We start from the raw sequence: 57,671 nt of genomic DNA on the forward strand, positions 1-57,671 counted from the left end.
TGTGGCTTATCCTATTTAGCGAGCTGACTATCATATCATGTTTTAATAGTCTGTCAACTTCTTTTTTAATTTCGTTTCAATGAGTTAACTGGGTTTTAATTAAGTAATTAGTTCCTAATTACTGCCAGTTCTCCCTGTTGAGGGGCGTATTATATAGAGTTTAAGAGCTGTGTCAATGCCTTAATTAAAGGTTTTTTAACTAATTTAACAATTTTTTCAATATACTATTCTTTTCAATGGGTTGAGATAAATTTAGCTACTTAAAATTTTAGACACTGCTGTTGAAACTCTTATGATTTCTCACTTCTTTAGAAAAGCACTTTTACTTTAGCAATGATATATGATTGAAATCTCCTTAATATACTAATACTGCTATACCACTCTTTTCTATATAACTGCTTATAACTTATCCATCTTTTCAAAGAACGATTTATAAGCAGCTACTTTTTTATCTAGTGATAAAGGATATGCGCGTGAAGTCGAAGGTAGCCTATACAAGGTTAAATTATTCACATCAGCTTTCTGGTTATCTGTATTCTGCCATTCGTAAGGATAATCCATACTCTGATTGGTCTTAGGATACTTGGACTTAGCAGGCGGTTCGCTTAGTAAATTGAGTAGCACCTCTGTCGCTTTGCCACCTGTAGTAAATAACGTTTTAACTTTTGGCACTTGCGGCAAAATGTCATCTAAATTTACTGGGGTAACGACCGTCAGGTTTTTGTCTGAGGCGTTACCTGTTTCACGAATGGCTTGTTTGACTGTTGGACAAGAGGCAATCCCGCGCTCAAACATAAAGGCGCGAATACGTTCAGGATCAAAGCGCTTGTCATCCCCTACTCTGAAATAATCTGCATCATCAAAAAATACGCGACCATAGATACGCCACATATCATTATAAAAATTTGGATAATGGAAACTCATTGCCCATTTATCGATAGTCGGTGGAAACGTTCCCATCATCATGACAGTGGCATTGGGTGGTAAGACAGGCGGAAATGGATGAGGTTCTATTTCGGCGACCTGCGTTTCGGATAATGTTGAGTTGCTATCGGTCTTGTTGGTATTTTTATGCGCATGGGATGAGTATGTAGTCATAAGATTCTTCGTCAGAAAAGCGGTTTTTTTGGTATCATAGCAGGCCTAAACCTTACTTCACTTATTATAGTGCTGCGATAGTGAAATATAGTCGGCTTAAGAGGTCAATGGCTTAAATATATAGAATGATGCGGTGTTTGATTCGAATAATTGTGGCTTTCATTATGGTTGCTTGAATCATGATGGCTTCAATTGCTTTGGATCTAATTATTGTGACCCTAAATGTAGGTTATGAATAAAAGCACTGTAAATTAATTAAGGTTAAGACCCTTATATAAGCATTGAATGTATTCAGTTGGCTTTACTAGTAATATATTAAGCTTACTATTTGTGTGCCAAAAATACGGTTAAAGTGAAGTAAGTGTTTGTATCTTTTATACTAATAGCAACCGCAGTGACTGCGCAAGCATCAGCCCCAAAATCAAGAGAGATTCTATGAGCGACCTAAATAGCGGTTTAAAAATTACGGTAATCGATCATCCACTGGTCCGTCATAAGCTTAGCCTTATGCGTGAAAAAGATTGTAGTACTTATAAGTTCCGTACGTTGACCAAAGAGCTTGCACGCTTGATGGCGTATGAAGCAAGCCGTGACTTCGAGATTGAAACGTTCCCAATGGCGGGATGGTGTGGCGAAATCACTGGTGAGCAAATCATCGGTAAGACAGCGACAATTGTACCGATTTTACGTGCAGGTATTGGCATGCTTGACGGGGTGCTCGACCTGATTCCTACTGCAAAAATCTCTGTCGTGGGCTTGCAACGTGACGAAGAAACCTTACAGCCAGTACCATTCTTTGAAAAATTCGTCAGCCACATGGACAAACGCCCAGCACTTATCATCGATCCGATGCTAGCAACAGGCGGCTCTATGGTTGCGACTATTGATATGCTCAAGAAAAACGGCTGTACTAATATTAAAGCACTCGTATTAGTGGCTGCGCCTGAAGGCGTACGTGTGGTCAACGAAGCACATCCTGATGTGACTATTTATACTGCCGCATTGGACAGCCATTTGGATGAGCACGGCTATATCATTCCAGGTCTTGGCGATGCTGGTGATAAAATATTTGGTAAGCAACTAAATCAGTAACCTTTAAATCAAGGTGTTCGGTCATCTTAGCAAGGCATTCGGTTTTCTTAGATAGTCATGACAAAAGTATACAGTATCAATGATAAGGATATAACATGAACGTATTGATTACAGGCGCTAGCGCAGGTTTTGGTAAAGCGCTGGCAGAGCGTTTGGTTGCTAAGGGCCATCGCGTGATTGGCTGTGCCAGACGCCTCGATAAATTACAAGCATTGGCTGCAGATTTGGGCGAGGCATTTTTACCTGTAGTCATGGATGTCAGCGATACGGCTTCTATTCCACAAATCATTGCTGACTTGCCCGATGGTTTTAACCAAATCGATGTCTTGGTGAACAATGCAGGATTGGCGCTGGGCGCTGGGCCAGCACAAGAGTCCAATCTAGATGACTGGATGCGCATGACCGATACCAATATCAAAGGGTTGATAGCGCTGACCCATGCTGTCTTGCCAGCGATGGTCGCTCGCGATAGCGGCTATATCATTAATGTCGGTTCGATTGCTGGTAGCTGGCCGTACTTTGGTGGTAACGTCTATGGCGCGACTAAAGCATTTGTAAAACAGTTCAGTCTAAACTTACGAGCTGACTTACTTGGCACACAAGTACGCGTGACCAATCTTGAGCCAGGTAATGTCGCGGGCACTGAGTTTTCAAACGTGCGCTATCATGGCGATAGCGATAAAGCTGCCAAGGTTTATGACGGTTTCAAAACCATGACTGGTGATGATGTTGGTGATATTTTATTATGGCTGATTGAGTCACCTGCACATATCAACGTGAACCGCTTAGAAGTGATGCCAGTTGCGCAGACCTATAATGGCTTAACCATTGCAAAAAACAATGGCTAGTCAATATTGAGCATTAATGTCACTACCATCAGGCCGCGATACAATATCTTATTTTGATACTGTATCGCGGCCTGATTTTTTTCAGCCATTTTTACCGTTATTTTATGCTATGGTCAACACTGTCACTTTTAATGTGACCTACCTGTGACTTACTTCTGTTAATGATATAAGGATATGTTATGCCAAACACTGCACTCACTCTGACGCTAGAATGGTTTTTAAATCCAGATCACCTACCTTTTATTGCAGGCATTCATACTGGTGCTTATGCCGAGGCAGGGCTTGATATTAATATGATAGAGCCAACTGAACATTACGATGGCTTTACAGAATTAGAAGCAGGCAATATTGATTTACACGTGAACGAACCGATTCACTTATTCGAGCATTATTTTGAAGACTTAAAAGCATTGGGCTGTTTTTTTGTGACAGACGGTGGCGTGCTTATCAAGCAAAGCAGTCTTGATAAATTACATCAAAACCAACCGATTCGTATTACAACGCCTGCAGCCAACCCTATTACCAATAAAATTGGCTTTGAGATTTTAAGCCGTTATGCCAAGAAAAATGGTTTTGTGTTAGATGCCGCTAATGTCAGTTTTGTAGAGACCGACTTTCAGCATTTAGAAAACCTGCAAAAGGGTGATGAAGCAGGCGAATTTGATGGCGCATGGTTGTGCTTTTATAACTTTGAAGGTATTGAGGCCAATCATACAGGGCTTGACTATACCTTTATTGATCAGCATTTATCACCATATCCTAACTTTTCAGCATTGGAGCTAATGACCACACATAGTATTTGGGAAGAAAAGTCAGAAGCGTTGACACAGTTTGTATCCGTCAGTACAGCAATGGCGCAGTTGTGTATCGACAACCCCGAACAAGCACGCACGATTTATTACGCCTATACAGGTGAGACACCATCTGCATTGATGGATGACATTATCAATGATACTTTAAAACGCTTGATAGCGCCTATTCAACCAGACTCTGAACGTTGGACTGCCCTACGTGAAATGCTAGCAACATTAGATATTGCCAACATCAGCGATGCCCACTACGCCAAACTCTGGCAGTAGTATAGTCAAATCCATATAAACCCCACATGTTCAAAGCGACATTTAAAATGGCATTCAAAATACCTGAGCAATACCAATTGCAAACCACTCATGTGACAGCGACTGACGGTACGCTGATACCGACGTCTGTGATTGGTAAAGGTCAACCCGTGCTGCTACTGCATGCTTTTGGTATGGATGCACGGCAGTTTTTGCCGTTTATATTGTCGCTGACCCAAAATCATTGCTTTTATTTGCCGCATTTTCGTGGTTTTGGTTTGGCCAGTGATTTGAGGTTACCAACGTTTGATTTTATTGAACAATATGCAGAAGACACGCAGCAAGTGGTACAGCATATTCGTCAACAGACAACCGTGGACACCTTTCCTATTGCTGCGATATCAATGGGTGCATTGGTCATGTGGGCATACTTTAAGCGTTTTGGTCATGACAGTGTCAGCCACTATCTTAATATTGACCAAGCGCCTCTTATTCATAATCAGCCCGACTGGCAAGATGGCGGCGTCTTTGGTACACGTCAGACAGAATTATTTGCTCAGTTTACGCGGTTAATTTCTCACGCTGAGCCATATATGCACGTTGATGATTTCCGCTATCTGCCCTATCGATTAAAAGCAGACTTATTGGATATAGAGCGCTCATTTTCACTGCTCTCTGTCAGTGCCAAGCCTTCACAAGTATTGACGAAAACCTTGAGCTATCGAGCACCACACAAAATCTCACTGATGAAGCATGCGACATGGCAGCACAAACTGCGCTGCCTATCTGCTTATGTTGCGCTGCCCTACGATTATCGTGATGTGTTGCCAACGGTAGCGACGCCAACCACTTTATTGATTGGTGGGCGCTCGCAGTTGTATGATCCAAAGTGGCAACAACAGTTGCTTGAGTTATTGCCCAATGCGCACAGCATTATTTTGCCAAAATCTGGCCATGCGGTGCCGATGGATGCGCCTGTGGCTTTTTATAAGGTATTAAAGCAGTTTTTGGCTAGCTAGATTTTAATAGACATAAAAAAGCGACTTTAAAAGTCGCTTTTTTATTTGTTTATTGAGCCCTTCACATTATCTAAAAGATTAATACTAGTCAGCTAAGTCTTTAATCAATTCAAAGCGTGGCACTTGCTTACCGTCTACCGTAACCGTTTCAGTAAACATGGCTAATGGACGCACCCACACGCCGTATTCACCATATAGGCAACGATAAACCACTAGCGACTCTTCAGTTTCTGAATGCTGTGCCGTATGCAAAACTTGGTAAAGGCTGCCTTTATAATGGCGGTAGATGCCTTGCTGAACTATCTGATCTGTCATTATTACTTCCAATTAGTCAATTTTATTCATATCGACATCATAGCCAGAGCTTTTCATTTCTCTAGCAATGCTATATTTCCAAGCTCCGCTTGTATCCATGGATTTATAGACCACGCCTGAGATGTCATTTGGAATTTCGACATTACCTTTCACAAGCGCAACCACATTTGCTCGACCAATCTTACCAATCAAGAGTCCATGTTCAAAAATAACATTTTGCCTTGCTCGTGGTTTCAGATCTTCGGGGTTAGACTTAATAACTCCGCCAATGTCGCACTCAGTATAGAGAACGATAGCAAAACCTACATCCGTATGCTTTCCTAACTTCTCTATGATTGTAGCGCCAGAATCTACTTGCTCATGGAGAATAACAGCTTTAAAACCGAGCTTATCTACAAATCTAGCTACTGTTTCTTTAGCGCCATCATCGTGACCGTGAACGATAAAAACCTTAGAGCTATCTTTAGTAATTAAAGATTCTTTTTTAGTTGGTCTATCAAGAGTATCAAACAGCTCGATATCTTCTATTACGTCATCTATAAGCTGTAAAGCATGCTTATGACCAGCCATCCAGATTTCCTTAGACTTAGGTTCATAAAAAAAATTTGTGCCAGAAGTAAAGCTAACATTATCAAATTTCTTAATATAAGCTGATTCACTATCTATAAACTTACTGATCAGCGCTGTAAATCTAATAGACAGCTTATCTTGGTTCTCATGATTTTCATAAGTTAAATTTTGAAAATCTTGTCTGAGTATTTTAAAGGTTTCGACCTTATTCATATTAACCAACTGTCACTTTCGCATAGGCTTTTTTGCCTGCTTGGATAACGACTGTCTGACCTGAGGTTAAGCTGAAACCTGCATCAACCACTTCACCATCTACTTTTACCGCACCACGTTTTACCATATCTTTGGCAGATGAGCTGTTTTTAGCCAGCCCAGATTGGTTCAGTACTTGAGTGATAAACAGTGCATCCTGACCTTCTAGATCTACCGTTACTTCTGGCAAATCGATTGGCAGTTCGCCATCAGCTAAGACATTACCCGCTGATTTATGCGCATTGGCAGCGGCATCAGCGTCATGGAAACGCTCGATTAACTCTTCAGCCAAGATACGTTTGATTTCTTGTGGGTTACGACCGTTTTCCATTTCTGCCAATAAACCTTCGACTTCGTCCATCGGTTTAAAGCTTAAAAATTCAAAGTAGCGGCGAATTAACGTATCTGGCATAGATAAGATTTTTTGATACATGGTGCCCGGTGCATCATAAATAGCCACGTAGTTATTTAAAGACTTAGACATTTTATTAACGCCGTCTAACCCTTCCAAAATTGGTACGGTGATACATACTTGTTGCTCTTGACCATAACGGCCTTGCAACGTGCGTCCCATCAATAGGTTAAAGGTTTGATCGGTACCACCAAGCTCAACATCGGCTTTTAGCGCGATAGAATCATAGCCTTGCACGAGCGGATACAAAAACTCATGGATAGAGATTGGGGTCTGTGAGGCATAGCGCTTAGAAAAATCATCACGCTCAAGCATACGCGAAACCGTTTGCTGACTAGCAAGCTGAATCATATCAGCGGCGCTCATGTCGTTGAACCACTCAGAGTTAAAGACCACGCGAGTTTTTTCTTTGTCCAAAATTTTAAATACTTGCTCAGCATAGGTTGTGGCATTGGCTTTGATTTGCTCATCAGTCAATGGCGGACGTGTGCTGTTTTTGCCAGAAGGATCACCAATCTTGGCCGTATAATCACCGATTAGAAAATAAATCTCATGACCCAAGTCTTGAAAGTGCTTGAGTTTATTAATCAGCACGGTATGACCTAAATGCAGGTCAGGTGCGGTAGGATCAAAGCCTGCCTTGATACGCAATGGACGGTTTAGCTTAAGCTTCGCCACTAAATCCTCTTCAGATAGGATTTCTTGTGTTCCGCGCTGGATAAGCGCAAGTTGTTCTTCTAGGGTGTACGTTTGCGTGGTCATGATGATCTCTTTATTGTCTTTATTAAGGGTTAAACGTTTGGGCTATTTATACTAAATCATACCAAACCAAAAAATATGATGAGCGGTGGCAAACTCGTTTAGCGTAATAAGTGCAGGACTTACACTCGTTTTCCTTGCTGCTCTGATTTTGGGAATGGTATTAAGGTCTCGTAGCCCGCAAAAGATGTTAGAATTTGACGGATATACTAGCGTTTTTTAAGGTAAATTGCCATGACCAACCCCGCATCTATTGCTGATACTCAACACAATACTCATCCAGATTTAGAGATGGACAGTGATTTGGATAATAGCTTGGAAAATATTGACGATTTAAATTATGCCACACTTACTGAGGCACTTGAGCAGACTGTGTTTGAAAACTTCGATGATGGTTTATATATCGGCATGATGTCAGGCACCAGTTTGGACGGTATGGATGCCGCTCTTTGTCAATTCGGTGCAGATACTGGCAATGAAGAAGAAAAGCAGCAGCCCATGCGTTTGTTAGCATCTTATAGCCAAGACTTCCCACCGCGACTGCGTGAAGTATTATTGGCATTATGTCAGCCCAATGGTGTTCAGACATTAACACCCACAGCTGACGAACCAAATAGCGAACTGGACTGGTTCGGCTGGGCAAGTCGCGAGTATGGTGAGTTTGCGAGTGAGGTGGTCAATACGTTATTAAAACAAGCTGATACTGATGTAGAGTTGGTGCTAGCCATTGGCTGTCATGGTCAGACTGTGCGCCATCGTCCGCAGATGAGCTTTAGCTTGCAGTTGCTCGATGCCAATATCATCGCTGAGCGTACAGGTATCAGTGTGGTTAGCGATTTTCGTCGCCGTGATATGGCCGTTGGTGGTCAAGGTGCGCCATTGGTTCCAGCCTTTCATCAAGCACTGTTTGCCACGCCTGACAGTACTCGCGTGTTATTGAACTTGGGTGGCATTGCTAATATCACTGTCTTGCCAGCGGCTTCTAATAACTTATCAAATCAACCAGACAATGTCATAGGTAATGTTGTAGATAATGCCGTTGTAGGTTACGACACTGGCCCTGCCAATTTATTATTGGACGCGTGGACCGCATTGCATACAGATAAAGGCTATGATGCTGGTGGTGCATGGGCACAGTCTGGTCAAGTCATTGAGCCGCTGCTCAACCAACTGTTAGAACATCCGTTTTTTGCAAAATCTTATCCCAAAAGTACGGGCCGTGAAGACTTTAACTTAGCATGGCTACAAGACGAGCTACAAAAATTCGAGCAGGCCTCTGTTATCATTCGTTATTCCTCAGCAGATGTACAGGCCACGATCACTGAGCTGACGGCCATCAGCGCGAGTGCGCAAATTAATCAATGTATCGACGCTAATAAAAATACTGCAGTATACGTCTGCGGTGGCGGTGCATTGAATAGCTATTTAATGACGCGCTTGCAGGCAAACCTTCCTCATTGCACAGTAGAAACGACTGCGAGCTTAGGACTGGATCCAACATGGGTAGAAGCCGTTGCTTTTGCATGGCTAGCGAGACAGACGTTGATGGGTGAAACAGGTAATTTGCCAGCAGTGACGGGTGCAAGTAAAAACGTAGTGTTAGGGCAAGTGTGTTTTGCTTAGCAGCTCTCATTACCATATCGCTTGTCTCACTAGCACGTGTTGCTATTACCTGCCCCACAAAACATGGTTATATTTATATTCTCAGTACATTGATATAAATGAACCTAGTACAAGTTGCACATGAGTATATTTAGCGAGACGACAATACAATGTCTTTACCGTAGATAGTAACGGCATTATCGTGGATAAACTGCATAGTCAAAGTATAGGCAGTCATCAGCAATACCTTTATACTATTAAAGCAATAGATACCTAGAACAGCAGGTAGCTAAAATAACAAGTAGCTTTTGCTACACTCGTTAGCCTTCGCAAGTATACTACACTTAAGTTTACATATGTACACTTAAGTGTTTTATAATGGTTGTAAAAATGCATGTATGACGCTATAAAGAGTATAACGCGACAGTAACAAACGATATGACGACAGCGCAATCAAATAATATCAGAAAAAACCATCCTTTTAGGAACGCAAGTACAGGACATATAGCATGAGCCAAGACATCAATACAGCCACATCACCGACGACGACTGGCACAAAGCGCCGTCCAAAAAAGCCTCATTATGAGCGCGATGATGACACTCGAGTGGTCGTTACCGGTATGGGAGCTATCACCCCACTGGGCCTAGATCTTGAGAGCACATGGACCAAACTTCTGAATGGCGAAAGTGGTATCGTACCCATCACTCACTTTGATGCCACAGAATACCGCGCTCAAATTGCCGGTGTGGTCAAAGACTTCGATGCCAAGCAATATATGAATGCAAAAGATGCGCGCCGCTATGATGAGTTTATGCATTATGCCATCGGCGCAACTACCATGGCCTTACATGATGCTGGCTTCATCGATGAGATTGGTGCAGCCGATGCACCCGTTAAAAATGTTGATCAAGAACGTTTTGGCGTGATTATTGGGTCAGGTATTGGTGGTATTCAAACCATCGAAAACAGCTGTGCGACGCTCAATGCTCACGGGCCAAAAAAAGTATCGCCTTTTATTATTCCTGGCTCTATTGTGAATATGGCAGCCGGTCTTGTAGCCATCAAACATAAGCTAAAAGGCCCTAACCTTGCCACATCGACAGCCTGTACAACTTCAACACACGCCATTGGTTTAGCAGCGCGATTGATTGCGCATGGTGATGCCGATGTCATGCTGGCAGGTGGTAGCGAAAAAGGCTCTAGTCCTTTAGGTATGTCTGGTTTTGCCGCGATGCATGCGTTATCAACACGCAATGATGAACCAACCAAAGCCTCACGCCCATTTGATAAAGACCGTGATGGTTTTGTACTCGGTGATGGTGCTGGTGTAATGGTATTAGAAAGCCTTGCCCATGCTAAAGCACGTGGTGCAACGATATTGGCAGAACTGGTTGGGTTTGGTATGAGTGATGATGCCAGTCACATTACCTCGCCACCAGAAGATGGTAGCGGTGCTGCCCGTGCCATGCAAAATGCGATTCATGATGCGGGTATCGAGGCGTCTTGCGTGGGTTATGTCAATGCACATGGTACCAGCACACCCGCTGGCGATGTCGCCGAATCACTGGCTATTGAAACCGTTTTTTCAGCAGTTAAAGACACTATATTGGTCAGCTCCACCAAGTCTATGACAGGCCATTTGCTTGGCGCTGCGGGCGGTATTGAAGCTATTTTCACTGTGATGGCGCTTCAGCATCAGCATGTACCACCTACCATTAACTTGGATAATCTCGAAGACAATTGCAACCTCGACTATGTGGCCAACCAATCACGTAAAGTCGACAACTTACAATATGCGGTATCTAATAGCTTTGGCTTTGGTGGCACTAACGGTTCGTTGATTTTTGCAAAATGGTCATAAAAGCAGTCAATCATAATGTCTTAAGAGCGAAAATGTAACGATACCGTCAGACTGACTACGTTTGTCCACTTGCAGCCCCTTATCTTACTTGCGTATGATAAGGGGTAATTTTTGGAACATTTATGGAAGATACCATGTCAAGCTACTCATTTTCCCATCAGTTTTACCAACGCTGGACGTGTGCGCCTGAACCCATCCGCGCAGCTATTACTCAAGAGCTAAAAGACATCACCACTTTATTGCAAAGCGATACACCCTTTGAGAGCTTTGAATTTCAAACCCATGACTTAGATGCTCATATCGATGAGCTCTACGAAAACCACGAAGCCGAGCAAGCGATTGCTAAAGCCATTGCCGATAAGCAAGAGCAAGCACGCGCAGCCGCTGAACAACAACATGTCGAAGAAGCGCAAAAAATAAAAGCAGCAGAGGATGCCAAGCTCAAAGAAGAAGCCAAACTAAAAGAAGAAACCAAGCTGCGTGAAGAAGCAGAGGCTGCACAAAAAGAACAAGAAAAAAATGCAGCAATAGCCGCTGATAAGAATAATGATAAATCAGTAGTAGCAGTTGAGACAAATGCTGCAAACAACGCTAATAGTAGCATCCCTAATAATTCTGAAAAAAATAATACCCAAAGTGTGGCTACTGAAAATCCTACGCCGAACTATAAAACCATCAGCGAACATGCAAATGCTGTTGAAGACAATACGGTTGATAATGATAGCAGCGTTAAAAATGATAGCGCCATTAAAGCCATCAACGATAAAGCCAGTACTGCCATCAAGTTAGCATTAAAAGACGCCAAACTGAGTACCACGCATCAAGAACTGATCCGTGAACTTGAGGTGCAAATTGATGACTATCTCAGTGAGCAAATGATGCTGATGTCTGAAAACTTAAAATCTTGGTTACGTGCTGAAGTCATTCAAAATCTAAGCGATCAAGATAAATCACAGACCAATAAAGAATCATAACGAAGCTAAATGCTGAGTTCCGATAACGAAAAAGCCCTGTAAATAATTTACAGGGCTTTTTCTATTTTAGATTCGCAGATATAGGCTTTTACTTTAAATAGCCTGCGTACGCTCAGTGAGCCATTCAAGTGCTGCACCATCGACACGGTCTTTCAGCTCCGCATAAACTTGGCTATGATAGTCATTTAGCCAGTCAATTTCTACTTGAGTCAATAACGACGGCTCAATCAAACGGGTGTCGATTGGGCAGTAGGTAACGGTTTCAAAGTTTAAGAATTTACCAAACTCTGTCTCAGTAGGGCTTGCCACACGCGTATTAACCATTAGGTTTTCTATGCGAATGCCCCATTTTCCTTCACGGTATAGACCTGGCTCATTACTTGAAATCATACCTTCTTTCATCGCACGCTCTTTTGGCGTACTGGCACTATAAGCAATGACTTGTGGGCCTTCATGAACGTTTAAGAAATAGCCAACCCCGTGACCAGTACCATGACCATAGTCCATCTGTGCTTGCCATAAAGGCGCACGGCAAATGGCATCGATTAATGGTGAAGCGATACCGTCAGGGAAATGCGCTTTTGCCAGTGCAATATGGGCTTTTAGCACGGTGGTAAAGTCGCGTTTATGCTCAGAACTGACTTGCCCGATACCGACCACGCGAGTGATATCCGTCGTGCCGTTTTGATATTGCGCGCCTGAGTCAATCAGTAATAGCCCACCCTCGCCCTCGGCCACATCAAGGTAGCTGAATTTTTCTGGTGTTGCACGGTAATGTGGCAACGCACCGTTTTCATTAAAACCGGCAATCGTTGGAAAGCTTGGCGATACATAGTGTGGCTGCTGACTACGTACATCGATTAGCATGCTATCAACGTCTAGCTCACTCAAACGCTCACCGTTTGCTAAACGCTGCTCAAATGTCGCAAAAAACTCAGCTAAGGCAGCACCATCTTGACGCATTGCCTCACGCACATGATCGATATCAGCATCCGCTTTAACAGATTTGAGTAACGTACTTGGCGCCATTTTCTCAATAAAGCCGATACCGTCTGCCATCTTCGATAGCGTACCGACTGCGACCTTGCTTGGATCTAATAACAATAAATCTTCTGGCGTCAAGGCGCTCAATGCCTCTTGTACGGCATCATAATCAGCAATCGTGATACCGCTATCTTTTAGGGCTGTGGCGATATCAGCACTGACTTTATTATTATCGATAAACAACATCGCGTCATTTTCACTGATGAGCATGTGTGACAAAAACACAGGGTTATAATCAACATCCGCACCGCGTAAGTTGGTTAACCATGCGATGTCATCTAAACTTGAAAGTAAATGATGCGTCGCTCCTGCCTCTGCCATACCTGCACGCACAGCGGCAAGTTTTGAGGTGGCAGACTGAGCAAGAAATTGTTCATCATGAGCATACAACTTGGCAGCTGGTAGCGCTGGACGATCTGACCATATCTCTGTCAACACGTCACGCTCAGTTATTAAGGTAATGTCATTGGCATCAAATGCATTCAATAATCGATCCTGCTCAGCGATAGACAACACATTGCCATCGACTGCAACACTATCGCCTTCTTGTAAATGCTCGGCGAGCCAGTCGATATGATTCGGCTGACCTGGAGCCAGCTTCTCTAAAGTAATTCCGGTGCCTTCTAACTGATCAGCAGCGTGTACCCAATAACGACTGTCTGTCCACAGACCAGCAAAATCAGCCGTCACGACGAGCGTACCGACCGAACCTGTGAACCCTGACAGCCATAAGCGTGCTTGCCAATATTCAGGTAAGTACTCAGATAAATGTGGATCAGCAGACGGTACGATGATTGCCGTCAGGTCTTGTGCAGCGATTGTCTGACGCAGACTATCGATACGAGCGTGGATAGTTTGTTTATTCATTAAAAGTGTCCTTATTAGAGATAGAGCAATTAATTTGGAAGAAATTAGATTTAGAAAATTATTGCTGTGCGGCGACTATAGATAGTCGTCTTATTCGAGTGGAAACATTTTAAGCATTCATTGACATATTATTACTAGAATTAGAATCAATTACATTCAATTGTTTAAGAGTTAAAAGTTTGCAAATAGCCAGATACATGAAACTATCTATAATTAAAACAGAATAGTATGACAGCAGAACACCATTAGATGTTTGGGCAGATAGCAAGGCAAGGTTTCAATGGCGCAAGAGAAGTATCTCACCAATTGAAACAATAAAACGTGTTACCAATAATGGTAACACGTCTCATCATACGCCACTTGTACTGTTGTTATTCACAAATGTATATCAGCCTATAATTCATCCAAAATAAGATCGATACAAGAAAACCGAGGGCAAGCTATACATTCGTATGGTTAGCGAGATTGACGCTGTAGCGGTTTTATAGTGGGCAGACTATACCTTATGGCTTGGCCAGTTGCTTTTCACGCTCGCTATCTTTGAGCATTTTATTGATAGGTTTTGCTAATATCAGCAAGAATATGGCAGTGACCACCAAGAATATTGTCATGGTTGTAAATAGACCTGGCAATCCTTCGATTTTGTCAGCAGATACATGACCACCAAAGAAGGCCGCAACCAGGTTACCCATGGCAATAGAGGCAAAGAACAGCCCCATCATTTGACCTTGCATACCCTCTGGCGCGAGCTTAGTCATCGCAGACAAACCCACTGGGCTTAGTGCTAACTCACCCAACGTTAATAGCAACAGACTACCTACCAACCATAGTGGCGATGCCAAGCCAGCACCAGGCGCTAAGATGCTTTTTGAAGCAAAAATCATCAATGCAAAACCTGCCGCTGCGAGTAGCATACCCAGTGCAAATTTGGCCATACTGCTAGGCTCAAGACCTCGATTACCAAGCTTGACCCAGATGATACTGATGATAGGTGCCAATATCAGAATAAACAAAGGGTTCAACGACTGGAACCAAATACTCGGTACTTCAAAGCCTAAAACGTTGAGATCGGTATAACGATCAGCAAACAAGTTAAAAGACGTTGGCTGCTGCTCAAAACTCGACCAAAACAGCGTCGAACCAATAATTAAGATAAAGCAAATCAACAAACGCAGCTTGTCTGTCTTATCTAGCTTAGGTGAAATGAACATAATAGCGAAGTATAGGATGACCACCGCAGCAATGATATAAGTCATATACTCTGCGACCATCTCAGGATTGAACGATATCATTCCTGTAGAAACCAATAGCACTACAGCTACTAATAATGCTACAAAACCACCAACCCAGCGACCGACATTTTTGTATTGATCATTGGATTTTTCCCACTCGGCAGAGATGCCTTTAGCTCGAGCATATTTTGTTAAATTCTTTTGTGCTACAAAGCGATATATGAGTAATGAGACCAGCATACCCAAGCCACCAACGCCAAAGCCGACATGCCACATACCTTTTTCTTTGAATACACCAACAATTAGCGCAGCCAATAACGCGCCGATGTTAATACCCATATAGAACAAGGTAAAACCGCCATCACGGCGAGAGTCACCTTTCGGGTATAGGGCTCCAACCATCACTGAGATACAGGTCTTAAATAACCCTGAGCCCAAGACAATACAGATTAAACCGACAAAGAACAGTGTCATGCCAAACATAGCAGAGAGTGCAATACACAAATGGCCAAGGGCAATGATAATACTGCCCCACCACAGTGCTCTCTCCTGACCTAGCCAGTTATCTGCTAGCCAGCCCCCTGGTACAGCTGCCAAGTACAATGAACCTGCAAAGATACCGTAGATAGCAGAAGCAGTGACTTCATCAAAGCCAAAACCACCACTACCTACCGTCGCCACCATAAATAAGACCAGTAGCGGGCGAATACTATAATAAGAAAAACGCTCCCACATCTCAGTGAAAAACAATGGACGTAGCGGCGTTGGATGCCCCATAAAGCCAGTATCTAGTGCGTCTAATTCAGCAGCATGAGCCCCCGATTTTGTTTCTGTGCCCATAACTTTATTCCTTTAAAGATCATATTGGTAATGACCAAACCCCTGATTATTCAGATGAACGGTCATATAGGCGGAACATTGTTTCACTTGGTTATAATCAAGTAAAGAAAAAGTTGGTTAAAAATTACACAATTACCCATAAAAAAAGCCCGTTCTCAATAGTTGAGAAAGGGCTTTTTTTCTTAGTCTCGAAGACACTACTATTATACTTATAGCACTGTTGATAGAGACTTCATAATGCTGTCACTTGAATATCTGTTACTTAATAGCTAAGTAGCACTGTTAGATCAAAATGACCATGCTACAGACTACTGTGCCGCTGCCGTATCATCAGCTGCGTCGCCAGCTTCCAAATCACCGTCCGCTTGCTCTGCGGTCAATTCGGCATCAGCCACGGCGGTTTGGCTTACGGTGCCAGAGGCAGTCGCGGTACCTGCTTCGGCAGTCACTACTGCGCTGTCAGTAGAACCTTCAGCAGTAGAATCTCCAGCATCTGTGGCTGGCGTGACAGTTGCATCTGCTGCAGTGTCAGTTTCTGCCGGTGCTGTTTCATTAGCTGGCGCAGCAGCATCTTCAGCGGCAGTCGCTTCTGCTTCATCAGCAGCAGCTAACTCCTCAGCAGTCTGAACAGTAATGTGCTGTCCTGCTGGACGTAAAAATCCAGAAACACCAATAAGTAAAACAATACCTAAAAACAAGGCAATGCCACCTAAAGTGTATAACAGCTCTTTTTTTGGATTGTTATTGACGATACCTTCTGACATACCTGATCCACCTTGCACAAAATATTTGAAATATTGGCCTATTATATCGCAATTTGTACCGATTTGTTAAAACCCTTAAGTATTTAAAGGATTTATTATCGACAAATTTTGCCAGTCTCTTTTATAGTCGAGCACTATCTCTTATTTACGTGACGCGCCCAAACGAAGTTGAGCGATCCCACGCTTGCCAAAATAGCTTAATAGCAATAGCAGCGTCATAATGAACAAAATAGGATAATTACCGAAGCGCATATAAGGTGTACTGCCAACTCGCGCTTGGACATTGCCTCGTAATACGGTACGCTCAAACTGCGGCGCACGCTCAACGATACGGCCTTTATGATCGATGATAGCCGTGACGCCCGTATTGGTCGCCCGCATAAACCAACGACCATTCTCTAATGCACGCATCTGTACCATCTGTAAATGTTGCAATGGACCTGCCGACTTGCCAAACCAAGCATCGTTTGAGATAGTCAATAAAAAGTCCGTACCGACCGCATTCCTACGGGTGGTATCAGGATAGGCCACTTCATAGCATATTGCCGTACCTAAGTTATGACCACGTACACGCAGTGGTGACTGCTCGTTACTGCCACGGCTATAGCTCATGATATCTTGACTGCCAGCCAAGTTAGGTAAAACATCTAGCAATCCCTGAAACGGAATGTACTCACCAAACGGTACCAGACGCTGCTTTTTATACAGCCCTTCTCCCTCTGCGCCCAATGCAATCACACTATTATAAAACGGTGCATATTTATCGGTACTGGCATCGTAGGCGGCTTCATCCACATAAGGTATGCCCGTCACCCATGTCGTATCTGTCTCATTGGCCAATTTTGCCATTTCATTGATAAAGTCAGCTGCAGCTAGCTGAGACATAGGAATGGAGGATTCAGGCCATAGCACAAGATCACTTCCCCACTCTGTGCTCGTTAGCGTTGCATAGATATTTAGGGTTTCGAGTTGATATTCATTCAACCATTTTAAATCTTGTGGGATATTGCCTTGAATCAACGATACAGATAGATCGGGCGTGCCTTTTGGCTTGGTCCATTGCGGATTTATCAGCCATAACACGCTGCTAATCACTAACAAAGCGATCGAAGGAATCATATAACCGCCACGGCGACGCAACAGCTCGACCACGCTGGCTGCCAATAATACGGCAACGAACGAGATAGCAAACACTCCAGCAACTGGCGCGAGCGATGACAGCCAAGCTTGCTCTGTAAAGGCATAGCCAACGAACAGCCACGGAAATCCAGTGAGCAACCACGTCTTCATCCACTCTTGTAGTATCCAAAGCGCGGCAAAGGACAATGGCTGACGGCCGACCATTCGATTGAAAACCAGTGCCAAAAATCCATGGAACAAGCCCATGCCTAGCCCCATAATGGCAATCATAAGTAGCGACAGCCATACTGGAATGGCACCATACGTATGAATGGAAGTATAAAGCCAAAACGCGCCTACACAAAAAAGCCCTGTACCATAGGCTTGACCGATAAGAAAAGCACGCTTACCACTCATATCAGGCATCAATAATGCATATAAAATAGCAGGCGACACCAATGCTACAGGCCACACACCATAAGGCGCGAGTGCAAAGATAAACACCGCACCTGCCAGCAAGGCAATTAGCACGGTCAATGCTAGAGGTAAGCCCTTTGGCTTCTCGGGGTTCAGGCGTTTTTGCAAATCAACAGTAGACAGACGCATAGCAGGTATCCAAAACCATATTTTTCAAAATTTTAAGCATCAGCAATCAGGTAAAAACCAAGCTGAAACTGACCGTATAATATTCCATACCGTATCTAAAAATTAAACCTGCCCATGATACCAGTCTCAACCTATTAATAGGTAACATTGCGTAGCAAACGCTAATAGCAGACCAAAAAAAACACGACCGCAATCGTGTTTTCTTATACTTCTCGATAAGCTTTTAGATGACTAGGGCGTGTCCTCATTTTAAAAATGGTGATAAAAATGAGATAAATCGCAGTCAAACAAGGAAAATAGCGCAGATAATATCGAGATATTAGTCAGCTATTTGACGCCATGTGGCAAGATTTAGCCATTTTTAACCCATTTAGATAACTATCGATTGAATTGAGGACACGCCCTAGCACCAGATCAATGACTGCCTATCAAAACTTGCTGATTAACATCTGTTTTGGTCAACTCTAAGTTTTGGATAAAGCGTCCTTCGACATCAGTAATCGTGATTTTCCAATCATCTATTATGACGCTCTCACCTTCTAGATCACCCACGAAGCCAAGTGCCTGCATGACCAGACCGCCCATTGTATCGACATCGGTATCATCAAAGTGACAGCCAAGCTCATCATTACAGTCTTCTATCACCGTAGAAGCCTGCACACGCCACGTGTTTGGCTTGTCAGGATCAGCGATAATATTATTAATATCACTGTCCTCATCAAAGTCATCATGCTCATCGACGATATCCCCAACGATTTCCTCGAGCAAATCTTCCATAGTGACCACGCCGCCAAAGTTACCAAACTCATCGACGACGATGGCCATATGCACTTGCGTACGCTGTAGTGAGCGTAACAAGGTATCAGAACGAGCCGTCTCACTAATATATAGTGGCTGACGCACCAAATCTCTGAGACGTTTACTGTCTATTTTCTCTTCTTGGTCACGCACCATATGGACGAGAATAGGTATCAGATCTTTTGCCAAGAGGATACCAATGACGGCATCATCATCTTGACTGTCAAAAACAGGATAGCGCGAGTGTGTGGTCTCAAGAATGATATCCATCACTTCAGCGAGACTGGTGCTCTCATGTAGACCAATCACTTGCGGGCGCGGGGTCATGATTTCACGCACTTGGGTCGCAGGCAGATCGAGCACGCCTTCTAACATATCGACAGTATCAGGCTCTAAGAATTGACGCGAGTCTTGTACCAAACGAATCAATTCATCACGGGTTTCAGGGGCGGTCGATAGCCAGCGTTTTAAGCCGCGCATCGACCAACTACTCGGGCTGGGAGTGTCGTCAGACATGGTGGTGTGATTTAACCTCTTTAGTTAATAAAAATTTAGTTAATAAAAATCAAAGTAAGAACAAACAACAGGTAAAACGTAGATGGGGATAAAAACTGTAAACAAAATAGGTCGCGTATCATTAATTCAGTATTAAATCATAAACAAACCACGATAAATTAGCTTCACTTTATCTTATGACTCACCGACATTCAACGACAAATTCACTCAAATTGTATTGTCAGTGTGTTATGAATTTTGCTATGGTCAAAGCCTCAATCCACTAAGAAAAACGCTATGTCGCTACGTTCTGTTTTTTCTCGCCTGCTTTCACCGCGCTCCAAGCATCATCGTTCAGATAACGACATGGCTCGTGGTGGCGTAAATCATAGCGGCCGAGATGATCCTAACGTAGATAACAGCCACGTAAATATGCATAACGTAGAAAGCAGCTCTGTGAAAAGCAACTCTGTGAATGGCACTCCGTCAAAGTCTACGTGGCGACATTATATTGTGCAGTGTCTAATCATCACCACTTTATTACTATCAGCCATTTGGTTGTTGCTTGCCATTTGGTATCAGTTTGGCGAGCGCTCGGCCATCACTTGGCTAGCAGGCATAATGATTGTTGGTGTGCTGACCGCATTGCTCAAAAGCCGCTATTGGCCAAAAGGTGCTAAGCAATCAGATAGCCAGTCCTTAACGACTAAAGCAAAAACTAGCAGAAAAATCATTACTAAACGACTGACCGCTTTATATGCTGCGATTTGGTTGGTTGGCGTTGGCTGGTTTTTTTCTATTGAGCCTCAGCAAGAGCATGACTGGATGAGCGAGGTCAGCCAGCGCGTCTCTTATGAACGCGATGCGACCAATCCTGATTTGATTACCCTGACCAATATTCGTAACTTTGATTGGCATACTGCCGAGGATGCCACCGAGCATTGGGATACTCGCACAATCGATATGTCCAAACTCTCTGGTGTCGATGTCATCAACTCTTATTGGATGGGGCCATTGATTGCCCATACCCTAGTCAGCTTTCGCTTTGAAGATGATAGACCACTTGCCTTCTCATTTGAGATTCGTAAAGAGAATGGTGAGTCGTTCTCCGCGCTTGCTGGGTTTTTTAGACGCTATGAGCTGAGTCTGATTGCCGCAGAAGAACGCGATATTATCTATACACGTAGCAATGCACGCGGCGAGCAAGTTTATCTATTTCCTGTTAGCAGCTTGCAGCAACACGAGGTCAAATCACTGTTTGAGTCTTACTTGACCGCTGCCGATGAGCTAAATGCAAAGCCCGCTTGGTACAATACGTTGACGAGCAACTGTACCAATATTATTTTTTATATGGCGCGCATCGTCAGTGACGATCGTCTGCCGTGGGATTATCGAATTTGGGTTTCTGGCTGGCTACCAAATTATTTATATAATGTGGGTATGCTAGATGCCAATCCAGAAAGCAATGGTCAGCCATGGTCAATGGACACGTGGTACGAGCATACCTATATCAACCCAAAGGTTAAAAGGTTTGATAATCAGGTGAATCTAGCGTCTGGTCTGAATGGTCGCGAGTTCTCTGAGCAGATTCGTCAAGACATCCCTATCCCGCCACTGGCCGACTCACAAGATAGTGCGGAAGCCAAAGCTGAGTCTGCGGCTCAGGCTTCTGACTAAAAATAATTTGGCATTTATACAGGGCTGATGAAGGTTGGCTAAGGGTTGACCCAATTAACCACCCGATCTTCCATTTCTTCATCAGACATGCCTGTTTCAGAGACACAGCGCCCCGCCACACCGACATTAACAGCGCGCATTTGTTGTTGCGTGACCACCGCATCTTGGGTCAATAATAGATGCCAGCTTGGCAAGTTTTGCCCTTTATACAATCGCTTGTAAGCGCAGTGCGATGGTAGCCACATCATCTGCGGCAGGTTGTCCATGGTCAATTGAATACAATCTGGCACGTGCTCTTGACGTGTCGCATAGTGACCACAATATCCCGTCTCACAATCCATCAGCTGGCAAGTGACATCGGTATACTCGACTAGCTCTTCGTCCACATCACCATTCTCATCTTCATCGATGTACTTAATCAAACAGCAACTACCACAGCCATCACATAACGCTTCCCATTCGCTATGGTTCAATTCATCTAGCTTAAAGCGTTCCCAAAACTGTGGGCGCAATGTTTCAGACGCTTCATTTGATTCGCTGTCAGAAAACAGGCTCACGATTGGTTTTGGTTCTGATTGCACCTGCGAAACAGCTATATCAGGTAAGTTATCAGCAGATTTGTTCAACAAATTTATAGTCATAGCGTCGCAGTAGCATTTTGATAAAGAGCGTTACACTATTATAGCTGTTTTTGCTGATTATGGGCGTTAAGGTAGTACAAGTTAGAAAAACGAACTATTACAATGACAAATAAATAAAACTCACAACATAAAAAAGGACAATAATATGTCAATTAAAACATTCGAATTAATCAGCACGACCGAAAATGGCATCGAACTTATTAGCTATGTGGCATTGCCAGAAAACGCATCAGACGATAATTCAGTGCCAGGTATTTTAGTGGCACCAGAATGGTGGGGCGTGGTCGATCATCCAAAATCAGTGGTCGAGCGTTTAGCAGAAGCAGGCTACGCTGCCGTTGCAATGGATGTTTATGGTGAAGGTAAATTGACCACCGATGCAGCGCAAGCCAATATGTGGATGGAGCAAGTGCTTGAAGATCAAGACATGCTTATGGCACGCTGCCGTCTAATTCTCAATGACTTCAGTGATCAACTAGCTGTAGATGGTGACAACTTAGCAGCGATTGGTTACTGCTTCGGCGGCAAAATCGTCCTCGATATGGCACGTGAAGGGATGCCGTTAAAAGCAGTTGCCACATTCCACGGTAACCCATCACCAAAACAACCAGCGGACAAAAACTTCACGGCCAAAGTATTGGTCGCCCACGGTCGCGATGACTCAATGGTCTCAATGGAGGCTATCGAAGGTCTAAAATCAGAGCTAGATGCCGCCGATGTTGATTATACTATTGATGTCTATGACAACGCCAAACACGGCTTCACCAATCCACATGCCGATGAACGCGCTGCCAAAAATGAAGTCGATCTTGGCTATAATGAAGCCGCTGCTAAGCAGAGCTGGGAAAACATGCTTGAGTTTATGAAAGCTAACTTGGCATAAGTTGCCATAACAGAAAATTTCAAAGACTTTCTGTACAGACTCAGAGCAAGGTAAGAGATGAAAAAAAGAAGGGCCGCTTAAATATTAAGCGGCCTTTCTTTTTGAGTAGCTTTTCACAAGTTAGCTTTCAATTGTAGTCAAAGCAATCTAAAACAGATAAAAGGCAGCCGACTGCAAATAGTACATTTGAGGAGGGTGACGCAGTAGCGATTTAGTAGTTCGCTGACTATAAGTCGCAAGGACCGTCTTGTACTTCTGAGCAAATCGCGTCATTATCACTTCATTATCAGCTGTATTGAGTAATGAGGATGTTCTATCTATTAATCGCCCAATTAGGCTGGATGGCTTTTACTGCTTTATTAATCGTGGTGGTTGCCCTATATGTCAGAATAAATCGGCATATTGGACAGCTGCGCCGTGATGTCACCAAGCTACAAGCCGAGCTTGAGCAGCAAAAGGATAGTAACCGTCATTTCGCTAACAAGAGCATTCATACTAGTAATGAGACCACTGAAGCGCGCATGACTGGAAATGCAGCTGTTAATACGGAAGCATCAACAACAGATACTACGATGCCTGCGTGGCCACCATTACCACCAACCTTTCCTGCTACCTCAGACCTGACAGCAAACTTGACAGAAATCCCTGTATCCAACACTGCTGATAACGCATCTTTAGATAATACAACTTTAGATAATACAACTTTAGATAATTCAAACTTAATAAAAAATAAAACGCCTGCCGCATCGATTCAGCCAGATGAAAGCTCTTTGCCTATCGTTACCTCACTATTCCACTCTGTTAAGAACTGGTTTTTCGGTGGCAATCTGGTCGTACGTGTCGGCGTATTAGTGCTTTTAGTGGGCGTCGTACTATTGCTGCGCTTACTGAGTGATTATATTGAGATTCCGATTGCCTTTAAGCTTATGGCAATCGGAGGTGTAGGGTTGGGATTAGCAGGATTGGGGTTAAAGCTCACCGCAAAACGCTTTTCCTATGGCATTACGTTGCAGGGCGCAGGCTTAGCCATTGCTTATTTGAGCATCTTTTTTGCTTATAGCGTTTATCAAATCATTCCAAGTTTACCGAGCTTTATTGGGCTTGGCATATTATCTGCCGTCACTGTTGCCCTCGCCGTCCGTCAAAATGCTTTTCCATTGGCGCTGTTGGCATTATCAGGTGGCTTCTTTGCACCGATCTTGACCAGTGAAGATACAGGCAGTCTAGTCGCCTTATTCAGCTATTATCTAGTACTAAATGTAGCCATCGCCATTATTGGTCATTACCGGCCGTGGAAGATATTGAATTTATTCGGTGTGAGTGTGACCTTTGGCTTGGCCTACTACTGGGGCATCAGTGAAAACTTAAGCACTATTATTGAGTCGCAGCGCTGGTCGTTGGTGTTACTGGTTGCCCTACATTTAATGTTGTATCTCTTTGTCGTGATTCGATATGCACAACAAATCATTGCCTATAACACGCTCAATGAAGAAGACATTAACCATACTAATAGCGCAGATAACATAGCGTATTTAAATGAAGTCCATGTGGGCAATAGCACATATGTATTTCCCATTGATACCGGTTTACTGTTTTCAGTACCGCTACTGGCTTTCGGTTTATTTTCTGCTTTATTAGAGGATATTCCTCATGCTTTAACCATCGTCAGTGCAGTTTTAGGCGCGATTTATCTTGGACTGGGCTGGTTATTTATCCAGCGTAGCCAGCGATATGCCTTAATCACTGAAGGCATGTTGGCATTAGGGTTTGGATTTTTAGCCTTAGTGATTCCGCTGGCACTCGATGCAGAATGGATTGCCTTTGGTTGGTCAGCACAAGGACTGGCGTTGGCGTGGTTCGGACGACGCTCACTGCGTGCATGGTCGGTATTATTCGGTGTGTTATTACAGCTCATCAGTGTCATCATGTTGATGGCTGCCATCTTATTCCCTAGCAATGATTATCCAATTTTAGCCTTGAGTATTTCAGCGATTGCTTATCTAGCCACTGTATTTATCTTACGTGCCAGTAACTCGCCAGCCATGTTAAATGACCGCTTGGATGCCGAATTAAATGCAAATGTAGACAGTTCTCTAGCGCATTCCAAAGAGCAAAATACTACAGCAAACTCAATCACGATATACGCCAGTGCCTTGGGTATCAGTGACCAAGCCGCGCAGCAGTGGCTGACTTCGGTCAATAGCCAAAGCAAAGTGTTTGGCCTCGTTTGGCGCAGCCCTAGAGTGATATGGTGTCTGACCTTGACGGCTGTCGTATGGATGCTACAAGTCCTAGTACTTGATTTGAGTCATTGGTTTGAGATTTGGCAGCTCGATACGATGACGATTGCATTGGCAGCACTGATGAGTCTTGCTATCTATTGGAGTATCAACCGCTATCAGCCTTGGGCAGAAGCCAAACAGCTGAGTCATGGGCTGCTACTTCTATTTTATCTAATGCTGGTACTCCAACTACCACAGAAGTTTGAGTTGAACCTATTATGGTCATCAACAGAATGGTTCGTGTTTGCCTGTTTATTGGTTGGTTGGCTCACGGTCGGACAACTTTGGTTAAAGGTATGGCATAGCGATGCCAATCTATCGCGCTATGATGGTGCAAGTTGGCTAGGCACTGGCATTTTAGTCATTGCGGCGGTGGCACATTATGGTCTGCCCGCCTCTGCTGGCGTGATGGCTGTCTTGATTCCAACTACTTTAATACTGGCAGGATTGTGGTGTGGTTATCGTTACGGCAGCTACTATAATCCTAGTAATCATCTTGAGCGTTCTCGTCAGACAGACACAGCAATCAGTGAAACTTCAACGCATGGATTACTTTACTGGTTTGATTGGCAACAGGCATTATTGAGCTGCGCCGCCATCTTTGCGCCCATTGCTCTAGGTTGGGTCATCATTACCAATTGGTCTTATGATGGTGTGATTTGGGGCATATCCTATTTCCCACTGTTGAATCTATATGACATGACCTCAGTACTAGCGCTACTCGTTAGTTTTGGTGTTTACTACCTGAATCAGCAGTATAATAACGAGCAACCAAACCAAAAAAATACCGTGATTCAAAAGAATATTCAGAAAGTATTTACCACTCATAATTTGCTGATTATTTTGGGTCTTATTGGCTTTTGGCTGATATCCAGCATACTTATCAGAACGCTTCATGCCTTTATCGGCACGCCACTATGGGACAGTGCTCAAGGCGGCGCATGGCAAAGCGAGCAAGTGCAGACTGGACTGACGATATTGTGGACGCTCCTTGCCTTGGTCGCCACTATCATCGCCAGCCGTTACTGGCAGCGTGCGCTGTGGTTTATGGGTATTGGGCTGTTAGGCGTCGTCGTGCTTAAACTGGTGTTAGTCGATTTGTCACAGACCGAAGCCATTTGGCGAGTAATATCTTTCCTTGGCGCAGGCAGTTTGATTCTGCTCATTGGTTATTTGGCTCCCTTGCCGCCCTCACAAGATGAGATAAAGGATAAGACCTAATCACGACCTCGCATTATGGTTAAGTGAAATTGTGGCGTGAGCAATGTGGTTCTGTAGTAAACTGAGCACCATTAGAAAGTAAACGTAAATGGTTTTACTTTTAGCATTTTTTATAAAAGGTTATGAAAGCAGATGGATAAGAGAGCAAGTATTCAGTGGTTCCCTGGGCATATGAACAAAGCCCGTAACGAAATCAAAGAAGTCATGCCGCAGATGGATTTGGTCATCGAGGTCATCGATGCGCGTATCCCTTATAGTAGTGAAAACCCAATGGTCGCGGCACTGCGTGGCGAAAAACCTGTCATCAAAATCCTGAACAAAGCTGATCTTGCCGATCCAGAGTTGACCCAAATATGGATGGATTATCTCGAGCAGCAAAGCGGTGTAAGAGCCATTGCTTGCGATACAGAGAAAGCCAACGATGTAAAACGCATCATCGCCATCTGCAAACAACTCGTTCCTAACAAAGTCGGCACGGGTCGTCAAATCAAAGCCATGATTATGGGCATTCCAAACGTTGGTAAATCAACGTTGATTAACACCTTAGCAGGGCGCGCTGTCGCAAGAACCGGTGATGAGCCTGCCGTGACCAAATCGCAGCAGCTGATTAAACTTGACGATGACATCATGCTCTATGACACACCTGGCATGCTATGGCCAAAAGTCGAAAACGAAAACTCTGGCTATCGTCTGGCAGCGACTGGCGGTATCCGTGATACGGCGTTTGACTTCGCTGATGTGGCCAGTTACACCGCTGAGTACCTAATGCAGGCTTATCCTGAGCTGCTAAAAACCCGATATAAAATTGAAGAACTACCAAAGACTGATTGGCAGTTCTTTGAAGTCGCTGGACGTAATCGCGGCTGTGTACGTTCGGGCAATCAAGTCGATACGTACCGCATGTCTGAGATTCTGGTTAACGAATTACGTAGTGCCAAGCTTGGACGTATTACGCTTGAGACACCAGCCATGACGGAAGCCGAAGAAATTGTGGTCGCTCAACAGCGTGTCACAGCTGAAGAAAAGAAAAAAGCCAAAGAAGAAGAGAAACGCTTACGTCGTTTGAAGACGCGGAAGAATCGAAAATAAATCTCATAAAAAATATCGGCTACCATGAATCCATTAATACCCTCTGCTAAAACAATCCAAATCTATCTACCAAAAGGCAATCCTCGTGGGTTGCGCTTGGCAGAGATGACTACGCGTACCGTGCGTCTTATTGAGATTCCACGCATTCACATTGATGACTTTTTTGCGATGCCCGATGCTAATCAAGTGGGCTTGTATTTCTTAATTGGTGAAACAGAAAGTACAGAAAAACCTTTGCTTTATGTTGGGCAAACTGGTGACCTTAAAAGGCGTCTCAATCAACATGATGATAAGGATTTTTGGACACGGGCTTTTGTCATGCTATCGACCAACAATTCAATGACTCAAACTCATGCACTGTATATGGAGCATAAAGCTATCGCCACTGCACTGGACGTTGGGCGCTATGAGCTAAAAAACGGTAATAGTGGTAATAAGCCGCATACACCCGACCCATTAAAAGCTGACTGCGAAGAGTTATTTCACACCCTTGATGTTTTGCTATCAACCTTGGGGCAACCTATTTTTGAATCTTTAGCTATTCATGATAGCTTTAATCGTAATCAAACTGATAAACATAAAACAATTACATCTACTAAAGCCGTAAAAGAAACTGAAGCCTTTCTAATCAAACCCACGCCAGTATTATTTTACTACAAGGTAAAAGATGGAGATGCACAAGGCTATTATGATGACGACGGCTTTGTAATATTGGCAGGATCATTAATACGAAAAGCACAAACGCCTTCAGCCCCACCATTTGTAACTAAAATGAAAGAAAGTCTGATCATTAATGGGAAATTAATAGCAATAAATGACAAAAGCTATAAGCTCACTAAAAACCAACTTTTCAAAACACCTAGTGGAGCTAGTACTCTAGTATCAGGACGTTCAACGAACGGATGGATTGAATGGAAAAATGAATCGGGTCAAACTTTAGACAGTGTTTATCGTTAATTATAATAATCCATTGCAGCCAATAGCTTTTACACTCTTTATTTATAGCTCTTCAAGCCTTATATACTAATGAGCAATTTCGATTGCTCACCTTCTCCTTTACCAATTTTGATATCACTGCCTATGACTCAGCTTACCGCCAATTCAGACCCCACCTTATCAAACAACACAACTAGCCACTCCCCCACATCCCTAAACTCCTTCGCCCCACGCCTACTTAATTGGTTTGCCGAAAATGGTCGCCATGACTTACCTTGGCAACAGCACCAAACTGATACACCCAATCCTTATATTGTTTGGTTATCCGAAGTCATGCTCCAGCAAACGCAAGTAACTACTGTGCTGCCCTACTTTGCGCGTTTTATGGCATCTTTTCCGACCGTGCAGGATTTGGCCGCAGCAGAATGGGATACCGTGGCAGAGCATTGGGCAGGGCTTGGCTACTATGCGCGTGCGCGTAATCTGCATAAAGGTGCCAAGCAGTTGGTTGAAGTCATCGATGAAACAGGTAACTTTCCGCAGACGCTCGCAGGATGGGAAGCGATTTCGGGTATTGGACCATCGACCGCTGGCGCTATTATGGCAATGGGCTTACACCATTACGGTGTCATCTGTGATGGTAACGTCAAACGAGTCATCACGCGTTGGGCAGCGATTGATGGTGATATTACCAAGTCCGCCACGACCAAAGAACTGTGGGCATTAGCAGAGCGATTAACACCAACTAAGAATTCAGGGTTGTTTGCGCAAGCGATAATGGATATGGGCGCGACATTATGTACCCGTAGCAAGCCTGCCTGTCTATTATGTCCATTAAAGGAGGACTGCCTAGCACACTCGCAAGGTCGCGAGACTGATTATCCAGTCAAGGCAAAAAAACAGCCCAAACCAAGTAAGTTCAGTAATGCGTTATTAGTTAAAGATGCAAGTGGCAATATTTTATGGTTACAGCGTCCTGATAACGGCATTTGGGGTGGACTGTGGAGCTTACCTTTGCAGTTCATAGAAAAAATTGAGGGTAAAGCGAATGGCAGCACTGAGAAAAAAATAGATGCTAGCGATAATAAACCATCAGATGTGCCACATGACGTACGCAGCAATGAAAAAGTATATGAGGCAGAATTTACCACTGCTGAGCAGATTATCAATGAGTGGCTGATAAAGAATAAATTAGTAGCAGTGCCTATCAGCAAAACCTTATTAGATGAAGCGCCTATTAAGCACTCATTAACACATTTTCATTGGTATCTGACGCCGCAATCAGTAAACCTAAATACTAAGCAAACCGCCAAAATAACCAAAGCATTAAAAGCTGCCGACATTAATATTAACTGGTTGAACGCTGATGATGCTCAGGCAACGCTTGGATTACCACGAGCGATGGTTAAGATTTTAGAGTAATCTTATAAGCTATATCTCCACACCAATCGTGCTCAAACCAGCTGATTAAACAACCATCTTGTATGCCATAAAAAAAGCGACTCACCATTGATAGTGAATCGCTTTTTTTATGATTATAACTCAGATATCGCAGGCTAAGACTTTGGCACACGCAAACGCATCAGGCCTTCTTGCTGCACCGTGGCAACCAGCTTACCATCTTGCCAAAACTGTCCGTGGTTTAGCCCTTTCGCATTGGATGTCGTGTCACTCCACATGTCGTACAGCATCCATTCGTTCAAATCAAAATCGCGATGAAAATGCATTGAATGATCGATGCTCGCCGCTTGTAGACCGCTGGTCATAAAGCTGACGCCATGCGACATGAGTCCAGTACCCACTAAGTAAAAATCAGAAGAGAACGCCAATAATGCCTGCTGAATCGCCACCGGTTGATTGCCCAACTCGCGGATACGTAGCCAGTTCGCCTGCTTAGGCTTCATGGGTTCTGGGCTGATCGGGTTACGTGGTTTGACCGGTTTGATCTCCACATGACGGCGACGCATAAACCTTGATTTTAAGGCTTCTGGTACTTTGCCCACATTTTCTTCTTTTAAATCTTGTTCGGTCAGCAGATCTTCTGGTGGCGGATAGACCGGCATATCTTCTTGATACTCAAGCCCCTCCTCCATCGGTGAAAACGACGCAATCATCGAAAATATCACTTGTTCAACAGGTGGCTTCCCACGTACTTCTTTGTACTGAATCGCCGTCACTTCACGTGCAGACAGACTACGACCATCGCGCAATCGACGCACTTGGTATATGACAGGCTGGTTGATATCGCCGCCGCGCAAAAAATACCCATGCAATGAGTGACAAGGCTTGTCTTGTTCGAGCGTATGCGCTGCCGCCATGATGGCTTGTGCCAGTACTTGCCCACCAAAAATACGACTGCCCACATAGTCATGGCTTTTACCCTCAAAGACATCGGGGGTAACTTCGATAAGTGCCACAGTAGCCAGTAACTCATCAATCAGTTGCAAATAATCGGGCATGACAATATGTTTCCTTATTTTCATCAAAAACGCACAGCACCTCACGATATCAATAGGCTATATCGACAGGTCCTTTGTATTTGTACTTGAAGTTAAAATAATATGAAATCACTTGCTGAATGTAAACAAGAGAAATTTTAGAACGAAAATACGGCCATAGCAGCACTAGTATTTATTATAAATAGAAAGCGATAAACATCTTACCCAATATCAGTGGCTTTGGCTAGCGACTGACAGCCCACTCGCGAGTATCCATTCGTTTATTCAACTCAAACAGTAAGAACGAGGCACGTTATAACGCCTCGTTCTTTGTGTTTATTTTAAAATTATGGCTTCACAGCTACTAGCACACGGATAGAATCAGGTACTAATGACAAGTTGCTTAGTGCTTGCTCGCCTTGCGCTTTTAGCTGCTCTAAACGCTCAATCTCTGCAGGGCGCACGTTAGGGTTGATGGTTTGTAGATGTTGTAGGCGTTTGATTTCACGTGACCACTGCTGGCTAAAGCGCGCGCTTGCTTGCTCACCAATCTCAGCCAGCTGCTGACGGGCAATATCCTCAGCTTCATAATAACGCTGCTCAATCACATCACCACGTACTTTAATTACTTGGCGTGCACGGTTTTTATCCAAACGCTCAATGTGCGGCATAATCATCTCAGCGCTGATACGTGCTGATAAATCACTACCCTGCTCACTGATAAAGACACGGATATTTTGCGTGGTCAATGTCGCTGGTAAATTCAGCAGTTTTGGTGCTATCGCTTCTACACGGAAATTCACTTCTAGTAATACCATACCTTGCGGTACAGCAGCGCTTTTCAGCATCGCAACTGTCGTATTACCAAAGGTACTGGTACTCGCCAGCTCATAGATAGCACGCATCAATGGATGCTCATGAGTGATAAATTCGATATCTTCACGCTGTAGCGCTTGATCACGCTCGAATGTCAACGTCATACCGTCTTCGTCACCAAGTGGCAAGCCATCGATATAGTCACTAATTTCAGTGCTATCAATCGGTGCGATAACCCATGAGCCATCACGCTGAATATTATGATCAATATTGGCCGAAGCAAAGAAACGCTCAATGAACTGTGGCAATAGGTTGTGACTATCAAAGTCACGCATGGCGTCAGCAATACGCCCAGCGACACGTGGACGGCACGAGTTATATTCTAGCAGACGATCGCGACCAGCTTGTAGCTGTGCTTCTAATCCCAATCGTGTCTGTAGCGCTTCGTCGATGATACCTTGTAAGATATGACGATTATCAGCCGTATCTGCACCTTCAAGCATTGGCTTCAGAACTTGAATATATTGCTCTTGCACGCTCTGTGCTGTTGGTGAAATCTGATTAAACATATTCAGTGCGTTGTGATACCACTGGTAAAGACGCTCTTGCGCCGTACCCTGTACATAAGGCACATGCAACATGATTTGTTGCGTCTGACCAATACGATCTAGGCGACCAATACGCTGCTCCAAAGTATCTGGATTCGCAGGCAAATCCCACAGGATCAACTGACTAGCAAACTGGAAGTTACGGCCTTCTGAGCCAATCTCTGAGCACAATAATATCTGCGCGCCTTCGCTGTCTGCGAAGAATGCGGCTGCTTGGTCACGCTCAAGCAATGTCATCTGCTCGGTAAAGATAGCTGTCTTAATGCCTGCATGCAGACGCAATACGGCTTCCAAACTCTCTACCGTCGCGCCACTACGGGCAATCAACAGTACTTTTTGATGTTTCAGTTCGCCGCGCAGGATATCAACCAACCAAGACACACGTGGATCATCTTCTAGCCAGCCGCCATCAGGTTGATTCTCTTCGCCCCATAGCTGCTCACGCAATTTACCCGTGGTTTGATAGCTGTTTACCCATGCATCAGGTAATGGCAGTGGATAAGGCTGGCTACTACGACCATAAAACCCTTTAACACTCTCACGGGTATTACGGAATAAAATACGCCCAGTACCATGACGATCTAACAGCTCGTTAAGCGCATAGGTACGCAGTTTTTCGTCGTCATTAATCCCTGCCAACTCATCGGCACCGAGCGTAAGCAAGCTACTCAAAGCAGCGATTTGTCCGTCACTCAATGGCTTGTCTTCTATCAGTACACCAGCGACCGATGCCGTCTCAGCAAAAGCGGCTTGACCATCGATAAACTCATCTAAATCATCGAAACGATCTGGATCAAGCAAGCGCAAACGCGCAAAGTGACTTTGTGCACCAAGCTGCTCAGGTGTCGCCGTCAATAGCATGACGCCTGCCGTCTCTTCTGCAAAGTCGGCAATCAAGTCATATTTATCGTTGCCGCCTTGTGCCTCATCCCAATGCAAATGATGCGCCTCATCGACGACCAATAAATCAAACCCTGCATCCATCGCTTGGTCATACAAGTCAGGATGGTCAAGCAATAGATCCATACCAGCGATGATGCACTGCTCGGTCGCAAAGACGTTCTGCTCAGGATCATGCTCTTTAATCGCTGCCGTACGTACCAAGTCAAACAAAGCAAAATTTAGATTAAAACGGCGGCGCAGCTCAATCATCCACTGGTATTGCAGACTGTCTGGCACCAAAATTAGCACGCGCTCAGCCTTGCCAGTCAATAGCTGCTGATGAATAATCAAGCCAGCTTCAATAGTTTTACCCAGTCCAACTTCGTCAGCGAGTAGGACACGCGGTGCAATACGTTTACCAACTTCATGAGCGATATAGAGCTGATGCTCAATGATATCGACACGCGCACCCATCAGGCCTTTGAGTGGATGACCAGCCAGCGCTGATTGCATACGCAAGATATCTTGACGCAGCTCATACCAATCACCACGTTCAATGCGGCCAGCGAGCAGGCGCTCAAGCGGCTTAGCAAGCGTGATGTTGGCAGCGAGACGAGTCTCCATGATGCCGCGCTCGTGTTCATCGACACTATATTTGAGCACGCCCATCACTTCATCGACAGCATTGACCGTATAGCATTTGCCGTCTTGGTCATAGATGCTGTCACCAGCTTTGAACACTACGCGCGATAATGGCGCAGAGTTTTTGGCATAGACGCGCGTCTCTTCGCTTTGCGGGAATAAGATATGCACACATCGGTCGTCAACATCGATGACCACACCCAAGCCAAGCTCAGACTCCGTATCAGATAAATAACGTTGACCAACGGCGAATTCAGTACTGTGCAATGAAGCGATAGAGATAGTCATAGGGCGATGTCTTTTGTACTCAGGTAGTAAGAAATTAGATAGATAGCTTAGAAAACAGCAATGGCGGCTAACAAACGCTAAATAAGGTTGTTCACACCGTAAAATGTCAAAAAAACATAAACGAAGTGCCACAACATTAATCAAGCCAGCAGTTTAGCCGACCATTATATAACGTTAGCGGATAGATGAGTGCGTTAAGTTGACTTTTCAAGAGCAGATTCATGCAAGATTATGTCAATGCTAAGCATAAGTTGGTCATATAAAACAATAAGATAACGACTCGCAAGTATATAAAAAACATTTACATCATAAAATTGTTTCTATACTGTTACTTTATGAAAATAGATGTCTTTTTTGTTACGTTGATTATTCATATTTATTATTAACAAAAATATCTAGTGGCCTAATATCTAAAACTAGTTTTGTTCAAAACTGTACGAATATCACTGCTTTTATAGACACTTAACTTTTAGATAAACATAACAGTTAAGCCTTAAAGCTATTCGCTTGACCTTTTCTTTTAGCCCATTCGACATTTGATATTCAGATTGAGGACACGCTTTAATAATCACAGCTCTTTTTCTACCCAAAAATACTGCTGATGGTATTTTTCGTACTTTATATAATTCAAGGATGAATACATTTATGAGTGCCTCCAAAAAAGTTGGCTTGCTCAACCAAGTCAGTACCCAAGTGACCGTTATTTTGTTTCTTGCTTTTGCCGTTGTTCTTGCCGTTGTCGTCTATATTGTCGAAAAAGAAGGTTATGAAAAAATTCGACTTGAGTCCGGAAAGTTAGTGGCTCAACGAGGTAATACGGCAGTCAATAGTATCTCCTCAGATGTCAATCGCGTGATGCGTAGTGCGTTGCAGCTACAGCAAAGTGCCCAGACACTACCACTACAAGAAAATATTTTGCAAGCCAGTACTGCCAATGCTTTTGATAAGCGAGACTATAGCTTGCTAGGCAGTGGTGGCATTTGGCCTGATATTGGTGCGCTTGGTGATGGTGCAGCTACTCATCCATTTTTGATGGTACGCCAAGATGGTGATTACCGAGCCATATTAACCGATCCAAATCCTGCTAATCCTTACTATAAACAAGACTGGTTTAATAAGGTAAGAGCCCTCAATCCTGACGGTTGTATTTGGGCTGATGTGAGCCCCACTCAGACCAAAGGCGAGCTTGCCATGAGCTGCGGCGTGGCCATCGATCGTGACAATCAGTTTTGGGGTGTGAGCACAGTCAACTTTACACTCAATCAATTACAAGAAAACATCGTCAACCTGAGTGAAAGCTCAGGTTCAGGCTATATTCTATTGCTTGATAATAGTAATAAGGTCATCGCCTCATCCAACCCCGAAAGCCTAAACTATATCGATGAAGACACTGGTACACCGCTTGATATTAAACAAGTGATTGATTCAGACCCTGCTTGGCAACCTATCTTAGATTTTTTAGATACTCAGCATAGCGATATCATCAAACAAGTTGCGGCGAAAATCTCTCCAGAAGCCCAGCAAATCATTGCAACACTTAATAAAACAGAGTCAACTGCTGTTAGTAGCTCTGAGCTTATCAATTATGCAGCTTATGTGAATGCCAGTGAAAACCATCAAAGTACGATGGACAGTCGCCTATTGCAGAATTTCGAGTTGACCAATGACAACTATTATAATGGTAGTCAGGCGTATGTTTTCCAGATTCCTGAAACCTACTGGAAACTCATCGTGGTACAGCCTGACTCTGCCGTCAATGCCATTGCAGATAACTTAAGCAAAAACCTGATCAGATCAATTATGTTAGCGCTACTTATCACCGTTGTGCTGATCTATTTCATGCTGACATTCTTGGCATTTAAACCATTGAAAGAAACCACAGACAAAATCTCTCTCGCTGAAAAACTGATTGATGATAAGCAATACAATAAGCTCAGCGAGGTCAAATTTGCGGGTGGACGTAATGAGATTGGTCTAGTTAACCACTCTATTAATGAGCTACTCCATCGTATTCAGTCCAATGAAGGTAAGCTTGCCAATATCAATCAACAGCTAGAGGTAAAAGTCGAAGAACGCACTGCTGAGTTGCAAGACACCTTAAAAGAGCTAAAGAACTCACAATTGCAATTGATACGTTCTGAAAAAATGGCCACGCTCGGTCAGATGGTCGCAGGCGTTGCTCATGAAGTAAACACACCTTTATCCTATGTGCAGAACAACCTCGAAATCATCGGACAATTGACAGCACAATATGAAGATTTGATTACTTTGGTGCAAGGGTTGAAGTCACTTAATACTAATGAAGCAGTGCCTACCACTGAAATCGAGAAATTATTGGCAGATATCGTTCGTGCCTCTGATGAAATCGAAGAAGATGACTTATCAGATGAGCTCAAAGAGCTGATCAAAGACTCCCTATTTGGGGTAGAACAGATTACCGAAATGGTACTCAATTTGCGTAATTTTGCACGTCTTGATGAGTCAAAAGTCAAAACGATCGATGTTCGCGAATGTATAGAATCCTCGCTAAAAATCGCTGGTAATTCTATTAGACATCAAGATATTGTCACCAACTTTGGCCCAACGCCTGAAATCAAATGCTCACCATCGCAAATCAATCAGGTGCTGGTCAACCTATTGAACAATGCCTCGCAAGCAATGGACGGCAATCCTGATGACAAAATCGAAGTGCGTACCTACGCTGATGATATCAATGTTTATATTGAGGTCAGCGATAACGGTAAAGGCATGAGCCAGTCCGTATTGGATCAAATCTTTGAGCCGTTCTTTACCACAAAAGCAGCCGGTGAAGGTACTGGCCTCGGCATGGCTATCAGTCAGCAAATTATGGAACAACATAATGGTGCGATTCAAGCCACATCAACCGAAGGCGTTGGCACGGTGTTTACCCTAACCTTACCCATCGATAATAATTTAACAGAACAAAATATGTAAGCATAAGCGAAGCGTTAATTATATTGTCAGTGCAGCGCATAACAGAGCTGCACTGATAAAAGGAACAATACCTATAATTTAGCCCCTACTATTCATCGTAAGGATACGAACATGAATGAGATTGAAGACAATATACAGCCGTCTGTTCTAAGTACTGAACCTAAACCAAAAATTGCGTTTATCGATGATGAAAAACGTATTTTGCGCTCAATGAAACTGCTCTTTCGCAAAAGTCATGATGTTTTTATCACCACTGACCCCAACGAATATATTGATTACATCAAAAATAACCACGTGCATGTGGCCGTCAGCGACCAACGTATGCCTGAGCGTGTTGGTGTTGACATATTACGAGAAGTCAAAGAAGTTTCACCATCGACCATGCGTATTCTGCTTACTGGGTATGCCGATCTAAACGCTATTATTGGCTCTATCAACGATGGTGAAATTTATCGTTATTTGACCAAACCGTGTAAATCTGAAGAGCTTCAATCAGTTGTTGGTCGTGCCACCGAAATTGCTTTGACGTACAACCCTGATGAAAATGCAGATCAAATCGACAGCTCAGATAATAAGCAAACACTATTGGTCATAGATGAGAACGACGAGCTGATTGAGCAAATTCGCAAGCAGTTTTCAAACAGCTACAAAGTACTACATGCAACCAGTTTAGAAACTGCCTACGATTATCTTGCGAACTATGATATCGGTGTTTGTATCACAGATATTAATGTTGCCGGTGAGAATATCGCTCCTATTATCTTCACCTTAAAGCAAGATGCACCGCACCTAGTGGTGTTAGTACAAACACAATTTCAAGATGCCAGTTTATTGATTGATCTGATTAACAAAGGTCAGGTGTATCGCTGCTTGCCAAAACCGATGCGTGCTAGCCTGCTAGAGATTAGCGTCAACCGCGCGTTCCGCCATCATAGCAATCTCAAAGCCAGCCCTGAGTTGGTCAAACGTCACGAAGTAGAGCACGACCCTGAAAATGATATTCGTATTGATTTAAGCAATCGGGTACGTAGTTTTATTGGCAAATTGCGCAAGCGTTTTTCGCTATAGTCTGTTATTTATAAAAAACAGCCACGGCGAAACCATCATAAAGAACCCTTACATCAATTATGGCGTAAGGGTTCTTTATCATTTTGTCTCTCACATTAAAAACGTTAAGCACCAGACAGCTCATTTATAACTGAGACCTCGCAGTTTTTGACTCATAGTCGCTCAGTAGGTCAGCCTCAACTTTCCACGCATTATTTTTGATTACTGCTTCTAATCGTCGCTTTAATACCATGTTTTTAATCAACCGCTTTTGATTGACCAAGGCAACATGCTACATTACCTCGATAATCATTAAAACTAACTTTAAAATAACCATTCGATAAGGAATAACCATGCAAGCGGTTTTTTTAGACAAAGGCACTTTTTCTGAGGGCATCGACTTACCTGCCCCAACAGGCATCAGCGACTACGTTACTTATAACGACACCCCAAAAGATACGGCTGTTATTTTAGAGCGCTGTAAAGACGCCGATATTATCATTACCAACAAGGTGCAGATTAACGCTGAAGTAATAAGCAAGCTGCCCAAGCTTAAACTCATTCAACTGACTGCCACTGGTATGAACAATGTCGATCAAGACGCTTGCGATGAGCACGATGTTGCGCTTTTTAATGTCGCTGGTTATGCAGTCAAAAGCGTGCCCGAACACACATTTATGCTTATGCTAAATGCAATGCGCGCAGGCATCCACTATCATCAAAAAGTCTCTGATGGCACGTGGCAAGCGAAAGGTGATTTTTGCCTGCTTGATATTCCACTGATAGATTTGGAAGATAAAACCTTAGGTATTATTGGGGTTGGCACCATCGGTAAACGCGTCACCGAAATCGCTCGTGCCTTTGGTATGAATGTATTGTGGGCAGAACAGCAAGGACGGGCGCCGCGTAATGATAACTACACAGCGTTTGAGGACGTACTTGCTCAATCCGATGTTCTAAGCTTACATTGCCCATTAAATGCGCAAACTCAGCACCTTATTAATGCAGATACTTTAGCAAAAATGGCCAAACAGCCGCTCATCGTCAATGTCGCTCGTGGTGGTATCGTCGATAGCCAAGCGTTGACCAATGCGATTAATAACGAGCAAATCATTGGTTATGCCAGTGATGTGTTTGAACAAGAACCTATTGCTAACAACGATCCGCTATTGAGCTTAAAGAACCATCCACGTGTCATCTTTAGCCCGCATAACGCTTGGGGCAGTAAGAGCGCACAAGAGACGCTGTGGCAGATGCTAAGCAAACAAGTCGCGGATTTTATCAATACGCATTAAAAGACAATTACTCATCAAATCTAACGACTGAATCGTAGCCAATCATCTTTTATCTTGCAGTATTTGAGCACTATTCGGTCGCGGAGATAGTTGTTTGTAACCCGCCAAGGATATATATCACCTTGCTTGGGTAACTCGTACTGAGCGCGCTTAACATATCCTGAGGATAACGCGCCCATCACGGTCTCTGATTGGGTGTGGGCGGTGCCATTATCACTCTGCGCTGTTGCTAATACTGCTTGATAGCCATGCTTATCCATGTAGCCAAGTAGTCGCATCACATACTGACAAGCCAAATCAATCTTTAGCGTCCATGAGGCATTGGTATAACCGAACAGCACTGCCATATTGGGCACATCTTCAACCATGACCGCTTTATAAGTCATGCGTGTACCGATATCTACTGCCTGTCCATCGATATATACTTTTGCACCACCCAGCATTTGTATCTTTAGCCCTGTCGCTGTCACGATAATATCTGCATCGAGATGTTTGCCAGAGTTAAGCATGATACCTGTCTTCGTGAAATGGCTTATTTGGTCAGTCACTACTGCTGCGCGTTTACCCTGTAACGCTTTGAATAAATCACTATCTGGTACTGCGCATATCCGTTGGTCCCAAGGATTATAATCGGGTACAAAGTGTGCCACATCGACATCGCTGCCTTTTAGTTCTGTTTTGACGCCACGCTTTAGTAGCGCTTTCATAAATTTAGGGGCTGCTATAGCCGCTCGGTAAGTACCTTGTTGTATGAGTACATTGCGAGTACGCAATACCGTATAGGCCTGCTCTTTTGATAAAGGTGAAAACTTGCCTGACAGCCAATCCAATGCATAATCATCACCTGGCACGCTCGCCACATAAGTGGGTGAACGCTGCAGCATAGTGACATGCTGCGCGCATTGCTCAGCTTCTTCATCTACTAACGCTGGCAGCAACGTCATCGCCGTCGCACCGCTACCGATAATGACGACCTTTTTGTCTTGATAGTCGACATTATGCCAATGCTGCGGATGGACTATCCGGCCTTCAAATGCTTCTTCTTGATCAAAATGAGGCTTATAACCTTGCTCATAATCGTAATAACCAGTGGCACCGACGACGAACTTGGCTGTTAGAGTAAACACTTCACCGCTAACGTGGTTTTTTACCATAGCCGTCCATCGTTGGCTGCTAGTTGACCAAGAAATCTGCTGCACCTCATGCTGATAACGAATATGCTCAGTGATACCAAACTCGTGCGCCGTATCAGCAATATAACGCTTAATGTCCCCGCCTTTTGCCAAAATCCTATGGTTCAACCACGGCCTAAAACTGTAGCCAAACGTCAATGCATCAGAGTCAGAGCGAATGCCGGGGTAAGTAAATAAATCCCATGTACCACCCAAATCTGCACGCTTTTCTAAAATCGCAAACCGCTGCAAGCTTTTCTGCTGCTGTTTTGATGATTGACGTTTACGTTGATTTGGGCTTTTATGACCAAACAGCCCTTTGTGTTTTTGCTGCTGCAACCGGCAAGCCATGCTTATACCAGCAATTCCTGCGCCGATGATAAGCACTTCATAATCTACTGGCGTGTCTAAGCGCGCCTTTTTAGATTGAAAGCGTCTCTTAACTGCCTGCTTTGCTGCTATGATATCAAGCATAATACCGTCCTTGTTTTTGCATGATTTATCTAATTTGCATGAATTACCTAAAGGGTTTGGTTAAAAAGGGCTTGGGCTTTCCCAGTCCATCCACGCACCCAATACGGGATGCTTTAGACGTAAGTGCTGTGCATGCAGATTGAGCCTTGGAGCAATCTCTAACGCAGTCCCTTCAGCATAAATAGGGTCGCCAATCATCACGTGATCAACATGCACCATATGGACGCGCAGCTGATGGCTACGACCGGTAACTGGCTTTAGCATCACTCGTGTCACTGCATGACCATTGCACTCTTCATGAGCCAATATTTCATACATAGTTAACGCATGCTTTGACCAGTCGTGGTCGACGATATGGCGCGGTTTGGTCGCAGGCTCGTAGCGTACTGGTACTGATATCTTGCCAGTTGCGCCAATACTCTCCCACTGTCCAAAGACACGGGCTTGATACTTTTTCTGTGGCAAACGTTCAATAAACTGCTTACTGATATGAGTTTGTGCTGCCGCGTTTTTTGCAAAAATGAGCAACCCTGAGGTATCCATATCCAGACGATGAATCAACTTGACTGCTGGATTGACACGCTCAAGCCTTGCCAGCAAGCTCACATTCAGCGTTTTACCATTAACACTTAATAGCCCTACGGGTTTATCCACTATCCAAATATCATCGTCTTCATAGATAGTAATATCTCGTGCAAATGCTTGAAAAAACTCAAGCGGACGGGCGTTCTCTTGAGCATTAAGGGCATTGACTTCTTCATCAGTAAAAAGCATAAAAATGGGCTACTTATATTAGGGCGTAAAGGTAAAAAACAGACTTATTTATGGACTGAAATATGAGACTGATAGCGATTTCAAGTATAAAGGAGATACGTCAGACATGTTAAATAGTGGCAATCATTCAATCAAAAATACAAATGGCAGAATTAACTGGCAGGCAAAATATAATCTATATTATTGTGTGTCGATTTATTGTGCTAATGGCAATTGTTAAACAATTTAACCAGCCTGCATCTGTCAAGTTTGAGCAAACATGTTAATATAATGGCACATTTTTACCACTTCTAAACGATTCTTTGGTCACTCATCACGCTACTATCTAATCAAGATATTATGTGATGCATGATGATAGAAATAATAAAACAAGAGAGAAAACTATGTCAGATCTTATTTTCCACACCACCGATGCCGACTTTGATAAAGACGTACTAGAGTCAGACGTACCAGTATTGGTAGACTTTTGGGCCGCTTGGTGTGGTCCTTGTAAAGCCATCGCTCCTATTTTAGAAGATTTAGCCGCTGACTACCAAGGCAAAATCAAAATTGTTAAGGTAGATGTTGATAGCAACCCACAAGCAGCTAGCCGTTTCGGTATTCGCAACATCCCAACCCTATTTGTATTCAAAGGTGGCGAAAAAGTTGATTCAGTCATGGGTCTACAGCCAAAAGCTGAATTGGCAAAAGTACTAGACAAGCATCTATAAGCTTGTGCTAGCCAAGCACATGTTAAAAACTGCAATGAAATAGAAGAAGCCATTATCTGACTAAGATAGTGGCTTTTTTGCTTATTTTTTATGCAAAAGACTCGATTATATGACTTTTTTGGCAAAATTTATTGACAATGCCATTGTGAAGACCGTATAGTCTGCTGACAACAGAAAACTAATTGTTTTCATGAGTGTCTTATCGCTATTCTCCTCGTGTTTATCAACAAAAACACAATCGTCGTTATAAACACCATTGCTGAACGAAATGACTAAACACAATTACTGATATTGAGTTTTTGACGCAGACTCTTATGTAGCCTTCTTTATATTTATTTCTTATTACCTTGCACCAAACGACTGCAATTCGTACATAAGCTGACACGTAACACCCAAACTACATAAATTCTAGCTCTGTGCACGCACCCTCTATCGCCATATTATCGTTGTTTTAATCAATGTCGTGACTTGTGCTGCTAATGGCATCTCTCATCTGATCACTTGCTAATGACCTATCTATGAATCTTACTGAATTAAAGAAAAAATCAATCGCTGAGCTATTGGCTATCGCAAAAGAAATGGGTCTTGATAATATGGCACGTAGCCGTAAACAAGACATCATCTTTGCTATCCTCAAAACCCATGCCCGTAACGGTGAAGCCATTTATGGTGACGGCGTTCTTGAGGTTCTTCCTGATGGTTTTGGCTTTTTACGCTCATCAGAAGGCTCTTATTTAGCGGGTCCTGATGATATCTACGTCAGCCCTAGCCAAATTCGTCGCTTTAGCCTAAAGACGGGTGACAGTATCGCTGGTACGATTCGTCCACCAAAAGATTCTGAGCGTTATTTTGCGCTACTAAAAGTCGGTGAAATCAACTTTGATACGCCAGATCGCTCACGTCATAAGCTTATCTTTGAGAACTTAACCCCACTATTCCCAACTGAGCAATTAAAGCTTGAGCTTGGTAATGGTACCACCGAAGATTTGACGGGTCGTATCATCGATTTGATCGCACCGATTGGTAAAGGTCAGCGCTCTATTATCGTTGCACCACCCAAAGCCGGTAAAACGATGCTGCTACAAACCATCGCACAGTCAATTACCCGTAATAATCCTGAGTGTTACCTCATCGTACTATTGATTGATGAGCGCCCAGAAGAAGTCACTGAGATGGTACGTACGGTACGCGGCGAAGTGGTTGCCTCTACCTTTGATGAGCCACCACAGCGTCATGTTCAAGTGGCTGAAATGGTCATCGAAAAAGCCAAGCGTTTGGTCGAGCATAAGCAAGATGTGGTTATCTTACTTGACTCAATTACCCGTCTTGCTCGTGCTTACAACACGGTTATCCCTTCATCTGGCAAAGTATTGACGGGTGGTTTGGATGCCAATGCGCTAGAGCGTCCAAAACGCTTCTTTGGTGCTGCACGTAATGTTGAAGAAGGTGGTAGCTTGACGATTATTGCCAGTGCTCTTATCGATACTGGTAGTAAGATGGATAGCGTTATCTTTGAAGAATTCAAAGGTACAGGTAACCAAGAAATTACGCTTGAGCGTGATTTGGCTGAAAAACGTGTCTTCCCTGCGATTAATATCAAAAAATCTGGTACTCGCCGCGAAGAGCGTCTGCTTGATGAAGATAAATTGCGCAAAGTTTGGATTTTACGTAAATTGCTACAGCCGATGGATGGCGTACAAGCAACTGAGTTCTTGTTGGATCGCCTAAAAGAAGCGAAGACCAATGACGAATTCTTTGAGCAGATGAAACGTAAATCACAGAACTAATGCTAACACCGTGTCGCTTTAGCATAATAGGCAAGCATTTAGCTTAAACAAAAAAGACCGCTTCCGAGCGGTCTTTTCTATTTTTAAGACTGAAAGTTGTAATCAACAATCTCAACTGACCTACTATCTATACAAGCTATACAAGTGCAATAACTTCCTGAAAAATATCCATCAAGGACACAGTGGAGAAACATCCTTTACAGGATATTTGCAAAGAATAGCGCTTTTACTACGCTCATAAATTATTAGTTGGGTTAGTATAGGCATACTCTGCTACACAAATCGACAGCAGTATCAATTTTTGATACATTCAATGCAGTCTTTATTAATACAGACCACGATATGTCTTGCGGTAACACAATAGGTTATTTTAAGACTATTGCCCAAGTATCTTGATACTTTATATCAGCATCAAAATACTTGGACAATGCAAATATCGTGTTTTGATTATGGTCAACTAACTTGATAACTTAACAGGTGATATTATGAAATTTGCTAAAACTATTGCGATGACTGCCCTTACTAGCTCTGCTCTTATCATGGGCGGCTGTGCAACTAACGGATATAGCAGTGGCTTGAGCAACACTGCTAAAGGTGCTGCTGTTGGCGCTGCTGCGGGTGCTGTTCTTAAAAGTAACGGCGACAGCAAAGACATCGCTCGTGGCGCACTTGGTGGTGCTGCTGTAGGTGGTGCTGGTGCTTATATTCTTGACCAAACTCGCTAATTGATCTTATCAAGGCTGAATATTAATATTACCTTGATAGAATCTTAGCTGAAACAAAAAAGCCTGCAATTGATTGCAGGCTTTTTTGTGTCTAATATCCCGTCCTAAAATGAGTTAAAAATAAATTCGCTTATCGTGATCTACGATACGCTTATAGTGATACCTAACACACTTATAGCGCGCCGCTAAAAGTATCACAAGACTGTACGCTACCACTCTCTAAACCACGAGTAAACCACTGCACGCGCTGCTGACTGGTACCATGAGTAAAGTTATCAGGTACGACTGCCCCGCCACTGGCTTTCGCTAAACGATCATCACCGATTTGACTGGCTGCATTGATGGCTTCATCAATATCGCCCGCTTCTAAAAACTGTACACGCTCTTGATTACGCTGTGCCCAAACACCTGCGAAACAATCTGCCTGCAACTCTTGTAGCACTGACAGCTTATTAGCTTCTGCACGCGTAACTTGACGACTGGCTTCGTTGACTTGCTGACTGATACCTAGCAACGTCTGCACATGGTGACCAACCTCATGCGCAATGACATAAGCTTGAGCAAAATCACCCGCTTTGCCTTCGTTACCTTCCTCACTAGAGCCTTGCTTATCACCTGTAATACCAAGATTTTGACTCATTTCTACAAAAAATGATTTATCTAAATAAACAGTCTGATCTGCTGGGCAATAAAACGGACCTGTCGCAGCGCTAGCGCTACCGCAAGCTGAACTCACTTGACCATTAAACAAAATCAATGAAGGCTCTTTATAGGTACTACCTGCTTCATTAAATATTTGATGCCACACTTCTTCTGTGTCAGCCAGTACTACTTTTACAAACTGCGTATCCCGATCCGTACTGGTTGCAACTTCAGTAGAGGTTTCACTACTTCCACCGCCAGTAACAGCTTGACCTGTCTGCAAAGCAGTCATGGGGTTTACCCCAAATACTAGCCATAAGATACCAGCAATGATAATACCGCCGATACCACCGCCAACCATCTTTCCACCGCCACCACTACTGGTGCGTACGTTTGAACTACCACGTCGACCTTGCCATTTCATAATTTTATTCCTCAAACATACGATAGGGACTACTGCTCGTATTGATAGTTATTTATATGATATTACGGCCAATACTACTTTTTAGCTTGGTGTTTTAGCCTATTATATTAAAAATAATAGCCTGAATAAGCCTTTCGATAGATAACACCTCTCTAATTTACTCACATTACATCAAACGTTACATTTATTTACTGATTAATCATCGTGAAAGCAGTAAATTATTGCAAGTAAATTTAGAAGTTAATATCCAAAAAACTTCTTTAAAAACAATCTGATGTTATTGATTATATTTCTTTTGATATCCAACAGGGTGTTAAAAATTATAATCAATATACGAAGTAAAATTAAACTTACAATTTTATTGTTACTTAATTGTACGGACTATTTCCATTTAGATAGAAAACATATAGAATGCGTGCAAGCTGAGTAGCTGTAACTGGAAGTCGTTGAATACTGAGAAATCTCGGATTTCAACCCATGTTGCTGCTATTGATCATTTCATTTTTCCGGAGAAAACACTATGAAACTTAAATTACTTGCTCTAGCTGGTATCATGACTGCAACTATGGGCCTAACTGCCTGTGACAGCAGCAAAGAAAACGCTGCTGAAGATTTATCTGACGCATCAGAAGAAGTGCAAGACGCTTCTGCAGAACTAGACGAAGCTGCTGCTGAAGGCGAAGTAACTGCTGATGCTGACGCTGCTGTTGCTGGCGCTGAAGCTGACATCGCTGATGCTCAAGCTGCAACTGCTACTGACGAAATGGACGCTGAAGTTCCTGTAGACGGCGAAGCAACTACTAGCATGGATGTAGCTAGCGAAACTCCAGCTGTTGACGCTGCTGACGAAGTTGTTGTTGAAGAACCAGCTCAGTAATTTTATCGTTTATACGATGAATATACTGTAGTAAAAAAAAGAGAGCTTTAGCTCTCTTTTTTTGTGCCTGTTATTTATGATACATAACAAACTAATACTGTGATGTTCACTGATATTGCTACTCATATATAGTTTAAGCACATCAACATGTTTAGCTTATAGCTTATAGCTTATAGCTTATAGCTTATATACCTAGACTATATAACGAGTATCAATCGACGACCTAAATATTAAAACTTAAGCCGTCATCATCAGTACAAATATCTAGATTAGGCATCAAATAAACGCTCATCAACCTGTTGGCGAAATTTCTGTCCTGTTTTAAAGGTAACCACACGGCGTGCTGATACCGCAACGGGCTCCCCTGTTTTTGGATTACGGCCTGGTCGGCTGTTTTTATCTTTAAGCTCGAAATTGCCAAAGCCTGAAAGCTTGACCTCTTTGCCATCAATCAAACTCTCTGACAACTCATCAAAAAAGTTCTCAACCAAACATCGACCTTCTTGGCGTGTTAGGTTAAGGTGACTCATCAAATGCTCGATCATGTCAGATTTGGTTAAGGTGCTCACAGTACAACTCCTATGCTATGTCGTGATGTCGAATATCATGGTTTAGCGGTATGAGGGTTAATGTTAGCTATTATAAAGGTTTTTGAACGTTTTTTTAATAAAAAGCGCATGAAAGTCCTTTATTAATAACCACTTAACGTATTTTAGGGCTTTCTATTAATAGCAATGCCCCGTAGCCTTATAAGTAGAAAAGCTACAGAGCATTGTTTATTGTCTATATTAAATATTAGCTATCGCGTAACTGCGCAGAATGCTGTTCTGTTAGCGCTTGCACAACCTTATCAGTAGACGTTTTTATCACGTCATCAGCTAACGTTTGCGTACTGTCTTGCCATACTAGTGCAAATGCCAGTGAGCGCTGACCCGTCGGTACTTTATCGCCTTGATAAACATCAAATAACCAAAGATCCGTCAATAGCTCACCTGCAGCAGCACGAATCGTGGTTTCTAGTGTCTGCAAACTAATATCGCTATCGACTAGGATGGCAATATCGCGGCGTACTTGTGGGAACTTGCTAGGCGTGCTAATGGCATGCTGCTCACGAGCGACATCTAATAAAGGTGCAAGTGACAGCTGTGCAACCCAAGTAGCTGGTAGGTCTAACTGTTTTGCGGTATTAGGATGCAATTGACCAAGCCAACCAACGTACTGACCATCGATATATAGTTTAGCGCTTTGACCAGGATGCAAAAAGTTTAGTCCACTGCGCTCATAACGGATACGAGCACCCTCTATTTGCGCAGGTAATAACTGCTCGATATCATGTTTGAGGTCATAAAAATCTAAAGCACGATTTTGATAGGCTTGCTCATCCCACACATTACCGACTGCGACCAAAGCAATACTTGGCGTTTGTACTAATTCGCTGATACTCTGGCCGACAAAGCTCAGGCCTGTTTCAAAGAAACGTACACGTGGTTGCTGACGATTCAAGTTATATTGCACACATGGCAATAGACTTGACAGTAAGGTACGGCGCATAACGGCTAAATCACTAGAGATGGGATTAGCCAGTGCTAACACCTCACCCAGTGCTTCATCATCAAGTAATGCTTCTATTTTTGCATCACTAAAGCTAAAGCTAATAGCTTCCATATAACCGGTATCAACCAACGCCAGCTTCATCTCATGAGTCAAGTCTGCGGTATCATCATAATCCATGCTGACTTGCAAATGTGGCAGGACGCTTGGGATATTGTCATAACCATAAATACGGGCAATCTCTTCGATGAGATCCTCACGGATACTCATATCAAAACGATAAGATGGCGGCTTACAGACTAAAGCATCTGCTTGTTGCTCAACCTCAAACCCTAACTGAGTTAAGATACGCACCATGACTGCTGGCGCTATCTCAATACCGATGACATCACGAACTTTAGTGATTGGCAAAGTAATTGGCGCACGTTCTGGTAAATGCTCACTACTCTCAGCTTTTACGATAGGGCCTGCTTGACCGCCAGTGACGCTAATAATCAAATCACAAGCGCGTGCCAATGCGATCTCTGGTAACTCAAAATCTACCCCACGCTCAAAACGTTGCGACGCATCAGTATGCAATCCAAAACGGCGTGCGCGAGCAGCGATAGCAAGCTGACCAAAGAAAGCACTTTCTACAACGATATTGGTCGTGCTATCCGTAACGCTACTACGCTGACCACCCATGATACCAGCAAGTGCCAATGCGCCTTTGTCATCAGCAATCACAAGCTCATCACCTGTTAAAGTAATGGTTTGCTCATTCAGCAAAGTAATGGTCTCAGCAGGCTCTGCCAAACGAACAACGATATCACCAACGATGGTATCTGCATCAAAAGCGTGTAGCGGCTGACCCAATTCCATCAATACATAGTTGGTCACATCAACCAAGAAGTTGTGTGAGCGTAGTCCTGATTGAACGAGGGCATCTTGCATCCACTTTGGTGTCTCAATACTACGATCAATATTGCTAATCGATTGTAATAAGTAGCGTGGACACGCTTCAACTGCATTTACTGTAACGCTTGGCGTTGCACCATTTTCAGTAATGGTGATGTTTTCAGCGATGGTTGGCATTTGCATTGGTAAGTCGTTGATGACTGATATTTCACGTGCAATACCACGTACACTAAAGCAATCACCACGGTTTGGCGTGATAGAGATATCCAATATCTGATTGTCTAAGCCTAGATATTCACGGATATCTGTGCCAATCGGCGCATCTGCAGGTAATTCAAGCAAACCGTCTATGCTATCTGTTAAATCAATTTCGGAAGCACCGCAAAGCATACCGTTAGAAGCCACGCCGCGTAGGTTACCGTTTTTAATTTTAAAGCCTTTCTTGTCATCGCTTGGGAGTACTGCCCCAACGGTGGCAACCGGTGCTTTCATACCAACGGTGACATTAGGTGCGCCGCATACGATTTGTAGCAGCTCAGCTTCACCGATATTTACCTGCGTGACTCGCAGTTTATCAGCGTCTGGATGTTGCTCAACGCTGACGACTTCTCCGACAACCACACCACTAAAAGCACGAGCAACCGCATAGCGATCGTCAATCTCTAGCCCTGCCATGGTTAACTGTTCGGCCAACTGTTCGCTGGTATTCGTGGGGTTCACCCATTGACGTAGCCACTGTTCGCTAATTTTCATAAATATCTCGGATCAGAATTTTATAATAAAGTGTTGGAGTAACGCTTGGCGAATTAACTTGCTATAGTCAATCCTATCTAAACTAGATACAGCGTCAGGCTCGCTCAGTCTACAATTTGTAGCCCTTTCACTCACCTTCCTTGTATCTAAATTATCTTGAACTGACTATATAGGCATAAGGAAAACTCTAGCCAAATTGCTTTAAGAAGCGTACGTCATTTTGGAAAAACAGACGTAAATCATCAATACCGTAATACAGCATCGCAAAGCGCTCGATACCCATGCCAAATGCAAAGCCAGTATACTTTTCAGCATCAATGCCGCAGTTGGTTAGTACTTGCGGATGCACCATACCGCAGCCCATGACCTCGAGCCATTTGCCATTATCATCTAAGATATCTACTTCAGCAGAAGGCTCAGTGAATGGGAAAAATGATGGGCGGAAACGAACGGTCAGTTCTTTGGCAAAGAATGCTTCTAAAAACTCGCTAATCAAGCCCTTTAGCTCAGCAAAAGTGCTCGACTCAGTAACCATAAGCCCCTCTAACTGATGAAACATCGGCGAGTGGGTTTGATCTGAATCATTGCGATAGACGCGACCTGGGCAAATAATGCGAATGGGTGGTTCGTTCTTTTCCATCGTGCGAATCTGCACGGGACTGGTATGTGTACGCAGTAAGTAATGCGCATCAAAATAGAATGTATCATGCATCGCACGTGCTGGATGATGCGACGGAATATTGAGTGCTTCAAAATTATAGTAATCACTCTCGACTTCAGGGCCAGTCGCGACATTGAAGCCTGCTTGAATAAAATACTGCTGCATACGCTGAGTAATCATCGTTACTGGATGCAAATGACCTTTTTGACCACCACGAGCAGGCAACGTAATATCGATACTTTCTGCTTCAAGCTTGGCATTTAGCGCGGCCACTTCCAACTGTTGTTGCTGATCAGTCAATGCTTGCTGAATACGGCTACGGACTTGATGTAACCAGCCACCGTAGGTTTTTTTGTCATCAGCACTGAGTTTACCCATTTGCTTTGACCAGCCAGTTAACGGGCTCTTTTTACCTGTCAATTGCACACGCAAATCTTGCAACTCACGCGCATCAGTAATCTGTAAAACCAATGCTTCAGCGGCACTAGCAAACTCAGTCAGTTGAGCTTCATTCAGCTCACTGAGCTCTGAGGATAAGGTCGGTAGCGCCGACAAATCGTTGATAGCAGCAGGGGTAGTCATAAGACGCATTATTCCTGATTTAAACGGACTATTAATAATAGTGATTGGTAATTGTAGGGGTTTGACCAAATATTGCAAACCATTTACCCATTCATTTTAAAATAAAGGCTAATAATATGAATGGCTTGAATATTTAGACAATAAGAAATCCACCTTCACATCAAACGAAATTTTTCTGAATTCGGATAGTGCAAATAGAGTCAGCTCTAAAATATTTTAATATAAAAAAAGCCACCGACCAGCGGTAGCTTTTATTAATATCGTACTATTAATCAATATTAGTTCTATTCATTTAAATAGGCTAATATTTATGCTAGTTCCGCTTTTGCTTTTTCAACCAAGGCAGTGAAAGTAGCTGCATCATGCATAGCGATGTCAGCAAGTACGCGACGATCGATTGCGATGTTAGCTTTTTTCATGCCATTGATAAAGCGGCTATAGCTCAAACCGTTTAAGCGTGCACCAGCATTGATACGTGCAATCCAAAGACGACGGAAGGTACGTTTTTTGTTGCGACGGTCACGATAAGCATATTGACCAGCTTTGGTCACTGCTTGTACCGCTACACGGTAAACACGTGAACGGGCACCGTAGTAGCCTTTTGCGCGTTTTAGGATTTTTTTGTGACGACGATTCGCCTGTACACCACGTTTTACACGGGCCATAAATTACTCCAAGATATTTTTAATCATTATTAAACGAATCACGATGTCATCGAATAGTAGACATCGTTATCAGATTGCAAGGTCAAATATTTTTAATTAAGTGGCTATTCATTAAATAGCGCTTGATTAAATGTATATGACGATAGGCTATTAGATGTATGGGCACATACGACGAACTGCTGCTTCGTCAGACTTGTCCACCATCTTAAGACCGCGCAACTGGCGAATACGCTTAGCTGATTTCTTGGTCAAGATATGGCTTTTGTTTGCTTGCTTACGCTTGAAGCCGTTTGCTGTTTTTTTGAAGCGTTTAGCTGCACCGCTTCTGGTTTTCATCTTAACTTTCATGATGATTTGCCTCTTTGTCTTTGATAGAACCTGGTCGTCAAATAGTACATAACGAATAGTGGCTTTAAAAACAACCACTAAACCTCTATTTGCCTCGAGGTGGGAGGCCGTATTTTAGCAGATAGCACGCTGTTTTGCCAAGGAAAGTTTTAATCTTGCCCCAGTAAACCATCATAGTAGATAACGAGTATGAACCGACTGCTAGCCTTTCTCATAAAAACACCAATAAAACAGGAAAACCCTCTGCAAATAGATTGAATGTCAGCTTAAGCTGTGCTTAAGTAGAGAGTGAGTATTGGTATAGTTTAGGCGCTAATAATACAAGACTGCTTATCACACTTATTAGCCGTATATCATACGGTCGGCATCGTTACGATGTTACCAATCTATATCAAGCTCAGCAGAACTCATCACCTGCCGTCAACCTAGGAAATAATGTGCCAAGAAAAGAGTTGGACTTTGATAACGATTTATTTGTCTTTGAAACAGTCATGCGTGTACGTCATACTGAGGTAGATATAGGCCAGCATCTGACACTTGAATCATTGACAGCGTTGGTGACTGAAGCGCGCGCGCGATTCTTGCACTCCAAAGGTATTAAAGAGATCAATGCCGACTATCAAGGCTTAATTATTGATGAGTTACAGTTAAACATTGATAGTCGTGTACGATTGCGTGACCAACTCCTGTTTGAGATAGGCGTCGAGCCGTTGTATGATAACGGCGGCAATATGGTTATAAAAGCCACTCGGATGCATACGGGTGAAACAGTGGCGAAAGCACGACTGCATTTTCTCAGTTACGACTTCCGGCTAAATAAAGTGACTGCGCTCAATAACACTTTAAAAGAAGCGCTATACCCACACTTAGTTAATATTTAACATTGTTTTTCTTAAAATACTGTCTTTGCTTAACTAGCTTACTCACTCATCATATCAAGAGAGTGAGAAAGCTTGATGCATTGACCATTCCTTACTTCATACTTACAAGATGACAGATATACTATGACTTTACCTGCTTGGCTGGCTGCCATAAAATTTAATGATGATGGTTTGATTCCTGCGATTGCTCAAGACCATAAGTCTGGGCGTATTTTGATGATGGCATGGATGAATGCGGAAGCCTTACAGTTGACTGCACAAACGCAGACGGCCGTTTATTTTTCGCGCTCACGTGCCAAATTATGGCACAAAGGCGAGTCGTCCGGTCATACGCAAACTGTCCACGATATTCGCTTGGACTGTGATGCAGATGTGATTGTACTCAATGTCACCCAAGCTGGCGGTATTGCTTGCCACACTGGCCGAGAGTCTTGTTTTTATCAGCGTTTAGATTTATCTGGACAAACGCCTGAGTGGGAAACCGTGGATAAGGTGCTAAAAGATCCTGCTGATATCTATCATTCAGATGCAACGAGTGCTCCTCATCAAGATAATGAAGCTGATGCAGTTGGCACAGTCGCGAATAATGAGAGCCAAACAGAAAGCGCATCTATTCTGCAGCAGCTTGATAATGTATTGGCTGAGCGTAAGCAAGCAGATGCTGATAGCTCTTATGTGGCAAGCCTATACGCTAAAGGGTTAAATAAAATATTAGAAAAAGTCGGTGAAGAAAGTACCGAAAGCATCATCGCTGCCAAAGACTTTGCCAGTTGTGACGAAAACATAGACAAAACGCAATATGATGAGGCACGTCATGAGCTCATTTATGAAGTGGCTGATGTCTGGTTTCATACGTTGGTTGGACTGGCATGGTTCGATATTGAGTCGGACGCTGTGTTAAACGAGCTGGGTCGTCGCTTTGGACTCTCAGGCATCGAGGAAAAGGCGTCACGATAACTTGTGATGTTGTAAAATCAGTCTAATGAAAGCAGCTTGTGAAATCGTAAAATAATCAGCTACTCTGTTTGATTATTTTGCGATTTCACCCTTTTGTCACAACTGCAGGTTATAATATAGCTCTTTTAACGTCGCATTATATGTCGATACTTTTTGTTTACTATATTGCTATGTGATAAACGCAAAACTATAAACGTAAAGTATGCATATACAGACTGAAAACCAAGACATGAGGATAGCTTTATGGGCAGTTTTTCTATTACGCATTGGCTAATACTACTGGTCGTTGTGGTCGTCGTATTTGGCACCTCTAAACTGAGAAATGCTGGCAAAGATTTGGGCGGCGCAGTTAAGGGCTTCAAAGAAGCGGTCAAAGACGAAAATACAGAGCATGCTAAAAAGCACGCCGTCCTTGATCACGATAGCAATACCCGTACCACAGATCGCTCAGCTACTGACAACGTCAATCATAGCGATATCAACGCCGCCCCAACTGACGATAAGCACAACGTATAATGCTTATAGCACTTCGCCAGCCTGTAGTTCCTAGATAGTGACACTCAACCATTATGTTTGATATTGGGTTTTCCGAATTACTCCTCTTTGGCATAATCGCCTTGATAGTCCTAGGTCCAGAAAAACTGCCTCAGGCAGCACGGACGGCTGGGCAATGGTATGCCAAAATTCGCCGCACGGTTTCTACCTTACAGTCTGAAATAGAGGCTGAGCTAGACTTGGCTGAAACACGGCAGCAAATGCAAAAAGAGCTGGCCAAAATTCGCCAAACTGAGTCGGATATGAAACGCGAGCTAGCAGAAATGCGTGGCAATATGAAAGAGTTTGAAAACGCTCAAAACCAACAATTCAATGCAGCGCATGATACTGTCGGTAAGGCTGCATATAGCAAGGCTAATGAAAATAATAGTGAGCAAAATAGTAGTGAACAAAAAAGTCAGTCAGTCACGCCTAAAGAATTCGATTACGCCTATGGGCAAGATACGACACTAGCAGATACTAAGCAGCCATTAGAAGCAGACGACAGTTTGCACGGCTCTTCCACAGGCAGGACACCTCAGGACCGTACTCATCAAATGATTCAAAACATCACAACCAAACCTTGGGAAAACATGTGGTTCCGTCTTGGTGCTTATGACAAAGCTCGCCGTCTGCCTATGCCTCCCTACTTACCGAATTATAAAGCCGATGTTTTATTAAATAGTCCTGTAAGTACCCAAACTTCTGACAATAAACAGGAGTCTGATTGATGGGATTATTCAAACGCAAAAAAAGTCGCCAAGAAAAAGCCGCTAGTTCAGATAAAGAAGCAACCGCCGATGCAATGGATAAAAATGAGTCTACAGATGCGTTAAGCGCTGTGGCTGATATGCCTATCACAGAGCATTTGATTGAGTTACGTAAACACTTAATCAAAATATGTGTTGCGGTACTGGTCATATTTTTGGCGTTAGTCGGATTTTCACGCGAGCTATATAACTTGTTGTCTGACCCACTGGTTGCACAACTGCCAGCCAATTCAACCATGATTGCGACAGACATCACCTCCAACTTTATGGCACCGATACGTCTAACTGTCTTTGTCGCTGCATTCTTTGCCATGCCTTATATTTTGTATCAAATCTGGTCATTTGTCGCACCAGGCTTATATAAAAAAGAAAAGAAAATTGCTATTCCTGTACTGCTATCCTCTATATTTTTATTTTATTCTGGTGTAGCGTTTGCTTACTTTATCGTACTCAAAGGGGTATTGAAATTTTTTATCATGTTTGCCCCGCAAAACGTCCTACCAATGACAGATATCGACAGTTACCTGAGCTTTGCACTCAAACTGTTTATGGTATTTGGACTGACTTTTGAGATTCCAGTCGTCACCTTGCTATTGATATTGACTGGCATTGTCTCCATTCAGAGTCTAGAAGACAAACGCCGCTATATCATTGTCGGTTGTTTTGCCGTGGCAGCAGTCGTCACACCGCCTGATGGCGTATCGATGCTGATGCTAGCGATTCCGATGTGGTTATTGTTTGAGCTTGGTTTGTTTTTAGCCAAAATTTTGATCAAAGAAGAGCCTAGCGCTGCTTTAACTGCTAATACGGCCTCGCACAAAGAATGAACTTACCAGTTAATTCAAAACAGGCCAACGCGCTAATCTGTTAATATGGTTACTTAAGCCTCAAGCAATCGTCCATACATCTTTTGACTATATTATCACTAATCAGCCATTGTCTATGCAGTGGCTTTTTTTACCCCCATCATTTTTGACCATGTTTTATTCTTTTAGGTAACTTTGTTATGTCCGCATCTATGCCAGCTTATATGAGCGATCCCACTGACGAGCAATTAAATGCGCTCAATATGGCGATGGATCACAAGTCATTCAAAGTGGTGGCTTATGCGGGTGCCGGTAAAACCACAACGCTAAAGCTCATCGGTGAACGCCTGCGCGGACGCGGTTTATATTTAGCCTTTAATAAAACGATTGCCAATGATGCTCGTTCAAAGTTTCCACCGCATGTGGAATGTCGCACCTTCCATTCGCTTGCCTATCGTCATGTCGCCCGTGATATCACGGCCAAACTATCCTTGCCGCGCTTTTCACCCAAACGCCTCGGCGATGATTTGGGCCTGCAACCCGTCCAAGTACGTCGGCAAATGGATGGTATAAACAAATATATTACGCTCACGCCAGCTCGATTATCGCGCTTCGTCAGTGACGCCGTGAGCAATTTTTGTAGTACGCATGCCAGCTACCCTGCACCCAGACATATATTGTTTCCAAGTTGGCTCGATGAATCAGATGCAGAGCAATTACGTGAGATGCTCTACCCTGCCGTAGAGCACCGTTGGTTACAGTCGATTGATGCACGTCATCCTGCTGGCATTGGACATGACATTTATCTGAAGCTTTGGGCGTTGTCTAAACCTAGCATCCCAGCAGATTTTATCTTATTTGATGAAGCGCAAGATGCAGATCCATTGATGATGGGAATTTTGACTCAGCAACCGAGACAAGTCATCTATGTGGGCGATGCGCATCAGCAGATTTACGAGTGGCGCGGTGCGGTCAATGCAATGAAAAAACTGCCGCTACCGCAAACCTTATTGACGCAGTCTTTTCGCTTTGGCGAGCCAATTGCAGAAGTTGCCAATACATTATTGAAGGCACTGCAAGAAGATGTGCCGCTCAAGGGCAATCCTAATAAACAGTCCTCTACTGACAAAGGCATGGTACATAGTAAAAAAGACGCCATCCTATGTCGTACCAATGCCGCTGCGATGTCGCAGCTATTAACTGGGCTTAAGCTCGGTCATAGAGTGGCGCTGCAAGCCGATACCGATCGTATGCTCAAATTCTGTCAGGCCGCCGAAAACTTAAAAAATGGTAAGTCTGCTTATGGCGTGCCTGAGCTGGCGTATTTTTATAATTGGGGCGATGTACAAGAATAC

Annotated in this window: 46 protein-coding genes (1 of these 46 running past the window's edge); 26 read left to right on the plus strand and 20 right to left on the minus strand. The window is 43.4% G+C overall.

Features of this window, described 5'->3' with window-relative positions; all coding sequences use genetic code 11:
• Nucleotides 1-399: 399 nt before the first annotated feature.
• Nucleotides 400-966 (minus strand): DNA glycosylase, encoded by a 567-nt coding sequence (locus DFP82_RS09685; protein WP_425450605.1) that lies wholly within the window; start codon nt 964-966, stop codon nt 400-402.
• Between the two features lie 567 nt (nt 967-1,533).
• Between DFP82_RS09685 and upp the strand changes: the two genes are divergently transcribed.
• The 4 genes from upp to DFP82_RS09705 all read left to right on the plus strand — a co-directional run bounded on the left by upp (nt 1,534) and on the right by DFP82_RS09705 (nt 5,115).
• Nucleotides 1,534-2,190 carry a uracil phosphoribosyltransferase gene (upp, locus tag DFP82_RS09690; protein WP_110923541.1) on the plus strand — a complete coding sequence of 219 codons (657 nt, stop codon included), beginning with the start codon at nt 1,534-1,536 and terminating at the stop codon, nt 2,188-2,190.
• 95 nt (nt 2,191-2,285) lie between these two features.
• Nucleotides 2,286-3,038 (plus strand): SDR family NAD(P)-dependent oxidoreductase, encoded by a 753-nt coding sequence (locus tag DFP82_RS09695; RefSeq protein WP_110923542.1) that lies wholly within the window; start codon nt 2,286-2,288, stop codon nt 3,036-3,038.
• Nucleotides 3,039-3,217: 179 nt separating this feature from the next.
• Entirely contained in the window at nt 3,218-4,117 is a 900-nt protein-coding gene (locus DFP82_RS09700; RefSeq protein WP_110923543.1) for an ABC transporter substrate-binding protein, read from the plus strand.
• A 47-nt stretch (nt 4,118-4,164) separates the two neighbouring features.
• Nucleotides 4,165-5,115 (plus strand): alpha/beta fold hydrolase, encoded by a 951-nt coding sequence (locus DFP82_RS09705; RefSeq protein WP_245905698.1) that lies wholly within the window; start codon nt 4,165-4,167, stop codon nt 5,113-5,115.
• Nucleotides 5,116-5,199: 84 nt separating this feature from the next.
• Here DFP82_RS09705 and DFP82_RS09710 read toward each other — a convergent pair whose 3' ends face one another.
• Genes DFP82_RS09710 through tyrS form a run of 3 tightly spaced genes read right to left on the minus strand, consistent with a single transcriptional unit; the run spans nt 5,200 to nt 7,426 of the window.
• Nucleotides 5,200-5,430: a DUF1653 domain-containing protein gene (locus DFP82_RS09710; protein WP_110923545.1), complete on the minus strand. Its 231-nt coding sequence runs from the start codon at nt 5,428-5,430 to the stop codon at nt 5,200-5,202.
• 12 nt (nt 5,431-5,442) lie between these two features.
• Nucleotides 5,443-6,213, minus strand: coding sequence for a TIR domain-containing protein (locus DFP82_RS09715; protein ID WP_110923546.1), 771 nt, complete (start codon nt 6,211-6,213; stop codon nt 5,443-5,445).
• Nucleotide 6,214: 1 nt separating this feature from the next.
• Nucleotides 6,215-7,426 carry a tyrosine--tRNA ligase gene (gene tyrS, locus DFP82_RS09720; protein ID WP_110923547.1) on the minus strand — a complete coding sequence of 404 codons (1,212 nt, stop codon included), beginning with the start codon at nt 7,424-7,426 and terminating at the stop codon, nt 6,215-6,217.
• Nucleotides 7,427-7,657: 231 nt separating this feature from the next.
• On the opposite strand from tyrS, the gene DFP82_RS09725 reads away from it, so the two are divergent.
• The 3 genes from DFP82_RS09725 (at nt 7,658) to DFP82_RS09735 (ending at nt 11,861) form a co-directional block, all read left to right on the plus strand.
• A complete protein-coding gene (locus tag DFP82_RS09725) occupies nt 7,658-9,046 on the plus strand; it encodes an anhydro-N-acetylmuramic acid kinase (RefSeq protein WP_110923548.1) in 1,389 nt (462 codons plus the stop codon).
• A 488-nt stretch (nt 9,047-9,534) separates the two neighbouring features.
• Complete coding sequence (gene fabF / locus DFP82_RS09730) at nt 9,535-10,887, plus strand: beta-ketoacyl-ACP synthase II (protein WP_110923549.1); 1,353 nt, start codon at nt 9,535-9,537, stop codon at nt 10,885-10,887.
• Nucleotides 10,888-11,009: 122 nt separating this feature from the next.
• Nucleotides 11,010-11,861: a cell envelope integrity TolA family protein gene (locus tag DFP82_RS09735; RefSeq protein ID WP_110923550.1), complete on the plus strand. Its 852-nt coding sequence runs from the start codon at nt 11,010-11,012 to the stop codon at nt 11,859-11,861.
• A gap of 93 nt (nt 11,862-11,954) precedes the next feature.
• Here DFP82_RS09735 and DFP82_RS09740 read toward each other — a convergent pair whose 3' ends face one another.
• The 5 genes from DFP82_RS09740 to DFP82_RS09760 form a co-directional block, all read right to left on the minus strand.
• Nucleotides 11,955-13,772, minus strand: a complete 1,818-nt coding sequence (locus DFP82_RS09740) for an aminopeptidase P family protein (RefSeq protein ID WP_110923551.1) — start codon at nt 13,770-13,772, stop codon at nt 11,955-11,957.
• A gap of 503 nt (nt 13,773-14,275) precedes the next feature.
• A complete protein-coding gene (locus DFP82_RS09745; RefSeq protein WP_110923552.1) occupies nt 14,276-15,844 on the minus strand; it encodes a peptide MFS transporter in 1,569 nt (522 codons plus the stop codon).
• 308 nt (nt 15,845-16,152) lie between these two features.
• Nucleotides 16,153-16,608, minus strand: coding sequence for a hypothetical protein (locus DFP82_RS09750; RefSeq protein ID WP_110923553.1), 456 nt, complete (start codon nt 16,606-16,608; stop codon nt 16,153-16,155).
• A gap of 141 nt (nt 16,609-16,749) precedes the next feature.
• Nucleotides 16,750-18,333: an apolipoprotein N-acyltransferase gene (gene lnt / locus DFP82_RS09755; protein WP_110923554.1), complete on the minus strand. Its 1,584-nt coding sequence runs from the start codon at nt 18,331-18,333 to the stop codon at nt 16,750-16,752.
• 414 nt (nt 18,334-18,747) lie between these two features.
• Complete coding sequence (locus DFP82_RS09760; RefSeq protein ID WP_110923555.1) at nt 18,748-19,647, minus strand: CBS domain-containing protein; 900 nt, start codon at nt 19,645-19,647, stop codon at nt 18,748-18,750.
• A gap of 276 nt (nt 19,648-19,923) precedes the next feature.
• On the opposite strand from DFP82_RS09760, the gene DFP82_RS09765 reads away from it, so the two are divergent.
• Nucleotides 19,924-21,303 carry an Lnb N-terminal periplasmic domain-containing protein gene (locus DFP82_RS09765; RefSeq protein WP_110923556.1) on the plus strand — a complete coding sequence of 460 codons (1,380 nt, stop codon included), beginning with the start codon at nt 19,924-19,926 and terminating at the stop codon, nt 21,301-21,303.
• A gap of 38 nt (nt 21,304-21,341) precedes the next feature.
• Here DFP82_RS09765 and DFP82_RS09770 read toward each other — a convergent pair whose 3' ends face one another.
• Nucleotides 21,342-21,944: a YcgN family cysteine cluster protein gene (locus tag DFP82_RS09770; protein ID WP_110923557.1), complete on the minus strand. Its 603-nt coding sequence runs from the start codon at nt 21,942-21,944 to the stop codon at nt 21,342-21,344.
• Between the two features lie 145 nt (nt 21,945-22,089).
• On the opposite strand from DFP82_RS09770, the gene DFP82_RS09775 reads away from it, so the two are divergent.
• The 5 genes from DFP82_RS09775 to mutY all read left to right on the plus strand — a co-directional run bounded on the left by DFP82_RS09775 (nt 22,090) and on the right by mutY (nt 29,777).
• Complete coding sequence (locus DFP82_RS09775) at nt 22,090-22,827, plus strand: dienelactone hydrolase family protein (protein WP_110923558.1); 738 nt, start codon at nt 22,090-22,092, stop codon at nt 22,825-22,827.
• A gap of 308 nt (nt 22,828-23,135) precedes the next feature.
• On the plus strand, nt 23,136-26,330 hold the full coding sequence (locus DFP82_RS09780) for a DUF2339 domain-containing protein (RefSeq protein ID WP_110923559.1): 3,195 nt from the start codon (nt 23,136-23,138) through the stop codon (nt 26,328-26,330).
• 132 nt (nt 26,331-26,462) lie between these two features.
• Nucleotides 26,463-27,419, plus strand: a complete 957-nt coding sequence (gene ylqF / locus DFP82_RS09785; protein ID WP_110923560.1) for a ribosome biogenesis GTPase YlqF — start codon at nt 26,463-26,465, stop codon at nt 27,417-27,419.
• 24 nt (nt 27,420-27,443) lie between these two features.
• The gene (locus tag DFP82_RS09790; protein ID WP_110923561.1) at nt 27,444-28,376 is read left to right on the plus strand and encodes a GIY-YIG nuclease family protein; all 933 of its coding nucleotides are present in this window, start codon (nt 27,444-27,446) and stop codon (nt 28,374-28,376) included.
• Between the two features lie 123 nt (nt 28,377-28,499).
• Entirely contained in the window at nt 28,500-29,777 is a 1,278-nt protein-coding gene (gene mutY / locus DFP82_RS09795; protein WP_110923562.1) for an A/G-specific adenine glycosylase, read from the plus strand.
• Nucleotides 29,778-29,911: 134 nt separating this feature from the next.
• Here the strand turns inward: mutY and DFP82_RS09800 are convergent, their stop codons facing one another.
• A complete protein-coding gene (locus DFP82_RS09800; protein WP_110923563.1) occupies nt 29,912-30,814 on the minus strand; it encodes an acyl-CoA thioesterase in 903 nt (300 codons plus the stop codon).
• 326 nt (nt 30,815-31,140) lie between these two features.
• Nucleotides 31,141-34,029: an RNA polymerase-associated protein RapA gene (gene rapA, locus DFP82_RS09805; RefSeq protein ID WP_181416293.1), complete on the minus strand. Its 2,889-nt coding sequence runs from the start codon at nt 34,027-34,029 to the stop codon at nt 31,141-31,143.
• Nucleotides 34,030-34,674: 645 nt separating this feature from the next.
• Between rapA and DFP82_RS09810 the strand changes: the two genes are divergently transcribed.
• The 3 genes from DFP82_RS09810 to DFP82_RS09820 all read left to right on the plus strand — a co-directional run bounded on the left by DFP82_RS09810 (nt 34,675) and on the right by DFP82_RS09820 (nt 39,326).
• Nucleotides 34,675-36,984 carry a sensor histidine kinase gene (locus DFP82_RS09810; protein WP_110923564.1) on the plus strand — a complete coding sequence of 770 codons (2,310 nt, stop codon included), beginning with the start codon at nt 34,675-34,677 and terminating at the stop codon, nt 36,982-36,984.
• A gap of 111 nt (nt 36,985-37,095) precedes the next feature.
• Nucleotides 37,096-38,052 (plus strand): response regulator, encoded by a 957-nt coding sequence (locus tag DFP82_RS09815; protein WP_110923565.1) that lies wholly within the window; start codon nt 37,096-37,098, stop codon nt 38,050-38,052.
• Nucleotides 38,053-38,384: 332 nt separating this feature from the next.
• Nucleotides 38,385-39,326 (plus strand): D-2-hydroxyacid dehydrogenase, encoded by a 942-nt coding sequence (locus tag DFP82_RS09820; RefSeq protein WP_110923566.1) that lies wholly within the window; start codon nt 38,385-38,387, stop codon nt 39,324-39,326.
• Nucleotides 39,327-39,346: 20 nt separating this feature from the next.
• On the opposite strand, the gene DFP82_RS09825 is transcribed toward DFP82_RS09820, so the two are convergent.
• Together DFP82_RS09825 and DFP82_RS09830 are read right to left on the minus strand one after the other, a co-directional pair.
• Nucleotides 39,347-40,972 carry a flavin-containing monooxygenase gene (locus DFP82_RS09825; RefSeq protein WP_110923567.1) on the minus strand — a complete coding sequence of 542 codons (1,626 nt, stop codon included), beginning with the start codon at nt 40,970-40,972 and terminating at the stop codon, nt 39,347-39,349.
• Between the two features lie 60 nt (nt 40,973-41,032).
• On the minus strand, nt 41,033-41,746 hold the full coding sequence (locus tag DFP82_RS09830; protein WP_110923568.1) for an RluA family pseudouridine synthase: 714 nt from the start codon (nt 41,744-41,746) through the stop codon (nt 41,033-41,035).
• A 383-nt stretch (nt 41,747-42,129) separates the two neighbouring features.
• Here DFP82_RS09830 and trxA point away from each other — a divergent pair, with 383 nt between their 5' ends.
• The 3 genes from trxA (at nt 42,130) to DFP82_RS09845 (ending at nt 44,968) form a co-directional block, all read left to right on the plus strand.
• Nucleotides 42,130-42,456: a thioredoxin gene (gene trxA / locus DFP82_RS09835; protein ID WP_194197946.1), complete on the plus strand. Its 327-nt coding sequence runs from the start codon at nt 42,130-42,132 to the stop codon at nt 42,454-42,456.
• Nucleotides 42,457-42,974: 518 nt separating this feature from the next.
• Nucleotides 42,975-44,243 carry a transcription termination factor Rho gene (gene rho, locus DFP82_RS09840; protein WP_025651526.1) on the plus strand — a complete coding sequence of 423 codons (1,269 nt, stop codon included), beginning with the start codon at nt 42,975-42,977 and terminating at the stop codon, nt 44,241-44,243.
• Nucleotides 44,244-44,728: 485 nt separating this feature from the next.
• Nucleotides 44,729-44,968 carry a hypothetical protein gene (locus DFP82_RS09845; RefSeq protein WP_110923570.1) on the plus strand — a complete coding sequence of 80 codons (240 nt, stop codon included), beginning with the start codon at nt 44,729-44,731 and terminating at the stop codon, nt 44,966-44,968.
• A 172-nt stretch (nt 44,969-45,140) separates the two neighbouring features.
• Here DFP82_RS09845 and ypfJ read toward each other — a convergent pair whose 3' ends face one another.
• Nucleotides 45,141-46,034: a KPN_02809 family neutral zinc metallopeptidase gene (gene ypfJ / locus DFP82_RS09850; protein WP_110923571.1), complete on the minus strand. Its 894-nt coding sequence runs from the start codon at nt 46,032-46,034 to the stop codon at nt 45,141-45,143.
• A gap of 520 nt (nt 46,035-46,554) precedes the next feature.
• Between ypfJ and DFP82_RS09855 the strand changes: the two genes are divergently transcribed.
• A complete protein-coding gene (locus DFP82_RS09855) occupies nt 46,555-46,911 on the plus strand; it encodes a hypothetical protein (protein ID WP_110923572.1) in 357 nt (118 codons plus the stop codon).
• Nucleotides 46,912-47,180: 269 nt separating this feature from the next.
• Here the strand turns inward: DFP82_RS09855 and DFP82_RS09860 are convergent, their stop codons facing one another.
• From DFP82_RS09860 to rpmI, 5 genes are all read right to left on the minus strand, one after another.
• Entirely contained in the window at nt 47,181-47,480 is a 300-nt protein-coding gene (locus DFP82_RS09860) for an integration host factor subunit alpha (RefSeq protein ID WP_110923573.1), read from the minus strand.
• Nucleotides 47,481-47,706: 226 nt separating this feature from the next.
• Complete coding sequence (gene pheT / locus DFP82_RS09865; protein ID WP_110923574.1) at nt 47,707-50,112, minus strand: phenylalanine--tRNA ligase subunit beta; 2,406 nt, start codon at nt 50,110-50,112, stop codon at nt 47,707-47,709.
• Between the two features lie 187 nt (nt 50,113-50,299).
• The gene (pheS, locus tag DFP82_RS09870) at nt 50,300-51,355 is read right to left on the minus strand and encodes a phenylalanine--tRNA ligase subunit alpha (protein WP_110923575.1); all 1,056 of its coding nucleotides are present in this window, start codon (nt 51,353-51,355) and stop codon (nt 50,300-50,302) included.
• A gap of 308 nt (nt 51,356-51,663) precedes the next feature.
• Nucleotides 51,664-52,020, minus strand: coding sequence for a 50S ribosomal protein L20 (gene rplT, locus DFP82_RS09875; RefSeq protein WP_011281252.1), 357 nt, complete (start codon nt 52,018-52,020; stop codon nt 51,664-51,666).
• 150 nt (nt 52,021-52,170) lie between these two features.
• Nucleotides 52,171-52,368, minus strand: a complete 198-nt coding sequence (gene rpmI, locus DFP82_RS09880) for a 50S ribosomal protein L35 (RefSeq protein ID WP_010197866.1) — start codon at nt 52,366-52,368, stop codon at nt 52,171-52,173.
• 437 nt (nt 52,369-52,805) lie between these two features.
• Here rpmI and DFP82_RS09885 point away from each other — a divergent pair, with 437 nt between their 5' ends.
• The 6 genes from DFP82_RS09885 to DFP82_RS09910 all read left to right on the plus strand — a co-directional run.
• Nucleotides 52,806-53,249 (plus strand): acyl-CoA thioesterase family protein, encoded by a 444-nt coding sequence (locus DFP82_RS09885; protein ID WP_110923576.1) that lies wholly within the window; start codon nt 52,806-52,808, stop codon nt 53,247-53,249.
• A gap of 123 nt (nt 53,250-53,372) precedes the next feature.
• Nucleotides 53,373-54,206 carry a bifunctional phosphoribosyl-AMP cyclohydrolase/phosphoribosyl-ATP diphosphatase HisIE gene (gene hisIE / locus DFP82_RS09890; RefSeq protein ID WP_110923577.1) on the plus strand — a complete coding sequence of 278 codons (834 nt, stop codon included), beginning with the start codon at nt 53,373-53,375 and terminating at the stop codon, nt 54,204-54,206.
• Between the two features lie 243 nt (nt 54,207-54,449).
• A complete protein-coding gene (gene tatA, locus DFP82_RS09895) occupies nt 54,450-54,722 on the plus strand; it encodes a Sec-independent protein translocase subunit TatA (RefSeq protein ID WP_110923578.1) in 273 nt (90 codons plus the stop codon).
• A gap of 53 nt (nt 54,723-54,775) precedes the next feature.
• A complete protein-coding gene (gene tatB, locus DFP82_RS09900; RefSeq protein WP_110923579.1) occupies nt 54,776-55,471 on the plus strand; it encodes a Sec-independent protein translocase protein TatB in 696 nt (231 codons plus the stop codon).
• Entirely contained in the window at nt 55,471-56,337 is an 867-nt protein-coding gene (gene tatC / locus DFP82_RS09905; RefSeq protein ID WP_110923580.1) for a twin-arginine translocase subunit TatC, read from the plus strand. The genes tatB and tatC overlap by 1 nt, the downstream gene beginning before the upstream one ends.
• Nucleotides 56,338-56,516: 179 nt before the next feature.
• Nucleotides 56,517-57,671, plus strand: the 5' portion of a protein-coding gene (locus DFP82_RS09910) for a UvrD-helicase domain-containing protein (RefSeq protein WP_110923581.1). The gene runs 345 nt beyond the window's last position; only the first 1,155 of its 1,500 coding nucleotides appear in the window; it begins with the start codon at nt 56,517-56,519; its stop codon lies off the right edge, out of view.

Source organism: Psychrobacter fozii, from assembly GCF_003217155.1.
Lineage (GTDB): Bacteria > Pseudomonadota > Gammaproteobacteria > Pseudomonadales > Moraxellaceae > Psychrobacter > Psychrobacter fozii.

Excerpts from the sequence above, each read along its gene's own strand:
- DFP82_RS09685 (WP_425450605.1), bottom strand. The coding sequence starts at position 966 with ATGATGATGGGAACGTTTCCACCGACTATCGATAAATGGGCAATGAGT.
- upp (WP_110923541.1), top strand. The coding sequence starts at position 1,534 with ATGAGCGACCTAAATAGCGGTTTAAAAATTACGGTAATCGATCATCCA.
- DFP82_RS09695 (WP_110923542.1), top strand. The coding sequence starts at position 2,286 with ATGAACGTATTGATTACAGGCGCTAGCGCAGGTTTTGGTAAAGCGCTG.
- DFP82_RS09700 (WP_110923543.1), top strand. The coding sequence starts at position 3,218 with ATGCCAAACACTGCACTCACTCTGACGCTAGAATGGTTTTTAAATCCA.
- DFP82_RS09705 (WP_245905698.1), top strand. The coding sequence starts at position 4,165 with ATGGCATTCAAAATACCTGAGCAATACCAATTGCAAACCACTCATGTG.
- DFP82_RS09710 (WP_110923545.1), bottom strand. The coding sequence starts at position 5,430 with ATGACAGATCAGATAGTTCAGCAAGGCATCTACCGCCATTATAAAGGC.
- DFP82_RS09715 (WP_110923546.1), bottom strand. The coding sequence starts at position 6,213 with ATGAATAAGGTCGAAACCTTTAAAATACTCAGACAAGATTTTCAAAAT.
- tyrS (WP_110923547.1), bottom strand. The coding sequence starts at position 7,426 with ATGACCACGCAAACGTACACCCTAGAAGAACAACTTGCGCTTATCCAG.
- DFP82_RS09725 (WP_110923548.1), top strand. The coding sequence starts at position 7,658 with ATGACCAACCCCGCATCTATTGCTGATACTCAACACAATACTCATCCA.
- fabF (WP_110923549.1), top strand. The coding sequence starts at position 9,535 with ATGAGCCAAGACATCAATACAGCCACATCACCGACGACGACTGGCACA.
- DFP82_RS09735 (WP_110923550.1), top strand. The coding sequence starts at position 11,010 with ATGGAAGATACCATGTCAAGCTACTCATTTTCCCATCAGTTTTACCAA.
- DFP82_RS09740 (WP_110923551.1), bottom strand. The coding sequence starts at position 13,772 with ATGAATAAACAAACTATCCACGCTCGTATCGATAGTCTGCGTCAGACA.
- DFP82_RS09745 (WP_110923552.1), bottom strand. The coding sequence starts at position 15,844 with ATGGGCACAGAAACAAAATCGGGGGCTCATGCTGCTGAATTAGACGCA.
- DFP82_RS09750 (WP_110923553.1), bottom strand. The coding sequence starts at position 16,608 with ATGTCAGAAGGTATCGTCAATAACAATCCAAAAAAAGAGCTGTTATAC.
- lnt (WP_110923554.1), bottom strand. The coding sequence starts at position 18,333 with ATGCGTCTGTCTACTGTTGATTTGCAAAAACGCCTGAACCCCGAGAAG.
- DFP82_RS09760 (WP_110923555.1), bottom strand. The coding sequence starts at position 19,647 with ATGTCTGACGACACTCCCAGCCCGAGTAGTTGGTCGATGCGCGGCTTA.
- DFP82_RS09765 (WP_110923556.1), top strand. The coding sequence starts at position 19,924 with ATGTCGCTACGTTCTGTTTTTTCTCGCCTGCTTTCACCGCGCTCCAAG.
- DFP82_RS09770 (WP_110923557.1), bottom strand. The coding sequence starts at position 21,944 with ATGACTATAAATTTGTTGAACAAATCTGCTGATAACTTACCTGATATA.
- DFP82_RS09775 (WP_110923558.1), top strand. The coding sequence starts at position 22,090 with ATGTCAATTAAAACATTCGAATTAATCAGCACGACCGAAAATGGCATC.
- DFP82_RS09780 (WP_110923559.1), top strand. The coding sequence starts at position 23,136 with ATGTTCTATCTATTAATCGCCCAATTAGGCTGGATGGCTTTTACTGCT.
- ylqF (WP_110923560.1), top strand. The coding sequence starts at position 26,463 with ATGGATAAGAGAGCAAGTATTCAGTGGTTCCCTGGGCATATGAACAAA.
- DFP82_RS09790 (WP_110923561.1), top strand. The coding sequence starts at position 27,444 with ATGAATCCATTAATACCCTCTGCTAAAACAATCCAAATCTATCTACCA.
- mutY (WP_110923562.1), top strand. The coding sequence starts at position 28,500 with ATGACTCAGCTTACCGCCAATTCAGACCCCACCTTATCAAACAACACA.
- DFP82_RS09800 (WP_110923563.1), bottom strand. The coding sequence starts at position 30,814 with ATGCCCGATTATTTGCAACTGATTGATGAGTTACTGGCTACTGTGGCA.
- rapA (WP_181416293.1), bottom strand. The coding sequence starts at position 34,029 with ATGACTATCTCTATCGCTTCATTGCACAGTACTGAATTCGCCGTTGGT.
- DFP82_RS09810 (WP_110923564.1), top strand. The coding sequence starts at position 34,675 with ATGAGTGCCTCCAAAAAAGTTGGCTTGCTCAACCAAGTCAGTACCCAA.
- DFP82_RS09815 (WP_110923565.1), top strand. The coding sequence starts at position 37,096 with ATGAATGAGATTGAAGACAATATACAGCCGTCTGTTCTAAGTACTGAA.
- DFP82_RS09820 (WP_110923566.1), top strand. The coding sequence starts at position 38,385 with ATGCAAGCGGTTTTTTTAGACAAAGGCACTTTTTCTGAGGGCATCGAC.
- DFP82_RS09825 (WP_110923567.1), bottom strand. The coding sequence starts at position 40,972 with ATGCTTGATATCATAGCAGCAAAGCAGGCAGTTAAGAGACGCTTTCAA.
- DFP82_RS09830 (WP_110923568.1), bottom strand. The coding sequence starts at position 41,746 with ATGCTTTTTACTGATGAAGAAGTCAATGCCCTTAATGCTCAAGAGAAC.
- trxA (WP_194197946.1), top strand. The coding sequence starts at position 42,130 with ATGTCAGATCTTATTTTCCACACCACCGATGCCGACTTTGATAAAGAC.
- rho (WP_025651526.1), top strand. The coding sequence starts at position 42,975 with ATGAATCTTACTGAATTAAAGAAAAAATCAATCGCTGAGCTATTGGCT.
- DFP82_RS09845 (WP_110923570.1), top strand. The coding sequence starts at position 44,729 with ATGAAATTTGCTAAAACTATTGCGATGACTGCCCTTACTAGCTCTGCT.
- ypfJ (WP_110923571.1), bottom strand. The coding sequence starts at position 46,034 with ATGAAATGGCAAGGTCGACGTGGTAGTTCAAACGTACGCACCAGTAGT.
- DFP82_RS09855 (WP_110923572.1), top strand. The coding sequence starts at position 46,555 with ATGAAACTTAAATTACTTGCTCTAGCTGGTATCATGACTGCAACTATG.
- pheT (WP_110923574.1), bottom strand. The coding sequence starts at position 50,112 with ATGAAAATTAGCGAACAGTGGCTACGTCAATGGGTGAACCCCACGAAT.
- pheS (WP_110923575.1), bottom strand. The coding sequence starts at position 51,355 with ATGACTACCCCTGCTGCTATCAACGATTTGTCGGCGCTACCGACCTTA.
- rplT (WP_011281252.1), bottom strand. The coding sequence starts at position 52,020 with ATGGCCCGTGTAAAACGTGGTGTACAGGCGAATCGTCGTCACAAAAAA.
- rpmI (WP_010197866.1), bottom strand. The coding sequence starts at position 52,368 with ATGAAAGTTAAGATGAAAACCAGAAGCGGTGCAGCTAAACGCTTCAAA.
- hisIE (WP_110923577.1), top strand. The coding sequence starts at position 53,373 with ATGACTTTACCTGCTTGGCTGGCTGCCATAAAATTTAATGATGATGGT.
- tatA (WP_110923578.1), top strand. The coding sequence starts at position 54,450 with ATGGGCAGTTTTTCTATTACGCATTGGCTAATACTACTGGTCGTTGTG.
- tatB (WP_110923579.1), top strand. The coding sequence starts at position 54,776 with ATGTTTGATATTGGGTTTTCCGAATTACTCCTCTTTGGCATAATCGCC.
- tatC (WP_110923580.1), top strand. The coding sequence starts at position 55,471 with ATGGGATTATTCAAACGCAAAAAAAGTCGCCAAGAAAAAGCCGCTAGT.